The organism is Amycolatopsis sp., assembly GCF_036008905.1.
Taxonomy (GTDB): Bacteria; Actinomycetota; Actinomycetes; order Mycobacteriales; family Pseudonocardiaceae; genus Amycolatopsis.
Window position 1 is genome coordinate 1 of the sequence record NZ_DASYMU010000040.1, and the last position, 56,524, is coordinate 56,524.

General features: G+C 67.7%; 51 protein-coding genes and 1 tRNA gene (1 of these 52 cut by a window edge). 30 read left to right on the forward strand and 22 right to left on the reverse strand.

Going from position 1 to position 56,524, the window contains the following annotated elements:
• Positions 1 to 223: 223 nt before the first annotated feature.
• A complete protein-coding gene (locus tag VGP60_RS07410) occupies positions 224 to 676 on the forward strand; it encodes a TetR-like C-terminal domain-containing protein (protein ID WP_327547131.1) in 453 nt (150 codons plus the stop codon).
• Positions 677 to 793: 117 nt separating this feature from the next.
• On the opposite strand, the gene VGP60_RS07415 is transcribed toward VGP60_RS07410, so the two are convergent.
• Positions 794 to 867: transfer RNA gene (locus VGP60_RS07415), tRNA-Leu, on the reverse strand.
• Between the two features lie 117 nt (positions 868 to 984).
• Here VGP60_RS07415 and VGP60_RS07420 point away from each other — a divergent pair.
• Complete coding sequence (locus tag VGP60_RS07420; protein ID WP_327547132.1) at positions 985 to 1,206, forward strand: DUF3618 domain-containing protein; 222 nt, start codon at positions 985 to 987, stop codon at positions 1,204 to 1,206.
• 3 nt (positions 1,207 to 1,209) lie between these two features.
• Here VGP60_RS07420 and VGP60_RS07425 read toward each other — a convergent pair whose 3' ends face one another.
• Both VGP60_RS07425 and VGP60_RS07430 read right to left on the reverse strand, forming a co-directional pair.
• A complete protein-coding gene (locus VGP60_RS07425) occupies positions 1,210 to 1,725 on the reverse strand; it encodes a hypothetical protein (RefSeq protein WP_327547133.1) in 516 nt (171 codons plus the stop codon).
• 233 nt (positions 1,726 to 1,958) lie between these two features.
• Positions 1,959 to 2,558 carry a TetR/AcrR family transcriptional regulator gene (locus tag VGP60_RS07430; protein ID WP_327547134.1) on the reverse strand — a complete coding sequence of 200 codons (600 nt, stop codon included), beginning with the start codon at positions 2,556 to 2,558 and terminating at the stop codon, positions 1,959 to 1,961.
• An 83-nt stretch (positions 2,559 to 2,641) separates the two neighbouring features.
• Here VGP60_RS07430 and VGP60_RS07435 point away from each other — a divergent pair, with 83 nt between their 5' ends.
• Positions 2,642 to 4,111: an NAD(P)/FAD-dependent oxidoreductase gene (locus VGP60_RS07435; RefSeq protein ID WP_327547135.1), complete on the forward strand. Its 1,470-nt coding sequence runs from the start codon at positions 2,642 to 2,644 to the stop codon at positions 4,109 to 4,111.
• 24 nt (positions 4,112 to 4,135) lie between these two features.
• Here VGP60_RS07435 and VGP60_RS07440 read toward each other — a convergent pair whose 3' ends face one another.
• The 5 genes from VGP60_RS07440 to VGP60_RS07460 all read right to left on the reverse strand — a co-directional run bounded on the left by VGP60_RS07440 (position 4,136) and on the right by VGP60_RS07460 (position 11,892).
• Entirely contained in the window at positions 4,136 to 4,603 is a 468-nt protein-coding gene (locus VGP60_RS07440; RefSeq protein ID WP_327547136.1) for a helix-turn-helix transcriptional regulator, read from the reverse strand.
• Between the two features lie 201 nt (positions 4,604 to 4,804).
• Complete coding sequence (locus VGP60_RS07445; protein WP_414640305.1) at positions 4,805 to 6,190, reverse strand: LCP family protein; 1,386 nt, start codon at positions 6,188 to 6,190, stop codon at positions 4,805 to 4,807.
• 459 nt (positions 6,191 to 6,649) lie between these two features.
• Complete coding sequence (locus tag VGP60_RS07450) at positions 6,650 to 8,848, reverse strand: phospholipase A2 (protein WP_327547138.1); 2,199 nt, start codon at positions 8,846 to 8,848, stop codon at positions 6,650 to 6,652.
• Between the two features lie 74 nt (positions 8,849 to 8,922).
• Positions 8,923 to 10,104, reverse strand: coding sequence for a GGDEF domain-containing protein (locus VGP60_RS07455; RefSeq protein WP_414640306.1), 1,182 nt, complete (start codon positions 10,102 to 10,104; stop codon positions 8,923 to 8,925).
• Between the two features lie 606 nt (positions 10,105 to 10,710).
• Complete coding sequence (locus VGP60_RS07460) at positions 10,711 to 11,892, reverse strand: MFS transporter (protein ID WP_327547229.1); 1,182 nt, start codon at positions 11,890 to 11,892, stop codon at positions 10,711 to 10,713.
• Positions 11,893 to 12,277: 385 nt separating this feature from the next.
• Here VGP60_RS07460 and VGP60_RS07465 point away from each other — a divergent pair, with 385 nt between their 5' ends.
• Entirely contained in the window at positions 12,278 to 13,183 is a 906-nt protein-coding gene (locus VGP60_RS07465) for an SDR family oxidoreductase (protein ID WP_327547140.1), read from the forward strand.
• Between the two features lie 62 nt (positions 13,184 to 13,245).
• Here the strand turns inward: VGP60_RS07465 and VGP60_RS07470 are convergent, their stop codons facing one another.
• Both VGP60_RS07470 and VGP60_RS07475 read right to left on the reverse strand, forming a co-directional pair.
• The gene (locus tag VGP60_RS07470) at positions 13,246 to 15,099 is read right to left on the reverse strand and encodes an AMP-dependent synthetase/ligase (protein ID WP_327547141.1); all 1,854 of its coding nucleotides are present in this window, start codon (positions 15,097 to 15,099) and stop codon (positions 13,246 to 13,248) included.
• Positions 15,100 to 15,266: 167 nt separating this feature from the next.
• On the reverse strand, positions 15,267 to 16,436 hold the full coding sequence (locus VGP60_RS07475) for a GntR family transcriptional regulator (RefSeq protein ID WP_327547142.1): 1,170 nt from the start codon (positions 16,434 to 16,436) through the stop codon (positions 15,267 to 15,269).
• A gap of 399 nt (positions 16,437 to 16,835) precedes the next feature.
• Between VGP60_RS07475 and VGP60_RS07480 the strand changes: the two genes are divergently transcribed.
• From VGP60_RS07480 to VGP60_RS07490, 3 genes are read left to right on the forward strand one after another with little or no spacing between them, the layout of a single operon-like run.
• Positions 16,836 to 17,585: a 3-hydroxybutyrate dehydrogenase gene (locus VGP60_RS07480; protein WP_327547143.1), complete on the forward strand. Its 750-nt coding sequence runs from the start codon at positions 16,836 to 16,838 to the stop codon at positions 17,583 to 17,585.
• A gap of 49 nt (positions 17,586 to 17,634) precedes the next feature.
• Positions 17,635 to 18,990 (forward strand): MFS transporter, encoded by a 1,356-nt coding sequence (locus tag VGP60_RS07485; RefSeq protein ID WP_327547144.1) that lies wholly within the window; start codon positions 17,635 to 17,637, stop codon positions 18,988 to 18,990.
• Between the two features lie 7 nt (positions 18,991 to 18,997).
• The gene (locus VGP60_RS07490; RefSeq protein WP_327547145.1) at positions 18,998 to 20,881 is read left to right on the forward strand and encodes a helix-turn-helix domain-containing protein; all 1,884 of its coding nucleotides are present in this window, start codon (positions 18,998 to 19,000) and stop codon (positions 20,879 to 20,881) included.
• A gap of 71 nt (positions 20,882 to 20,952) precedes the next feature.
• On the opposite strand, the gene VGP60_RS07495 is transcribed toward VGP60_RS07490, so the two are convergent.
• Entirely contained in the window at positions 20,953 to 22,281 is a 1,329-nt protein-coding gene (locus tag VGP60_RS07495; RefSeq protein ID WP_327547146.1) for an alpha/beta hydrolase family protein, read from the reverse strand.
• 150 nt (positions 22,282 to 22,431) lie between these two features.
• Between VGP60_RS07495 and VGP60_RS07500 the strand changes: the two genes are divergently transcribed.
• The 8 genes from VGP60_RS07500 to VGP60_RS07535 all read left to right on the forward strand — a co-directional run bounded on the left by VGP60_RS07500 (position 22,432) and on the right by VGP60_RS07535 (position 29,529).
• A complete protein-coding gene (locus VGP60_RS07500; RefSeq protein WP_327547147.1) occupies positions 22,432 to 23,385 on the forward strand; it encodes a PHB depolymerase family esterase in 954 nt (317 codons plus the stop codon).
• Between the two features lie 135 nt (positions 23,386 to 23,520).
• Positions 23,521 to 24,147: an RNA polymerase sigma factor ShbA gene (shbA, locus tag VGP60_RS07505; protein WP_327547148.1), complete on the forward strand. Its 627-nt coding sequence runs from the start codon at positions 23,521 to 23,523 to the stop codon at positions 24,145 to 24,147.
• Positions 24,148 to 24,385: 238 nt separating this feature from the next.
• Positions 24,386 to 25,639: a sensor histidine kinase gene (locus tag VGP60_RS07510; protein ID WP_327547149.1), complete on the forward strand. Its 1,254-nt coding sequence runs from the start codon at positions 24,386 to 24,388 to the stop codon at positions 25,637 to 25,639.
• Positions 25,640 to 25,711: 72 nt separating this feature from the next.
• Positions 25,712 to 26,152 carry a roadblock/LC7 domain-containing protein gene (locus tag VGP60_RS07515; protein ID WP_327547150.1) on the forward strand — a complete coding sequence of 147 codons (441 nt, stop codon included), beginning with the start codon at positions 25,712 to 25,714 and terminating at the stop codon, positions 26,150 to 26,152.
• A 49-nt stretch (positions 26,153 to 26,201) separates the two neighbouring features.
• Complete coding sequence (locus tag VGP60_RS07520) at positions 26,202 to 26,543, forward strand: DUF742 domain-containing protein (protein WP_327547230.1); 342 nt, start codon at positions 26,202 to 26,204, stop codon at positions 26,541 to 26,543.
• A complete protein-coding gene (locus tag VGP60_RS07525) occupies positions 26,518 to 27,138 on the forward strand; it encodes a GTP-binding protein (RefSeq protein WP_327547151.1) in 621 nt (206 codons plus the stop codon). Before VGP60_RS07520 ends, VGP60_RS07525 begins: the two co-directional genes overlap by 26 nt.
• 24 nt (positions 27,139 to 27,162) lie before the next feature.
• Positions 27,163 to 28,392 (forward strand): styrene monooxygenase/indole monooxygenase family protein, encoded by a 1,230-nt coding sequence (locus VGP60_RS07530; protein WP_327547152.1) that lies wholly within the window; start codon positions 27,163 to 27,165, stop codon positions 28,390 to 28,392.
• Positions 28,393 to 28,533: 141 nt separating this feature from the next.
• Positions 28,534 to 29,529: a LacI family DNA-binding transcriptional regulator gene (locus VGP60_RS07535; protein ID WP_327547153.1), complete on the forward strand. Its 996-nt coding sequence runs from the start codon at positions 28,534 to 28,536 to the stop codon at positions 29,527 to 29,529.
• A 27-nt stretch (positions 29,530 to 29,556) separates the two neighbouring features.
• Here VGP60_RS07535 and VGP60_RS07540 read toward each other — a convergent pair whose 3' ends face one another.
• Positions 29,557 to 30,072, reverse strand: a complete 516-nt coding sequence (locus VGP60_RS07540) for an amidohydrolase family protein (protein WP_327547154.1) — start codon at positions 30,070 to 30,072, stop codon at positions 29,557 to 29,559.
• A gap of 926 nt (positions 30,073 to 30,998) precedes the next feature.
• Here VGP60_RS07540 and VGP60_RS07545 point away from each other — a divergent pair.
• From VGP60_RS07545 to VGP60_RS07560, 4 genes are read left to right on the forward strand one after another with little or no spacing between them, the layout of a single operon-like run.
• Positions 30,999 to 33,383 carry a nitrate- and nitrite sensing domain-containing protein gene (locus VGP60_RS07545; protein ID WP_327547155.1) on the forward strand — a complete coding sequence of 795 codons (2,385 nt, stop codon included), beginning with the start codon at positions 30,999 to 31,001 and terminating at the stop codon, positions 33,381 to 33,383.
• Positions 33,383 to 33,796: a roadblock/LC7 domain-containing protein gene (locus VGP60_RS07550; protein WP_327547156.1), complete on the forward strand. Its 414-nt coding sequence runs from the start codon at positions 33,383 to 33,385 to the stop codon at positions 33,794 to 33,796. The genes VGP60_RS07545 and VGP60_RS07550 overlap by 1 nt, the downstream gene beginning before the upstream one ends.
• Positions 33,793 to 34,164, forward strand: a complete 372-nt coding sequence (locus VGP60_RS07555) for a DUF742 domain-containing protein (RefSeq protein WP_327547157.1) — start codon at positions 33,793 to 33,795, stop codon at positions 34,162 to 34,164. Before VGP60_RS07550 ends, VGP60_RS07555 begins: the two co-directional genes overlap by 4 nt.
• Entirely contained in the window at positions 34,145 to 34,756 is a 612-nt protein-coding gene (locus tag VGP60_RS07560; RefSeq protein ID WP_327547158.1) for an ATP/GTP-binding protein, read from the forward strand. Before VGP60_RS07555 ends, VGP60_RS07560 begins: the two co-directional genes overlap by 20 nt.
• Before the next feature lie 181 nt (positions 34,757 to 34,937).
• On the opposite strand, the gene VGP60_RS07565 is transcribed toward VGP60_RS07560, so the two are convergent.
• Together VGP60_RS07565 and VGP60_RS07570 are read right to left on the reverse strand one after the other, a co-directional pair.
• The gene (locus VGP60_RS07565; RefSeq protein ID WP_327547159.1) at positions 34,938 to 35,573 is read right to left on the reverse strand and encodes an alpha/beta hydrolase; all 636 of its coding nucleotides are present in this window, start codon (positions 35,571 to 35,573) and stop codon (positions 34,938 to 34,940) included.
• Complete coding sequence (locus tag VGP60_RS07570) at positions 35,570 to 36,082, reverse strand: pyridoxamine 5'-phosphate oxidase family protein (protein WP_327547160.1); 513 nt, start codon at positions 36,080 to 36,082, stop codon at positions 35,570 to 35,572. Before VGP60_RS07570 ends, VGP60_RS07565 begins: the two co-directional genes overlap by 4 nt.
• Before the next feature lie 64 nt (positions 36,083 to 36,146).
• Here VGP60_RS07570 and VGP60_RS07575 point away from each other — a divergent pair, with 64 nt between their 5' ends.
• From VGP60_RS07575 to VGP60_RS07585, 3 genes are all read left to right on the forward strand, one after another.
• Positions 36,147 to 36,800 (forward strand): winged helix-turn-helix transcriptional regulator, encoded by a 654-nt coding sequence (locus tag VGP60_RS07575; RefSeq protein ID WP_327547161.1) that lies wholly within the window; start codon positions 36,147 to 36,149, stop codon positions 36,798 to 36,800.
• Between the two features lie 63 nt (positions 36,801 to 36,863).
• Complete coding sequence (locus VGP60_RS07580; protein ID WP_327547162.1) at positions 36,864 to 37,355, forward strand: metallophosphoesterase; 492 nt, start codon at positions 36,864 to 36,866, stop codon at positions 37,353 to 37,355.
• A 130-nt stretch (positions 37,356 to 37,485) separates the two neighbouring features.
• Positions 37,486 to 38,121: a hemerythrin domain-containing protein gene (locus VGP60_RS07585; protein WP_327547163.1), complete on the forward strand. Its 636-nt coding sequence runs from the start codon at positions 37,486 to 37,488 to the stop codon at positions 38,119 to 38,121.
• A 74-nt stretch (positions 38,122 to 38,195) separates the two neighbouring features.
• On the opposite strand, the gene VGP60_RS07590 is transcribed toward VGP60_RS07585, so the two are convergent.
• A complete protein-coding gene (locus VGP60_RS07590) occupies positions 38,196 to 38,585 on the reverse strand; it encodes a cupin domain-containing protein (protein ID WP_327547164.1) in 390 nt (129 codons plus the stop codon).
• Between the two features lie 52 nt (positions 38,586 to 38,637).
• Here VGP60_RS07590 and VGP60_RS07595 point away from each other — a divergent pair, with 52 nt between their 5' ends.
• On the forward strand, positions 38,638 to 39,603 hold the full coding sequence (locus VGP60_RS07595; RefSeq protein ID WP_327547165.1) for a helix-turn-helix domain-containing protein: 966 nt from the start codon (positions 38,638 to 38,640) through the stop codon (positions 39,601 to 39,603).
• On the opposite strand, the gene VGP60_RS07600 is transcribed toward VGP60_RS07595, so the two are convergent.
• The gene (locus tag VGP60_RS07600) at positions 39,600 to 40,061 is read right to left on the reverse strand and encodes a MarR family winged helix-turn-helix transcriptional regulator (RefSeq protein ID WP_327547166.1); all 462 of its coding nucleotides are present in this window, start codon (positions 40,059 to 40,061) and stop codon (positions 39,600 to 39,602) included. The genes VGP60_RS07595 and VGP60_RS07600 overlap by 4 nt on opposite strands.
• Before the next feature lie 78 nt (positions 40,062 to 40,139).
• On the opposite strand from VGP60_RS07600, the gene VGP60_RS07605 reads away from it, so the two are divergent.
• Both VGP60_RS07605 and VGP60_RS07610 read left to right on the forward strand, forming a co-directional pair.
• A complete protein-coding gene (locus tag VGP60_RS07605; RefSeq protein WP_327547167.1) occupies positions 40,140 to 41,213 on the forward strand; it encodes an alkene reductase in 1,074 nt (357 codons plus the stop codon).
• Positions 41,214 to 41,424: 211 nt separating this feature from the next.
• Positions 41,425 to 41,910 carry a copper resistance CopC family protein gene (locus VGP60_RS07610; protein ID WP_327547168.1) on the forward strand — a complete coding sequence of 162 codons (486 nt, stop codon included), beginning with the start codon at positions 41,425 to 41,427 and terminating at the stop codon, positions 41,908 to 41,910.
• On the opposite strand, the gene VGP60_RS07615 is transcribed toward VGP60_RS07610, so the two are convergent.
• Complete coding sequence (locus VGP60_RS07615) at positions 41,907 to 42,116, reverse strand: hypothetical protein (RefSeq protein ID WP_327547169.1); 210 nt, start codon at positions 42,114 to 42,116, stop codon at positions 41,907 to 41,909. The genes VGP60_RS07610 and VGP60_RS07615 overlap by 4 nt on opposite strands.
• A 48-nt stretch (positions 42,117 to 42,164) precedes the next feature.
• On the opposite strand from VGP60_RS07615, the gene VGP60_RS07620 reads away from it, so the two are divergent.
• The 5 genes from VGP60_RS07620 (at position 42,165) to VGP60_RS07640 (ending at position 47,142) form a co-directional block, all read left to right on the forward strand.
• Positions 42,165 to 42,875: a TetR/AcrR family transcriptional regulator gene (locus tag VGP60_RS07620; protein WP_327547170.1), complete on the forward strand. Its 711-nt coding sequence runs from the start codon at positions 42,165 to 42,167 to the stop codon at positions 42,873 to 42,875.
• Between the two features lie 187 nt (positions 42,876 to 43,062).
• Complete coding sequence (locus VGP60_RS07625) at positions 43,063 to 44,265, forward strand: cytochrome P450 (RefSeq protein WP_327547171.1); 1,203 nt, start codon at positions 43,063 to 43,065, stop codon at positions 44,263 to 44,265.
• A gap of 50 nt (positions 44,266 to 44,315) precedes the next feature.
• Positions 44,316 to 44,528, forward strand: coding sequence for a ferredoxin (locus VGP60_RS07630; protein WP_327547231.1), 213 nt, complete (start codon positions 44,316 to 44,318; stop codon positions 44,526 to 44,528).
• 127 nt (positions 44,529 to 44,655) lie between these two features.
• A complete protein-coding gene (locus tag VGP60_RS07635) occupies positions 44,656 to 45,579 on the forward strand; it encodes a hypothetical protein (protein ID WP_327547172.1) in 924 nt (307 codons plus the stop codon).
• Positions 45,580 to 45,690: 111 nt separating this feature from the next.
• Entirely contained in the window at positions 45,691 to 47,142 is a 1,452-nt protein-coding gene (locus tag VGP60_RS07640; RefSeq protein WP_327547173.1) for a neutral zinc metallopeptidase, read from the forward strand.
• 74 nt (positions 47,143 to 47,216) lie between these two features.
• Here VGP60_RS07640 and glgB read toward each other — a convergent pair whose 3' ends face one another.
• The 5 genes from glgB to glgX all read right to left on the reverse strand — a co-directional run.
• Positions 47,217 to 49,415, reverse strand: a complete 2,199-nt coding sequence (glgB, locus tag VGP60_RS07645) for a 1,4-alpha-glucan branching protein GlgB (RefSeq protein ID WP_327547174.1) — start codon at positions 49,413 to 49,415, stop codon at positions 47,217 to 47,219.
• A gap of 4 nt (positions 49,416 to 49,419) precedes the next feature.
• The gene (locus VGP60_RS07650; protein WP_327547175.1) at positions 49,420 to 50,808 is read right to left on the reverse strand and encodes a maltokinase N-terminal cap-like domain-containing protein; all 1,389 of its coding nucleotides are present in this window, start codon (positions 50,806 to 50,808) and stop codon (positions 49,420 to 49,422) included.
• Positions 50,809 to 50,814: 6 nt separating this feature from the next.
• Positions 50,815 to 52,623, reverse strand: a complete 1,809-nt coding sequence (gene treS, locus VGP60_RS07655) for a maltose alpha-D-glucosyltransferase (RefSeq protein ID WP_327547176.1) — start codon at positions 52,621 to 52,623, stop codon at positions 50,815 to 50,817.
• 130 nt (positions 52,624 to 52,753) lie between these two features.
• Positions 52,754 to 54,733, reverse strand: a complete 1,980-nt coding sequence (locus tag VGP60_RS07660; protein WP_327547177.1) for a maltotransferase domain-containing protein — start codon at positions 54,731 to 54,733, stop codon at positions 52,754 to 52,756.
• A 366-nt stretch (positions 54,734 to 55,099) separates the two neighbouring features.
• A protein-coding gene (gene glgX / locus VGP60_RS07665; protein WP_327547178.1) for a glycogen debranching protein GlgX crosses the window boundary here: on the reverse strand, positions 55,100 to 56,524 show its 3' portion. It continues 708 nt past the right edge of the window; the window shows 1,425 of its 2,133 coding nt (coding positions 709–2,133); the start codon falls outside the window, past its right edge — the gene reads right to left on this strand; it ends in the stop codon at positions 55,100 to 55,102.

Below are 56,524 nucleotides of genomic sequence, written 5' to 3' on the forward strand. Positions count from 1 at the left end.
CAACCTGGCCGCCTCGGCCTTCGAGACGGCGGCCGAGCCGAAGAAGATCGTGCTCCTGCCCGGTGGGCACTTCGCGGCCTACACGGGTGCGGGGTTCGTCGCGGCGTCGTCGGCCTCGCGCGACTGGTTCGTGGAGCACCTGACGGTCGGGTGACTCAAGCCTCATCGAGCGACTTGACCAGGCAGGTATTTGAGCCGACCTCGCCTTCGTCGGATTCAGCGCTTGAGCACGTCCGCGCCTTACCGCCACTTCGAGAACAGGGACGAACTGCTGACCGCGGTGGCCGCGCAGGGCTACGAGACGCTGCACCAGAGCCTGGGGCAGGCCGCCGCGAGCACCGCCGACGCGGCTGAGCGGCTGTTGCGGCTGGGTGGTGCGTACGTGCGCTTCGCACACGACCATCCCGACCTGTTCGTGACCATGTTCCGCAGCCGGCCGGACGCGCAGCCAGTCGGTCAAGAATCCTTCGACGTACTCCTGCGGGCCGTCTCCGACGCTCAGCGCGAGCGGATACTGTCCACGAAACCGTCGGCGGAGTTGCTGGCCAGGTCCATCTGGGCCACCTTGCACGGCCTCGCGTCGCTCAGCTTGCGGCAACCGCACGAGCGCTTCGGCATGGGCGCGCCCCCGGAAGACCTCGCCACCACCACCCTGTCCGCAATCCTCGGCCTGTAGACGGCACGCGCCGTGCGCTCAGCCGGGGTCGCTGGGTGCGCGGGCGATCACCGTGTTCCGCGGCGATCTGGAGTCGGTCAGAGCCACGACGGCAGGAGTTCGCGCACCGCCGAATTGTGGGCCCGGAGAGACTCGAACTCTCACTGGCACGGACCTAAACCGTGTGCCTCTGCCAATTGGGCTACGGGCCCCACGTGCAAAGCCTAGCGCGCGGGATCCTTCGGGGTTCTCGGCGTGGCCGATGGGGCAGGCGGGGCTCCGGTGATCTAACGTGGGGCGCCTGACAGGCATGCCGGCGAGGAGGACACGTGGCCCGCGACCCCGACACGATCGAGCGTGAGATCGAGAAGGCCAGGAACGCTCTGGCCTCGACGCTGGACCAGCTCGGCACGAAAGCCAATCCCCAGCGTCTCGCGGAGTCCGCGAGGTCTGGTGTGCAGGCGAAGCTCGACCAGCCCAAGGTGAAGTACACGCTCATCGGCATCGGCGCGCTGATCGGCGTGCTGTTGCTGCGCAAGCTTCTGCGCTAAGGACTACCTCGCGGTCGCCGGCGGAGTGGAAGCCTTCGCCGCCGGCACCTTGGCCGCCGGTTCGGTCTTCTTGCGGCCGGCCGGTTTGCGGGCCTCGATGGCCTTCGGCAGCTGCTTGCCCTGCGGCAACGGCGGCTTCGCGGCCGGCTTTTCGACAACCGGCTTCTCGGCTGGCTTGTCGGCGGCGGCCTTCTCCGCGGCGGGTTCGGCGGCGACCTTCTGCTCGCCCTTCGCCGGAACCCGCGAAGGCGGGATCTCCAGCGGAGTCGTCTCCGGAAGTGTCAGCCTGGCCGTCATGTACGCGGCGGTGAACTCCAGTGCACTGCCGTTGAGCAGGTGCACCACCGTCGCCTTCCCCTCCGGCGTCAGCTCCTCGACCAGCTGATCGGTCCGATCCCTGGCCGCGATGATGCCGGGCGCGCTGGCGGTGAGTTCTTCCCCCTCCTCGCCGAGACTGCTGACCGTGATCGTCCAGTCATCGTCTGTCTGCACGTAAAAGGCCGTAATCGGTTCCACCATCTGTCTTCACCCCTCCCACTTCCACAGCATGCTCCTCCAAGTTGGACGTAAACACGATCGTCTCATGACGCCAGAATCCGATTAACCCAATCGGTTAGACATGATTCAACGGTCCGTTCAACTTTCTACAGTGTCATCGATACAGCAAGACGACTCTGTGTCACAAGTAACGGGGCGCAATGTGCACTGAGTGACGACCGGATGGCCTAATGCACGAGCAGATTCACGGTCGTTCAGCTATCGTGTGGCGCCAGTCCTCGCCAGAGCACGTCCATGGCGTAGCGAGTCGCTTCGTCGGGGGTGACTTCGTCGTGGCGTTCGCACCAGATCGCCAGCCGGTCACAGGCGCCGACGACGAACTCCGCGGAGGCCTCGATCTGCAGTTCGGACCGGCCGTCGAAGTAGGTGCTCATCAGCGCGGCGATCAGATCGGTCTGCTGACGTCGGATCTCTTCGACCTCGTCGGCGGCCGGGGTGCCGATGAACGACATCTCCTGCCGCAGCACTGACCAGCCCTGACGGTGTTCGCTGATGAACACGAAGAACGCGAGCAGGCCGCGATGCAGGGCGGTCTCCGCGTCGGGCGCTCCGGCCACTGCCTGTTCGGTCGCCAGGCGCAGCGCCGCGCGCGACTGGCGGATGCACGCCAGCAGCAGGCCTTCTTTCGAGTTGAAATATTCGTACAACATCGGCTTCGACACCCCGACGAGCTCGGCGATGTCGTCCATCGACGCCGAGGAGTAGCCGCGTTCGGCGAAGACCGTCTCGGCGATGTCGATCATTTGCCGCTCGCGCTCGGCTCGGGGCATGCGCTTGCGCTTGGTGGCGGTCACTCGGTCTAGCCTACCGGTAGTAACCTACTTCAAGTAAGGTAACTCGTGAGTAGGTAGTGGACATGTCGACGGAGGGCTGGTAGATGAGCGAGCGGACCGAGACTGGTGTGGTGATCGTCGGAACCGGCTTTTCCGGGCTGGGCATGGCGATCCAGCTGCGCAAGGAAGGCCGCGAGGACTTCGTGATCCTCGAGAAGGCCGACGACGTCGGCGGCACCTGGCGCGACAACACCTATCCGGGCTGCGCCTGTGACATTCCGTCCCATATGTACTCGTTCTCCTTCGAGCAGAACGCCGGCTGGTCGCGGTCGTACTCTTCGCAGCCGGAGATCTGGGCCTATATGCGCCAGGTCGCCGACAAGTACGATCTGCGCCGCTTCATCCGGTTCGGCCAGGAGATGTCCGGCGCCCGCTGGGACGAGGACGAGGGCCGCTGGCACATCGCCTCGAAGTCGGGGGAGTTCGTTTCCCGGTTCCTGGTGGCCGGGATCGGCGCGCTGCACCTCCCACAGATCCCCGAGCTGCCCGGGATCGAGAAGTTCCGGGGCGAAAGCTTCCACTCGGCCCAGTGGAACCACGACTACGACCTCGAAGGCAAGAAGGTCGCCGTCGTCGGCACCGGCGCGAGCGCCGTCCAGTTCGTCCCGCGGATCGCGCCGAAGGTGGCCGGGCTGAGCCTCTTCCAGCGGACGCCGCCGTGGATCATGCCGAAGGGCGACAGTGAGATGCCGTCCTGGGCGCGTCGCGCGTTCCGGTCGGTTCCGGCGCTGCAGCGTGCGTACCGCGACTTCCTGTACTGGACGCTCGAAGTGCGCGCGATCGGCTTCAACGGCCATCCCGCGGTGATGAAGCTGGGGGAGCGGGTCGCCCGGCGCCACATCGGCAAGTACATCGAAGACCCGGAGCTGCGCCGCAAGGTCACCCCGGATTACACGATGGGCTGCAAGCGGGTGCTCATCTCTAACGACTACTACCCGGCATTGACCCGCGAGAACGTCGACGTCGTCACCGACGGCGTCGAGGAGGTCCGCGAACATTCCATCGTGGACAGTGCCGGGGTGGAGCACGAGGTCGACGCGATCATCTACGGCACCGGGTTCCACGTCACCGACGCCTTCGACGATCTCGACATCGTCGGGCGGAACGGCCGCAACCTCGGCAAGGAATGGGCGAGCGAGGGGATGCGGACCCATCTCGGCATCACCGTCTCGGGCTTCCCGAACCTGTTCTTCCTGCTCGGCCCGAACACCGGCCTCGGCCACAACTCGGTGGTGTTCATGATCGAAGCGCAGATTTCGTACGTCGCCGACGCCGTGCGCATGGTGGAGAGCGCCGGAGCGAAGTCGCTCGACGCGCGCGAAGACGTGCAGGAGCGCTTCAACGTCGACATCCAGCGCAAGCTCGCCAAGGGCATCTGGACCCGGGGCGGCTGCAAGAGCTGGTACCTCGACGCGAAGGGGGTCAACCGCACTATTTGGCCCGGCTTCACCTGGCGCTACTGGCTGGACACGCGCAAGGTCAAGACCGGGGACTTCGAGTTGTCGGGCCGCTGAGCGGCGGTTCGTTCGAGAGGGTGGTCAGGAGGCGAGCTTGCGGAGTCGGCCGACCAGGTCGACGGTCGGGATCCCGCACAGCTCCGCCATCCGTTCGAGGGCGGACAGGTCGAGCTGGATCTCCGTCGAGGCCACCGGGGCCGCGTGGTTCAGCCGATCTTCCGCCCATCGGCGTAGCGGCAGCAGTTCGGGCTGGGCATCGGCGATGACCTTGGTCAGGTCTACCCGGACCCGGCCTGGCTCGTCGACGACGACCCTGCGATGCACCTTGGCGAGCAGGTCCTGCGGCAGCTCGTCCATCGCTACACACAGTTCGACCAGGCGCACGACAGAGCACTGCCTGGTCCCCAGTTCGTAGGTCGCCAGCGTCTGCAGCGAGATCTCACTCTGCAGATGCTGGTTCAGCTCCTTGCGCGTCCAGCCGCGCTGGCGCCGGAGCTTGCGGAGCTCGTCCCCGAGTATCCGCTGGTACGTCTCAGCGTCGATCAACACTCCTCGTCCCCTGCCTGACCACGCGACATCTCGCAACTTCGAAGCCGGCTCCCCCGGTCCGATACGAGTCTTCATGTGTATGTAAGTCGGCATCTGCACGCGCATTACGCGGTTTCGGGGACTTGTTTAGTATCAATTCGGTAGAGGGACCGAACGGAGTAACGATGCTGAGCCATCCGGTCGCAAGTGAACCGTGTTAACTCAGTTGACGCAGGTCACGCCGTTGGCGGTGATCGGCGGCTTCTCCGGTTCGGCGGGCGCGGCGGGGGCCGAAGGCGTGTTCGCCGAGCTCGTGGCCGCCTGGCCCGAATAATCGGAACCGAGCATCACCAGGACGTGACCCGCGGTGACGGTCTTGTCCACTTCGACGGTCGCCTTGCTGCCGAGAGCGTCGGCCACGGTCTGGCCCGCCGCCTGCTGGCCGGTCGGCACGCGGATGACCGAGGTCTTGCGCGAGGTCGCGTTGGCGGTGTCGCCGGCGGTGAATCCCTTGCCGGTGAGGTCCTGCGCCACGGAAGCGGCGAGACCGGTCTTGCCCGACGCGTTGCGCACGTCGACGGTGATGGCCTTGTTGTCGGCCGACGGCTTGGCCGGGTCCGACGCCGGCGGTCCGGCGACGCCCTTGATGAAGTCGCTGACGGCCTTCGGGTCGACCTGGATCGCGGATTCGCCCTCGGGCGTGCGGTAGTCGACGTTGCCGACGGGGATGGTCCGGAATTCGAGCTGCCCGCCGGAGAGACCCTTCATCTGCTGGGCGAAGGCGAAGACGTCCCAGCCCTGGTCGATCACCACGGACTTCTTGATCGCCGCGGTCAGGTCGCTGAGCTTGGTCGGATCGACGAGGGTGCCTGCCGAGAGCATCTTCTTCGCCATGCCGGCCATGAACACCTGCTGGCGCACCACCCTGTCCAGGTCGCCGCGCGGGAGGCCGTGCCGCTGCCGGACGAACTCGAGTGCCTCGACCCCGGAGATCGTGTGGTTGCCCTTGGTGAACTTCGCGCCGGAGAACGAGTCGTTGACGTTGTTGTTCAGGCAGACGTCCACGCCGCCGATGGCGTTGGTGATGTCGTTGAAGCCGAGGAGGTTGATCGCGGCGTAGTGGTCGATGGTCGACCCGGTGAGCTTGGCGACGGTGGCGATCAGCACCTTGGCGCCGGCCTGCGCTGTCTTCTGCGCGACTTCCTTCGTGTCCGTGACGCCCTGCTTCTGCAGCGCGGCGCGTTCCTTGGCGAGGCCCATCGCGTACGCCGAGTTGATCTTGTGTTTGCCGAAGCCGGGCACGTCGACGTAGGAGTCACGGGGCAGGGAGACGGCCACGGCCTTGCTGCCGTCGTTCGGGATGTGCACGAAGATCAGCGTGTCGGTGTTCTGCTCGCCGTCCGAGACACCGGCGCGGAGCTGCGCGAGGACCTCGGGCGAGAGCGGGTTGCCGTCGGCGTCGGTGCGGCTGTCCATTCCGACGAGCAGGATGTCGACGGCGCCGTCGGCGGGTTTCTCGCCCCCGGCCCCCGAGTCGATCACGTCGGTGTGGTTCAGGCCGCTCACCAGGCCCTGCATCGCGGCCCACGCGTAGCCGGTCAGGCTCATCACCAGCAGCGAGACGATCGTCAGCGCGATCTTCGCGCCCGCGCGACGGCGTTTGGGCGGCGGGGGCAGCGGTTCCTGGCGGCTGCGTGACTGCGGCCGCGGCGGTGGCTTGTCACCGGTGCGGCCGGCGGGGGGACGGCGGGTGCCGGTGCTCCCGGGGTCCTTGCGCGGCGCGGCGGGCCTGCGCGGCGGCTCGCCCACGGGGCGGACTGTAGGCCGGGCGTTACGGCCGCGGGACGGAGTGCCTGAGGACTCTTCCTGCCACGGCCGGGAGGGGCGTCGCTCCCCGGGCTGGTACTCCACTCGGGCGACTCCTTCCTCGCTCGGCTGATTGCCGGATGACGGCGGGTAAACCTGCTTTAGGCGTTCGTTGTGGTGGACGCATGGTGCCGGTAGTGGGTTGTCGTCGGGTTACACATCCCCCGAAGATGTGGCATACCTCACCCACTTCGGTAGTGATCACCACGTTAGTGCGCGCGTTGCCTTGACCTGCCACAGGGCCGCGAGTGTCGCCGCGAGGGCGAAGGCGGCCGTGATCCCGTGGACGAAGATCCCCACCACGCTGGGGTGATCGTTGTCGGCCGCGGCCAGCAGCGGCGGCACGCACGCCAGTCCGCACGCCAGCCAGGTGCTCGCCGTCGCGCTGGTGCCGATCCGGACGGTGTGCAGCAGGAAGACGCCGAGCAGCAGGTGGATCAGGCTCTGGATGGGGTCGAGCGGCAGGCCGAGGATGGTCGCGTCGGCGTTGGCCGTGCCGAACCGCGTCAGCGCGAACCCGAACACACCGAGCGCGGCGTAGCCCACGCCCAGCGCCGCGGCCGTGCGGCCGAGCACGGCGTCGAGCCTGCTGGGGGAATCCACGCGGGGAGCGGGGCTGGGGCCGCCGCCGTGTTGTTCGAACCACCAGAACACCAGCGCCGCGGGGCCGATCAGCATGGCGAGCGCGATCAGCGTCTTCGGCTGGAGCAGCCAGCCGACGCCGTCCACGAGCCTGGCCGGGAGGTAGACCACGGCGACGAGCAACAGCATCGCCGCCAGGAAACCGAGGTAGAGGCTCATCGGCGCGCGCAAGGCGAACCGGGCCGCCCGCGTCACGTCCGGGTGCCGCGCGATCCGTCCGAGCGGCCCGGCGAACAGGCCGACGAGGCTGAGTTGCGCCAAGCCGAGCAACAAGACGGCCAGCGTCGGCGCCGCGAGCGCGGGAGGTGCGCCGGGGCTGCCGAGCAGCGTCAGCGGGCCGCCGTCGAGCACGCTCGCGAGAGTGAGGCCGCCGAGGCCGACGGCCGCGCCCGCCACCAGTGTCCGGCGTCCGGGCGCGCCGGAGTCGGCGTGGACGAAGGCGAGCTGCTGGGCGAGGAGCGCGAGGCCGAACGTCGCCGCGTAGCCAGGGAGCGGGGAGCCCAGCCAGCCGGTGGCGAGTTCGCCGAGCACGACCAGGCCGAGCAGGGCGAGCACGGTGGTGACCGGGGCTTTGCGGTGCAGCGTGAGCATCGCGGGGGTGGCGATCACCGTCAGCAGGTAGACGCCGAGCAGCCACAACGGGTGCAGCGCGATCCGCATGACCGCGGCGGTGGTGTTCGGCGGGATGGTCAGCAGTTCCAGCGCGATCGGGACGACCAGCGCGACCACGGCGAAGATCAACGCCGGTCGCAGCAGCCAGCTCGCCCGGTGCGCGACGTACTCGCGATAGGTGCCGCCCGCCTCGGCGACCGCGCGCCACCCGGCGGCGCTCGCGCGGCCCCCGGCGAAGAAGAACAGCGGGGTCAGCTGCGCGGCCCAGGTCACCGGCCACAGCCAGCCCTGCCCGACGCCCGCCCACTGCGCCAGCGCGACCGCGGACTCGCCGAGCATCAGCAGCACGACGGCCGCGACCCCGAGCACGGCCCACCGGTCGACGAGCCGCGGCGGCCGGGCGGTCCGTTCGACGCGGGCGGCCTTCCGCAGCACGCGGGGGACCGTCCGGCGGGTGTGCAGCCAGCCGCGCAGCCGGAACATCAGCAGGAAGCCGATCACCGCGACCCCGGCGAGCATCGGCCCGAGCGGGTCACCGGTCGGCACGCTCCAGCGCTGGTGCCACGAGTTGACGACCAGGCCCGCCGAGTACAGCGAAGCCATGACCTGGCAGGTGCGCGCGGAGTTCTGCGGGTTCAGCGTGCACATGGCGTGCATATCGGTCGAAAGCCGGTTGTCCAGCGCTTCGCGGTATTGCGGCGCCAGTGGATGACCCTTCTCCGCCGAGTAGCGGAGGAGGTCGTAACCGAGGTCGTGTGCCTTGCAGGGAACGGAATAGTCCCACTTGGTGTTGTCGTCACCCCACGGCGTCGAGCAGCCGCCGTCGGTGTGCACCGCGCGGACCGTGCCGTCCTGCGCGGGCAGTGAGGTCGGCCGGATCCCGGTCACCGCGGTGAAGTCCGCGGGGAGTTCGGTGAGCGCGGCCGGGGCCGGGCCGGGGTGGACGAGCGAGTCGACGGCTTGTTGCGCGGCCGCGACCCCGCCCTGCGGCGGACCGAGATCCGCGGGTTCGGGCGACCGGGAGGCGACGAAACCGAACCCGAAGACGACCAGGGTGAGCACCAGTAGCCAGCCCGAAGTCGATAGTGGCCGCCGTACGCGTTTCGGCGTTTCGGCGGCTGTGGCTCCGTCGGCTGGGGCGGTCATGGTCCAAGGGTCCCAGCCCGGCCCGCCGGTGAACATCGGGATATCCCCCGATCGTGATCGGGGGTGCTCCGGCTTCAGGTCTGGGGCGCGAACCGGACCCGGTTCCGGCCGCCTTCCTTGGCTTCGTAGACGGCGGCGTCCGCGGCTTGCAGCAAGGACTTGAGCGTGTCGCCGTGGCGGGGGTAGAGCGCGACGCCGATCGACGTGGTGCGCCCGGCGATGATCGCCTGGCCACCTCGTTTGTCGGTGGTCGTGATGCGCAGGTTCGCGATGGCACGGCGGACCCGCTCGGCGGCGAGTTCGGTGGCGCTCCGGTCGATGTCGGGGAGCAGCACCAGGAACTCCTCGCCGCCGAACCGGCCGACGACGTCGCTCGGCCTGGTCGTCTCGTCGAGGGTCTGCGCGATGTTGCGCAGCACGTCGTCGCCGGCGGGATGGCCGTAGGTGTCGTTGATCCACTTGAAGTGGTCGAGGTCGATCATGAGCAGTGCCAGGCCCTCGTCAGCCCGGCTCGTCCTCGACAGCGCGCGCTCCGCGGCCTCGGACCAGCCGCGCATGTTGAACACGCCGGTCTTCGAATCCGTCCGGACGTCCGCGTGCAGCTGGTCGAGTTCGGCGAGGCGGTTGAAGATGACCGTCACCAGCGCCATGATCGCGACCGCGGGCGGGACGTTCACCAGCAGGATCGCGGTGACCGCGCCGAGCCCGACGGTGACCATCTCGAGCAGGTTGTCCGCTTTGCTGCCCAGCACGTTGCGCAGCGTCGGCGCCGTCGTGCCGCCCAGCGCGAGGAACCCACCGGTGAACGCGGCCTGCGAACCGATGTACACCAGGCCCGCGAGCGCCAGCACGCCGAAGGTCCGTAGCCCGCCGAGCCCGGTGGTGAGCGACCATTGGTTCGGCCCGAGTGCGATCAGGGTCTGGTGTGCGAGTGTGGCGGCGAACGCGATGCTGACCGAAGAAAAGAAGAATTTGTGCGGTGGCCGGCGCGCGGTGAACCAGCGCTGCGTTCTGATGATCGCTACCAATAGTAACGTCAAAGGCACGGGCAGTACCACCGCGGCCGGAAAGATCCAGACCGCGGTCAGGTCGATATGAACCGAAATTATGCGATTTCTTCGGCGTTCTTCTTGCCTATGGGTCAACTGGACGTGAATTGTCGCGCCGACGACGAGTATCGCGAAGTGCAGCCATGCGAGTCCGGAAGGAACACCGGCCCGTGCGATTTCGTGGCCCATTCCTAGGAGTGCGCACATTTCCACAATTACCACGAACACGATGAGCCGCTTGGGCTGGCGCCATAGCGCCCAGCGGAGGGGATTCACCGTGAAATGACGGCGCGTCCGCCGGGCCTCGGGTTCGCCCGGCTCGCTCTCGGTACTGTCCTCTGTGGTGGGAACGATTTCCGTGTTCGCTCGTGCGAACGACTCCGCAGGGTCACGAGGAGGTGGTCCGTCGGGGTTTTCCTGCGGTGTGACCTGGGGGTGCTCCCGGGATGTGTATGTCACGGTTCACCTCCTCTCTTCGTGGTTATTGTGACTTGCGGTTCGTGACTTCGCAGGTCTGCAGCTATCATCTTAGGACGTGAGTTCCCCCGCTCACGCTCCGGAAACAACCACTCGCGTTACCGCACCGTCCCCAGCACCTCGATATTCCAGTAGCGGTTCGAACCGGGCAGGAGGTGTGCCGCCATGTTGGATCGTGACGTCTAAACCCGTTTCTTTCCCACGCTCTCACTCTTCGGAATTCACGGGAAGGATGCATCATGCAAGACCGCGATGTCTGAGCCGAACCCATGACCGCAGAATGCGCGCCGAAAACAATGAGGAGGCGAGTCCGCCATGCGTGACCGTGACGTTTGATCATTCAACTACTTCTGCCCGGCGAAGTCGTGTCCACGACACGGCGATCGGTATCGCGAGCAGGACGCCGACCACCCCGGCGATCGCCGTCGTGTCGGCGGCCGAGCCGAGCAGTTCGGCCACCAAACCGCCGGCGGCGACACCCAAGCCCTGTGCGACGCGTACTCCCGTGCGATAGAGCCCGCTCGCGCCGCCTCGCATGGCGTTGGGCACCCAGCTGGAAAAGGTGGCCGTGACGGTGATGATGTACGCACCGGCGGCACCGGCCAGCGCGAGTAAACCGAGTGCGACAGCCAAGTTGGGTTCCACGATGAACCCGATGAGCGTGGCCACCGAACCGGTGGCCAGCACACCGAGCACCCGTGCCCGGTTCGACGCGGAGACGAATCGGGAGAGCACGAACGCTCCCACCACGAATCCCAGCGGATCGGCGGCCAGCAGCCAGCCGACCGCCTGCGGCGGCTCACCCAGCTGCTGAGCCAGTGGCGCGGCGAGTCCTTCCGGCACCACCGCCAGTCCGACCAGCCAGGAGAGCCCGAGCAGCACCCGCAACCGCGGCTGGCCGAAGACCCAGCGTGTCGCCCCGAACCAGCTGGTATGCCTGCCACCCGCCGCGGGGCGGTGGTGTAGCCGGCGGCGCAGCACCACGGCCGAGATCGCGAACGTCACCGCGTCGACGGCCAGCGCCCACGACGTCCCGACCAGCGAGACGAGCAGCCCGCCGCCACCCAGTCCGAGCAGCATCACCGTGTTGTTGGTGATACCGCGCAGGTCCTGGCTCCGCAGGTAGAGCCCGTCGTCGGTGAAGATCTCGCGGGTCACCGCGTTCTGGGCCGCGTTGGCGGGCGCGCCGGCCAGCTGGACGCCGATGAGCAGCGCGCAGAGGACGGCCAGCGGCGTCCCGGGGATGGCCATCAACCCGACGAGCACCGCTTGCAGCGCCGCGCTGGTGACCAGCACCGTCCGGCGCGGGTAGCGGTCGGCCAGATGGGAGAGTCCGAGGCCGCCGGCCAGCGCGGGGAGGAAGGTCAGCGCGTAGACGCCGGCCGCCCACAGGGCGGAATTGGTCCGGCTGTAGACGAGGATGGCCAGTGCGACCTTCGCGAGCTGGTCGCCCGCGCTCGACTGGGCTTCGGCGAACCAGAGCGCACGGTACTCACGGTTCGACAGCGCTTCGCTCATCCGAGGCGCCGCGTTGGCCTTCACCGTCTCATCACCTCCCCCCGATCAGGTGAATGTGTCGGGTCCGCATTCAAGCCGATGCGGACCCTGCCCTGGTAAGGGCGTTGTCCCAAGGTCATCGGACGCAACATTCAGTATGCCGCCGATTACGCGCAGGTGAACAGCGGACGCGAAGGGCTACGGCTCAATGCCCGTATCCCGGTTACGCCGAGTGACCGACGACGAAGGTCGGGGACTGACCTGTCCGGCGGTACCACCGGGCCGATCAGCCGTCACCCCTTGGCGCAACGCGGCCACCGTTCGTCGCGATCTTAGGTTTGAAATTGTCGGATCGGCCAACACTGGAGACAGGTAGTGGCGGGGATCGCAGTGGGGAGTCGGGAACATGGACGGGCTGCTGGCAGGAAAAGCAGTGGTGGTCACCGGGGCCGGTCGTGGCCTCGGTGAGGCCTTCGCGGTGCACGTCGCCCAGGCCGGCGGGGCGGTCGTGGTCAACGACGTCGACGTCGAACTGGCCGAGCACACCGCGGCGAACATCCGGGCCCACGGCGGCCGCGCGGTGGCGAGCGGGCACACCGTCGCCGACCCCGCGCAGGCCCAGGCGATCGTCGACCTGTGTGTCGCGGAATTCGGCGCGATCGACGGACTGGTCAACAACGCGGGACTGAACTACGAAGCGTTGCCGTGGGAGGACGACGTCGACCAGATGCGGGAGCTGGTCGAGGTCAACGTCCTCGGGGTGATGTACACCGGCGTGGCCGCGACGAAGGCGATGATGAAGCAGCCCGGCGGCGGCTCGATCGTGAACATCTCGTCGGGCGCGTCGCTCGGGCAGCGCAAGCTCGGGGTCTACGCGGCGAGCAAGGGCGCGGTGGCTTCGCTGACCTACTCGTGGGCGCTGGACCTGGAAGAGGTCGGCATCCGCGTCAACGCCGTCTGCCCGCTCGCGCACACGCGGATGGTGTGGAAGTCGGAACGCTCGCTGCGTGCCTGCCCGCCCGACCGCACGCCGTCGAGGATCGCGCCGGTGGTGCTGTTCCTGCTCGGCGCCGGTTCGGCCGGGATCACCGGGCAGATGATCCGCTGCAACGGGCCGCAGCTGCATGTCATGGGGCAGCCGTTCCTCAAGGAGCCGATCCTGGAACGGGCCGTGTGGGACACCGACACCGTGCAGCGCGCCTTCGACGAGGTGTTCAGCGCGCACCTGGAGAACTACGGCCTCGAAAAGCGTGTCCCGCCCCGGCTTCGCAAGTGGACGGAGGCCACCTCGACCCCGCTCCGCTCGGCCTGAACTTCCGAATATGTCGACAACTTATCCGGATAAGTTGTCGACATATTCGGAAGCGGCGTGGGCTAGGTGGTGGGGGCGGCGTCTTTAGTGGCGGCGTAGAGCTCGGTGATGGTCGGGGCGTAGCGCTCGTTGATCACGCGGCGCTTGAGTTTCAACGTCGGCGTGAGCTCGCCGGTTTCCGGCGTCCAGGGCTTCGAGAACACCTCGTACCGCTTGATCTGCTCGATCCGCGCCAAACGGCTGTTCGCCGACGCCACCGCGGCGTCGAGCTCCTCGCGGACGCGCGGATGATCGGCGAGCGAGGAGCCTTCGGCCACCTCGATACCGTTCGCCGTGGCCCAGCCGGGCGCGATCTCGTCGTCGATGACGATCAACGCCGTCACGTACGGCCGGTCGTCGCCGATCGCGACCGCTTGTCCGATCAGTGCGTGTTCTTTGAGCATTCCCTCGATCTTCGTCGGCGCGATGTTCTTGCCGCTCGAGGTGATGATCAGCTCCTTCTTGCGGTCGGTGATCGTGACGAAGCCTTCTTCGTCGATCGTGCCGATGTCCCCGGTCGCGAGCCAGCCGTCGGCGTCGACGTCCGGCTTGATCGAACCGTCCGGCTGCAGGTAACCGAGGAACACGATCGGCCCGCGGACGAGCAACTCGCCGTCTTCGGCCACCTTCACCTCGACGCCGTCGAGCGCCTTGCCGACCGAGCCGGCTTTGAACGACGTGTGGCTGTTGGACGTCACCGCGCCGGTGGTCTCGGACAGGCCCCAGACCTCCTGGATCTCCACACCGAGCCCGGCGATGAAGTACAGGACCTCGACCGGCAGCGCGGCCGCGCCGCTGGACGCCAGCGTCAGCTTGTCCAGGCCGAGCATCGCGCGGATCGGGGCGAGCGCGGCCGCGTCGGTCTGCGCGATCTTTTCGGCGAGTTCGGCGGGCACCTCCTGCCCGGCGCTGCGGAGTTTGTAGCCCTCCTGCAGCAGGTTGTTCGCCGCGAGCAGCGCGTCGCGACGCTCGGGCGGGGCCGCGACGAGCATGTTCTTCAGCCCGGCGGTCAGCTTTTCCCACACGCGCGGGACGCCGAAGAAGCCCGTCGGATGCACCTTGCCCAGCGCGGCGACGACTCCGCTGGCGTCGGCGATCGTGTGCACGTGCCCAGCCCAGACAATGCTGAGATACAGCGAAAGCTGGCGCTCGGCGATATGCGCGAGCGGGAGATAGCTGACGCCGGTCGTGTGCATCGGGACGCCGTGCATCGAGTCGACGGCGACGGCCTGGTGGATCGCGTTCTGGTGGGAGAGGACCACACCCTTGGGGTCACCGGTGGTGCCCGAGGTGTAGATCATCGCCAGCGGATCGTTGGGCTGAATGGTCGACCACGTGCGGTCGAAGGCGTCCGGGTCGGCGGCGTGGAGCTCCGCGCCCTTGGCCTTGACGTCGGCGAGGCTGAGGAACCTGTCCCCGGACGGGATCACCTCGGCGTCGATCATCACCACGCGGCGCAGCGCGGGCAGGTCGTCGAGCACCGGCGCCCAGCGTTCGAGCTCGGCGGCGCCGGCGAGGACCACCACCTCCGCGGCGCTGTGCCGTGCCACGTAACGGATCTGATCCGGGCTCAGCGTCGAATACGCCGTGCAGGAGAGCACCGCGAGATGCGTCGCGGCGAGGTCGACGATCAGGTGCTCGGGGCTGTTGGGCGCCATGATCAGCATGCGCTGCCCGGCGGCCAGGCCCAGATCGGCGAGTCCGCGCGACACCACGGCGATCTCGTCACGGAACTGCGACCAGCTCAGCGTCGGATTGCCTTCGACATCGAGCGAGGTGACCGCCGGTAGGTCGCCGTATTCGGTGGCGTTGCGCTGCAGCAACTTGGGGATGGTCTGGTCCTTGGTCTTGTCCGCCACGGACAGAGGGCTGGTCAACGCTGGCCTCCTCGGATGCTGCTTTAAGCGGCAACTCTAGGGGCATTCCGAGGTGGGCGATAGAGAATCCCGGCCATGGCGATTCCGGCAAATCGCCCACGGAAAGTGTCCCCAACTGGTCAGGGTCCGGCGGCTGAGGGGGTGGCTCGTGAGTGGCTACGAGTGTTCTAACCCTCGTAGCCACTCACGAGGTGGCGGGCGATGGCGAGGGTGTAGCGGTCGCCGCGGATGAGGGCGCGGACGCGTTCGACCGGTTTGCCGGTGTCGTCGTAGGAAACGCGGTGGAGCAGCAGCATCGGCTGCGCGAGGATCGTGCCGAGCAGGCCCGCTTCCCGTGGCGTCGCCAATACCGTCTCGACGCGCTCCTCCGCCTGGGCGCAGGTGACGTCGAATTCGTCGTGCAGGTGCGCGTGCAGGGAATTCTCCTGGGCGTAGCTGCTGAGCAGCGCCGGGAACCTTTTGGCGGAAAGGTAAGTCGACTCCAGCGACATCGCTGTCTCGCCGCTGAACAGGATCTGCTCGACGTGCACCACGGGGTCGCCCGGCTCGATGTCGAGTTCGGCGGCGACGGCGTCGTCTGCCGGTAGTTCCTCCAGCGTCACGAGTTTCCGGTCGGTGGCGAGGCTGGGATCGGTCAGCGCGAGCAGTGCCTTTGGCGGGGCCACGTAGGTTCCGCTGCCGTGGCGGCGGCGCAGCTTCCCTTCGAGCACGAGCTCGCCGATCGCCTGGCGCAGCGTCATCCTGGCCATGCCGAACCGCTCCGACAGCTCGCGCTCGGACGGGATCGCCGCGCCTTCGCCGAGTTCGCGGGCGAGTTCGACCAGGAGGCCCTTCGCCTGGTAGTACCGCGGCACGCGGCCGTCCTCGGGGATGCCCGCGCGCACCGGGCCGTCGGCGCGCGACGTGGCCGCCAGGTCCGCGCCCTCGGTCTGGATCGGCACGAATGTCGTCTTCTCCGACTTCGAGACCCGCACGATCTGCTTGGGCTCGTTGTCGGCCAGCATCGCGAGCTTCCGCCCGGCCATCCGCTGGCGCAGCGCGATGTTCAACGTCGACAGCACCGCGTTCGCGCCGTCACCGGCTTGCTTCGCGCTCTTGTCCGTGGACAGGGCGAGCTCGATGCGGACCTCGTTGCCGCTTTCGAGCACGGACCGTTCCGCCAGTTTGACGCCGACGAGATGGGTCACCTGGACGATGAGGTCGCGGTCGTCGTTCTCCGTCCACCACGCCGAAGTGCCGACGATGTCGCCGGCCCGTTTCGGCCGGGGCGCACTGGGCACGCTTGGCCGCCGGGGACGTGGTTTTTGGGAGGTGTCCGGGGAAGTCTGCGTCGCCATGTTTCAAAATTAGCGCGCATTGCCGACGCGGTGGTTAATAATCGTCCCTTGGGATGCCTCAATCGGGTGAAGTAGTCATATCGGGTGAAGTTCTGGGGTGGGAACTTGCGCCTTCTTTGGTTTGCCCGATGTTGGGAATAAATAGGCAAACGTTGTTCAAGGCAGCGAACCCTGCCCAAAAGGCGGGATTTCCCGCCCAAAAGCGAAACATATTCGTCGTTCACCCTCAATTCTCTGTCATAAAGTGACCTGGCTCGCATTGTTCGAGACCCCTCGGTGGTAGTCATCGAGGGCTCCGGTTGGTAGGCGACCCGGTGGCGCGCGCCGACATGATCTGCGCCACAACTGTGTGGTTCGCGCACATGGGCCGCTGGCCGGGCGGCTTCTAGCGTGTGGGCCATGACAAGCGAGCTGGCCGGGAAGACGGCGCTGGTGACCGGCGCCGGCAGCGGGATCGGCCGGGCCTGCGCGCGGGTGCTGGCCGACGCCGGTGTCAAGGTGCACGTCGTCGATCGCGACGCCGAAGCGGCCGTCCGGGTGGCAGGCGAGATCGGCGGCACCGAGCACGTCGTCGACCTCGCCGATCCGCTCGCACCGGGTTCGCTGCCCGGTGCGGTCGACATCTTGGTCAACAACGCCGGGCTTCAGGAGATCGCGCCGATCCACGAATTCCCGCCAGAGCGGTTCGCGCTTCTTCAGCGGGTGATGGTCACCGCGCCGTTCCTGTTGATGCGGCACTGCCTGCCACATATGTACGCGCAGGGCTGGGGCCGCGTGGTCAACATTTCCAGTGTGCACGGCCTGCGGGCGAGCGCGTACAAGGTCGCCTACGTGACGGCGAAGCACGCGCTCGAGGGGATGAGCAAGGTCGCCGCGCTGGAAGGCGCCGAACACGGCGTGACGAGCAACTGCGTCAGCCCGGGGTACGTGCGGACCCCGCTGGTCGAACACCAGATCGCCGCCCAGGCGAAGGCACATGGCATCACCCCGGAAGAAGTCGTCGACCAGGTCTTCCTGCAACGCCCGGCGATCAAGCGCCTGGTGGAAGCCGAGGAGGTCGCCGCGCTCGTGCGGTGGCTCTGCGGTGACGCCGCCAGATCCGTCACCGGTGTTTCGCTGCCGGTCGACGGCGGCTGGACAGCTCAGTAAATCCCCGCCCCCTCCCCAACACTGTGTCTATTCAAGAACGGCGGCCCCCATGCCTGACTCTCCTCCACCCCGTTCGATAGCCAGGATCGTCAGCGCGAGCCTCATCGGCACGACGATCGAGTGGTACGACTTCTTCCTCTACACCTCGGCCGCCGCGCTGGTGTTCAACAAACTGTTCTTCCCCACCGCCGACGCGCTCACCGGGACGCTGCTTTCGTTCGCGACCTACGCCATCGGGTTCGTGGCGCGGCCGCTCGGCGGGCTCGTGTTCGGCCACTTCGGCGACAAGCTCGGCCGCAAGAAACTCCTGGTGCTCAGCCTGTTGCTGATGGGCGGCTCGACGTTCGCGATGGGCCTGCTGCCGACGTACGCCGCGATCGGGGTCGGCGCGCCGATTCTGCTGACGCTCTTGCGGCTGGTGCAGGGCTTCGCGCTCGGCGGTGAGTGGGGTGGTGCGGTGCTGATCGTCTCCGAACACGGCGATCCGAAACGCCGCGGGTTCTGGGCGTCTTGGCCGCAGTGCGGCGCACCGGGCGGGAACCTGCTGGCGACGGCGGTGCTCGCGATCCTTTCGGCCGTGCAGACCGACGAACAGTTCTTCTCGTGGGGCTGGCGTGTCCCGTTCCTGCTCTCCGGGCTGCTCGTGGTGATCGGGCTGTGGATCCGGCTCGCGGTGACCGAGTCGCCCGCCTTCCTCGCCGCGCAGGCCGCGCAGAAGACCGGGGTCGTGGAGAAGGAACGTGCGCCGATCGTGACCGTGCTGCGGGACCACTGGCGCGAGGTGCTCGTCGCGATGGGCGCCCGGATGGGGGAAAACGTCTCGTACTACGTGATCACGGCGTTCATCCTGGTGTACCTGACCGGGCCGCTGGGGGTGCCGAAGGGTGTGGGGCTCACCGCGGTGCTCGTGGGCTCGGCGTTCCACTTCGTCACCATCCCGCTGTGGGGCGCGTTGTCGGACAAGCTCGGCCGTCGCCCGGTCTACCTGTTCGGCGCGGTCGGGGTCGCGATCTGGGTGTTCGCGTTCTTCCCTTTGCTGGCAACGAAATCAACCGGTCTCATTATCCTCGCGACCACGATCGGGCTCGTGCTCCACGGCGCGATGTACGGCCCGCAGGCGGCGTTCTTCTCCGAGCTGTTCGGGACGAACGTGCGCTACTCCGGGGCGTCGATCGGCTACCAGCTGGCGTCGATCATCGCCGGTGGGCTCGCCCCGCTGATCGCGACGGCGTTGTTCAAGGCCTTCGGCAGTACTATCCCGGTTGCGCTGTATGTGGGCGGCACCTGCGTGATCACCGTGATCGCGGTGCTGGCGTCCAGGGAGACGAAGGGGGTCTCGCTGATCGACGCCGGTGCCACCGGATCGTCGAAGCGGCCGCGTGCAGAGGTCACCGCGGTTCGGTGATGACACCATGACCGGCATGGACGCCGCGTCTGTTTCGCTGAGCCTGCTGGAGCTGCTCACCCGTGATGCCCCGGGTGAGCAGCTCCTCCAGGTGGCTTCGGCCGCCCGCGCGGCCGGAGTCGCACCCGGAGAGCTCGAAAAAATCGAGCAGGCGACCGAGCTCGCGCTGCGCGTCCGGACCACGCTCACCGACCACCGGCGCCGCGAGAACGAGCTCGCGGCGCTGTTCGACACCGCCGGCGACCTGGCCGGACTCCGTGATCCCGACGCGGTGCTGCGCTCGATCGTCCACCGCGCGCGGATGCTGCTCGGCGTCGACATTTCCTATTTGAGCCTCAACGATCCCGCCCGCGGTGGCACTTACATGCGTGTCACGGACGGGTCGGTTTCGCAGCTGTTCCAGCAGTTGCGGCTCGGCATGGGCGAGGGCCTCGGCGGTGTGGTCGCGCAGGGTTCACGGCAGTACGCGACGGCTGACTACTTCGCCGACGACCGTTTCAACCACACCGGCCCGATCGACGCGGCCGTGCGGGAAGAAGGTCTGGTCGCGATCATCGGTGTGCCGCTGACGCTGGAGAACCGCGTGATCGGCGTGCTCTACGCCGCGGACAGGGCGCCGCGCGAGTTCTCGCCCGACGAGGTAGCGCTGCTCGCCTCGCTCGCCGACCACGCGGCCATCGCCATCGACACCGCGAACCTCCTCGACGAGACGCGGGTCGCGCTGCTCGAACTCAACAACGCCAACGAAACCATCCGCGCGCACAACGAAGCCATGCACCGGGCCGAAGAGGCACACGACCGGCTCACCGACCTCGTGCTGCGCGGCGCCGACGTGCCCGCGGTGGCCGCGGCGGTGGCCGAAGTGCTCGGGGGCGGCATCGTCGTGACCGACGCCGAGGGTGGTGAACTCGCCCGGATCGGCGCGGAACCGTTGACACCGCCCGCGAAAGCCGTCGCGGCCTCGCGCGCCAGCGGCCGCGCGGTGCCGCGCGACGGCAGCTGGGTGTGCGCGGTACTCGCCGGCCGGGAACCGCTGGGCGCCATCGTGTTGGTGGGCCGCCCGGACTTGGCGGGCGCGGACCGTCGGCTGTTCGAGCGCGCGAGCGTGGTGACGGCGTTGCTGCTCCTGCTCGGCAGATCGGTGGCGGAGGCGGAGAACAAGGTGCGCGGCGAGCTGATCGCCGACCTGCTGACCGCCGGTGATCGGGACTCTGCCGGACTGCTGGCGCGGGGGCGTCGGCTCGGTGTCGACCTCGCTGCCGAGCACATGGTTTTGGTCGTCGACGGAGACACCGCGCCGCGTGCGCGGCTGACCGCCGCTGTCGCGCGGCAGGCGAGTGCTCGCGGCGGGCTCGCCGGATTGCAGGGGGAGCAGGCGGTTTTGGTGCTGCCCGCGGCGGCCGCGTTGGTCGCGGAGACGAGCAAGGCGTTGAGTGCCGCGTTGGGAGGGGCGGTCACCGTTGGTGCCGCCGGGCCGGTTTCGGGTCCGGTGGCGCTGGCCGTGGCGCATGTCGAAGCCGAGCGGTGCCTGCGGGCGTTGCTCGCGCTGGGGCGCCGGGGGCAGGGCTGCACGTTGGCGGAGCTCGGGTTCGTCGGTGTGCTGCTGGGGGATCGCGCGGACGTGTCGGGATACGTCGTCAAGACGCTGGGTCCGGTGCTGGACTACGACTCGCGACGCGGCACGGAACTGGTCGGGACGCTGCGCGCGTACTTCGAGTGCGGCGGGAACCTGACGCGGACCAAGGAAATCCTGCACGTCCACGTCAACACCGTGGTGCAGCGGCTGGAGCGCGTCGCGACCCTGCTCGGGGAGGACTGGCAGACGCCGTCGCGCGCGTTGGAGATCCAGCTCGCGCTTCAGCTCCACAGCGTGAGCGGGTCCAAAAACTGAAATGAACGGACCTTTCATCTCGATTTTCGAGATGAAAGGTCCGTTCATGCCACTTCTTTTGGGGGTGGGAGCTAGCGGAGCGGGCAGGTCGTGACCAGGTCGCCGGGCGGGCGCGGGAGGGTGGCGGACGGGGGCGGGGTGGCGCCGTGGCCGAGCCAGGATTCGAGCGCCACGAAAGCCGAGCGGTGGCAAGGGGTCAGCGGCCGGAGCTGGTCCGGGAAGGTGTCGAACAGCGAGTCGACGTGGTTGCCGCCTTCGACGCGGTAGTAGCGGAACAGCTTGTCGCGCCCGGCCGCGTGGACCATGCGCGCGTAGACGTCGGAGTCTTCGGTGATCGGCAGCAGGACGTCGAGTGTGCCGTGGACGGTCAGCAGTGGTTTCCCGATCCGGCCGGTGAGCGCGATCCGGGACACGGCTTTGCGGACGTCGGCGGGCCGTGACGCGTAGTCGTAGTCCGCGTCGCAGGCGGGAGTGCCGGATTGGCAGAACGGGGACCCGGCTTGCGTCGCGCCGTCGTAGGCCGGGTCGACTTCTTCGCGGTAGACGCGCTGGGTCAGGTCCCAGTAGTAGCGGTAGTGGTAGTCCCAAAGGAATTCCGAGCCCGCCGGGAAACCGGCCGCGTGCATGGCCGCTTGGTCGCCCTGCGGGTAGGCGCGCAACGCCGACGGCAGCACGGTCAGCAGGTTCGGCCCGGCGGTGGTCCAGAGCGTGCCTTCCCAGTCGACGCCGCCGTCGTAGAGCTCGGGATGGTTCTCCAGTTGCCAGCGCACGAGGTAGCCGCCGTTGGACAGCCCGGTCGCGATCGTCCGGCTCGGCGGGCGGCAATACCGTTGCGCGACAACGACTTTGACCGCTCGGGTCAGCTGAGTGAGCCGTGAGTTCCACTCGGCGACGGCGTCTCCTGGACGCTTGCCGTCGGTGAAGAAGTTCAGTCCCGTGTTGCCCTTGTCCGTGGCGGCGAAGGCGTAGCCGCGTGACAGCACCCAGTCGGAGATGGCTCGGTCGTTCGCGTACTGCTCGCGGTTTCCTGGCGTGCCGCTGACGACCACGCCACCGTTCCAGCGGTCCGGCAGGCGGACGACGAACTGCGAGTCGTGGTTCCAGCCGTGGTTGGTGTTCGTGGCGGAGGTGTCGGGGAAGTAACCGTCCAGCTGGATTCCCGGCACCCCGCTCGGCGTCGGCAACGCGGCGGGTGTAAGCCCGGCCCAGTCGGCCGGATCGGTGTGCCCGGAGGCGACCGTGCCGGCGGTGGTCAGCTCGGGCAGCCTGGCCTGTTCCTGATAGGCCGCGCCGGGCACGGAAAGCTTGCCACCACAGGAAGAGGCCGCGGCGGCGGCCGGTGACGGGAGCACGACGAGCGTGAGCAGAAGCAGGCCCGTCAAGGCGAACGGAGTGCGCATGGCTGCCGACGTTAGGCCCGTGGGCACCACCCGGGTAATGGCGTCAGGCCCCATTTCTTCCGCCATGGGTGTGGGGACGGGCGCCATAGTGCCGAGCCGCCCGGATACCTAGCGTGGTAAGGCGATCACTTATGGACAAGGAGGTCCATCATGAAGCGACGGCTGTGGGCGGTACTGGCTCTCGTCATGGGGCTGGCGGTGCTTTCCCCACCGGTGGCGAGCGCCGCGGCCATCGGGGAGGTGACCGGGTTCGGTTCGAATCCCGGGAATCTCAAGATGTTCCGCTACACCCCGGACGGGCTGCCCGCGGGACGGCCGGTCGTGGTGGTCATGCACGGCTGCACGCAGGACGCCGCCGGATACGGCACCAACAGCGGCTGGGTCCAGCTGGCGCAGCGGTGGTCGTTCACCGTGGTGCTACCCCAGCAGCAAACCCTCAACAACAGCAGCAAATGCTTCAACTGGTTCGCCTCCGCCGACATCACGCGCGGGCAGGGCGAAGCCTTGTCGATCAAGCAGATGACCGACCGGGCCGTCGCCGACGCCGGGGCGAGCCGGGTCTTCGCCACCGGGCTTTCCGCGGGCGGCGCGATGACGTCGGTGATGCTCGCGACCTATCCGGAGACCTTCGCCGGTGGCGGTGTCGTGGCCGGTTTGCCTTACGCCTGCGCGACTTCGCTGGTCAATTCGTTCAGCTGCATGAACCCCGGGCAGAACCTGACCCCGGCACAGTGGGGCGCCAAGGTCCGCGCGGCGAGCGGCTACCAAGGACCGTGGCCGACGATGAGCGTCTGGCACGGCACCTCCGACTTCACCGTGGCGCAGGCCAACAAGACCGAGATCGTCGACCAGTGGACCAATGTGAACGGTGCCGACGCCATCGCGGACGTCAACGACACCGTCGGCGGATATCCGCACGCGGTGTACCGCGACGCCGCCGGGCGCACGGTCGTCCAGGCTTACACGATCACGGGAATGGGCCACGGCCAGCCGGTCGATCCGGGCACGGGAGCGCAACAATGCGGGACAGCCGCGGCCTACGTACTCGACGTCAACGTATGCGCTGCGTGGCAGCTCGGTCACAGCTGGGGACTTGATACATAAGGCCTAGCAGGTGTAACACCCGAGGGCAAGTGCCTGTTGGGCATAAATCGGGGGCTGGAGTACCGGGGAAATAGCGGTGGCATCGGCGCAAGCTGAGGACCTGCACCGCACTGCAATCTGCCCTGGGGAGTCCCGATGAGCGTCACAGTAGACGTCGCACGTACCAAGCCGGCTCGTGCGATCGCGGAGACCGGGCTCACCAAACACGATCTGGACGCGCTCGTCCAGGCCGCGGCCGCCGGGGACCGCGTCGCACGGGATCGGTGCTTCGTCGTCATCATGCCGATGGTCCAGCGCTACTGCCGCGCCCGGATGGGCAACCGCGACGTCGCGACGCAGTCGCCCGCCGACGTCGCGCAGGAAGTCTGCATCGCCGCGTTCAAGGCGCTGCCGCGCTACCAGGACAACGGCGGCTCGTTCGCGCACCTCGTCTACGCGATCGCCGCGAACAAGGTCGCCGACGCCTACCGCGCCGCGTCGCGGGACAAGTCCAGCCCGGTCGACGAACTGCCCGAAATCAGCATGCTGACCGACGGCCCCGAGAACCTCGCGATGGCCGCCGACCTCAAGGTCCGGATGGCCAGGCTGCTCGCGACCCTGCCCGACGTGCAGCGCGAGGTGCTCACCCTGCGCATCACGGTCGGCCTGTCCGCGAACGAGGCCGCGGAAGCGCTGAACCTCTCGCCTGTGCACGTCCGCGTGATCCAGCACCGGGCGCTTGCCCGGCTGCGCGCGGTCATGGCCGCGGACCCCGAACTGTAGGCGTCCGTTGCCCTGCAATTTGCATTCTGGGTAATCGCACCTGCCCAGTCAATTCCCCCTAATGGCCTAATCTGGGGGTGCTCACCTGCTTCGACGGCAATCACTCACTGTGACTCGCAACGACTCCCCGCGTCCGAGTTGTGGACAGTTTTAGCCGTGTCTGCTTGCATAGCCGTCGTTACCCGGCACATGTTGCCGTTGAACGTGGCCCGTACGCGATCAGAAAGAAGTGGACCACATGGCTACGCGGGCTCGAGAATTGCTGGATCGTTCGCGAGTGCTGCTGGACCGTTCGCGAGTGGCCGCCGCCCAGTTCCTCGTCGCACCGCCGCGGCACGGGCCGCAGCCGCCCCGGGTCATCGAAGCCCCGCGCGAGACCACCGCCCCCGTCGGCCCCGCCGTCAACGCGGACGGTGAAGTGCTCGCGGGTGTCTGTTCCAGCGTCGCGCTCCGGGACCTCAACCTCGTCGACTCCCTGCTCGCGCAGCTGGAGGAGATGGAGGCCAAGGAACAGGACCAGGAACGGCTTTCCGAGCTGTACCGCCTCGACCACCTGGCGACGCGGCTGCGGCGGAACGCCGAGAACCTGCGGGTCCTCGCCGGCCGTGACGCCGGTGAGCCCGATTCCGACTCGTCTTCGCTGGTCGACGTCATGCGCGCGGCGATGTCGTCGATCGACCACTATTCGCGCATCACGATCGGGCGAGTCGTCTCACTCGGTGTCGTCGGATTCGTCGCCGAAGACCTCAGCCGGCTCCTTTCGGAGCTGTTCGACAACGCCGCGAACCAGTCTCCGCCGAGTTCACCCGTTGGTGTGAGCGCGCATCTAACAGAGCAAGGCAGTGTTCTTCTCCGTATCGAGGACGAGGGCATCGGTCTTCCCATCGAGCGGATCGCCGAACTGAACGACCGGCTCGACACCGCGCCGGCCCTCGACAACGACTCGGTGCGGCACATGGGCTTGGCGGTGGTCGGCAGGCTCGCCGAGCGGCACGGGATCCACGTCCGGCTGGAGCGGCGGACCCCGAACGGCACGATCGCCACCGTCCTGCTGCCGACCGGGCTGGTCTCGGAACTGCCGGAGCGGACCTGGTCCGGCTCGCAGACGGTGGTCTTCTCCCAGCCCAAGGTGCCCGCGGCCGAACCGCCGTTCCCCCCGAACGGCGGGCCGGACTTCGGCCAGAGCTTCTCGACTTCGGGCACGCTGCCGCGGCGCGGCGGCTCGGTGTCGGTCGAGACCCGGGTTCCGCCGTCGCCGTCGCCGCGGCCGCGCCCGGCGCCACCGGCCGACGGCGGCATCACCCCGGGCGGGCTGCCGCGGCGTGTTTCCCAGAGCATCAAGGGCCAGGCGCAGGCGGAAAACCCCATGCCGGAAATGAGCGGCAACGGCGACGGTCACGACGAGTTGCTCGCCGACCTCGGCGCGTTCTCCGAGGGTGAGCAGGCTGCCCGAGACGAGGCTGCAGTGGACAAGGACAAAGGGACACAGTGACTGCCGCAGGCGACAAACGAAAAAAAGATGCCCAATGACAGCTGCGGCCAAGAAACCAAGAAAAGAACCGAGATGACAGCCGCCCACCACACCAGAAAGCCCGACTTCTCCTGGCTGCTCAACGACTTCGTGAACAAAGTCCACGGGGTCAGTCACGCGTTGATCATGTCGTCGGACGGGTTCCCGCTGACCGCGTCCGACTCGGTCAGCACCGACGAAGCCGAGCAGCTCGCGGCGATCTCCAGCGGGTTGCTCAGCCTGGCGGGCAACAGCGCGGCCCTGTTCGGCAAGGGCTCGTGCGAGCAGATCATCATCCGGCTCACCCACGGGTACTTCCTGTTCATGGGAATCGGCGTCGGCGCGGGACTGGCCGTGCTCACCACCCAGGGAAGCGACATGAAGGTCGTCGCCTACGAGATGACGCAGTTCGTGAAGAACGCCGGACACGCGTTGACCCCCGAGATACGCGCCGATCTCCGCCGCGTGCTCAGTGCCCGCCGGCCACAGGCTTAAGGATGTGATCACTGTGTCCAGCGATGACACCCTCGATCGCCCCGTGAAGATGCGGAGCAGGCGAATCCGCCCGTACGCGCTCACCGGCGGACGTACCAAGACCCGGCACCACCTCCTGGTCGAAACCCTGATTTCCGTTACGCAGTACGACTCTTCGCTCAGCGAGTCGCTCATGCCGGAGTCCAAGTCGCTCTACGAGCACGCGCGGAACCGGACGTCGATCGCCGAGCTGTCGGTGGCGCTCGACCTGCCACTCGGTGTGGTGCGAGTGCTGGTCAGCGATCTCGCCGCGCAGGGTGCGGTGTTCATCCACCCCACGGCGTACGCCTACCAAAACGACCCCAACGTGCTGGAGAGGATCCTCGATGGACTCAAGCGCCTCCCCGTCTGACGCGGGTCTGCTGACGATCTCCGCGAAGATCGTCATCGCCGGCGGATTCGGGGTCGGCAAGACCACGCTCGTCGGTTCCGTCTCGGAAGTCCCGCCGCTCAACAGCGAGGCGTGGATGACCGAAGCCGGAGACGGCGTCGACGATCTTCCGCCGAACGGTACGAAGTCCACCACCACCGTCGCGATGGATTTCGGCCGGATCACGCTGCATTCGGATCTGCTGCTCTACCTGTTCGGCACGCCCGGGCAGGCCCGGTTCTGGTTCCTCTGGGACGACCTCGCGCGTGGCGCGCTCGGGGCGATCGTGCTCGTCGACACCAGCAGGCTCGAGCAGTCGTTCGCCGCGATCAACTACTTCGAGAACGACTCCGATCTGCCGTTCATCGTCGCGGTCAACCAGTTCGACGACCAGCCGCGGTACGAGCTCGACGCCGTCCGCGACGCCCTCGCACTGCGGCCTGAGGTTCCGTTGATCACCTGTGACGCGCGCGATCCCGGTTCCGCGGCGGAAACCCTGCGGCATCTTGTCTCGCATGTGCTGGCACTGGCAGTGTTGTCAGGCCCGGGCAGGGAACCCGTGCACGCCGGTCTTTGAGTCATTTCGGGAGGAACACCAAGCATGCGCAAGGTTTTGATCGTCGGTGCCGGGCAGTCCGGTCTCCAGCTCGCGCTCACTCTCTTGGAGAACGGCTACGACGTCACGGTGATGTCGGCCCGTACGCCCGAAGAGATCCGCGGCGGGTTCGTCATGTCCACCCAGTGCATGTTCGACGCCGCGCTGCAGCATGAGCGTGACCACAAGCTGAACCTGTGGGAAGACGAAACGGTCAAGGTCGAAGGACTCGGCGTGTCCATCGCCGCGCCGGACGCCAGCCGGGCGCTGGACTGGTTCGGCCCGCTCGACGCCTACGCGCAGTCGGTCGACCAGCGCGTGAAGATGGCGGGCTGGCTGGACCTGTTCGAGAAGCGCGGCGGTAAGCTCGTCATCCACGGGGTGGCGACGTCCGATCTCAACGCGTTGGCGAAGCTGTTCGACCTGACCGTGGTCGCGGCGGGCAAGGGTGAGCTCGTCCAGCTCTTCGACCGTATCCCGGAGCTTTCGCCGTACACCACTCCGCAGCGCGCGCTTTCGCTCGCGTACGTGCACGGGGTGGAGCTGCGGCCGGAGCACCCGGACAAGGCCGCGGTGCGGTTCAACATCATCCCCGGCGTCGGCGAGCTGTTCATGATTCCCGCGTACACGCTGAGCGGGAACTGCGACATCATGTTCTACGAAGGGATCCCGGGCGGCCCGCTGGACGTCTTCTCCGACCGGCCGGGCCCGCAGGAGCATCTCGACCGGATCCTGGAGCTCACCAAGCAGTTCCTGCCGTGGGAGTACGAGCGCAGTCGTAACGCCGAGCTCACCGACGCCCGCGCCACGCTCGCCGGCGGGTACACACCGGTCGTGCGCAACCCGGTCGGCCAATTGCCGTCGGGTGCGCTGGTACTGGGCATGGCGGACGTCGTGGTCGCCAACGACCCGATCACCGGGCAGGGCTCCAACAACGCCAGCAAATGCGCGGCGTCCTATTTGGACTCCATCCTCGCCCGTGGCGACAAGCCGTTCGACGCGGAATGGATGCAAGGGGCGTTCGACTCCTACTGGGAGTACGCGCAGCACGTCACGACCTGGACCAACGCGATGCTCCAGCCGCCGCCCCCGCACGTCATGCAGATCATCGGCGCGGCAGGGCAGATTCCGGCGGTGGCACAGCGGTTCGCCAACGGGTTCAGCGACCCGACGGACTTCCAGCACTGGTTCCTGGACCCGGCCAAGACGGAGGAATACCTCGGGAGCTTCGCCTAGGTCGTGTCCGGTAAGTCTCGCTCGCGGTCTTCGCGCCCAGGGCCCATCGACCAGAATCACCGGACACGACCTAGTCGACAAGGTCAGGCGAACCCAGTACCGTAACCGGTTCCGAGGGCTCCTACCAGTGCGGATACCAGCATGCGGATCACGATCGCCGACGTCGCCCGCCGGGCGCGGGTGAGCAAGACGACGGTTTCGCGCGTGCTGAACGACAAGGTCGATGTCGACGCCACCACCTCCCGCCGCGTCCGGGAAGTCATCGCGGAGATGGGCTACGTGCCCAGCGCGCGGGCGGTGGGGCTCGCCTCCGGGCGCACCCAGACGATCGGCATGCTGGTACCCGTGCTGACCTGGCCGTGGATCAGCGAGATGCTGCAGGGCATCGTCGACACGCTGGAAACCCACGGCTACGGGCTTCTGCTGTACACCATGAACAAGGGCGCGGTCTCGCTCGCGCAGTTCGAGAAACACGTGTCCGCCAACGCTTTCGACGGCCTCGTCGTCGTCGAGCCGCCCGATTCGCTCGACTACATCACCGCGCTGTACGCCTCCGGGTTGCCGGTGGTGATGATCGACGACCGCGGGCGGCATCCGCAGTTCCCCTCGGTGGCGACGACGAACCGCCTTGGCGCCCAGAGCGCCGTCAAGCATTTGCGGGACAGCGGGCGCTCGCGGATCGCGGTGATCACCGGGCCCGAGGAATTCGGCTGCACCCAGGAACGGCTCGACGGGTTTCAGGACCAGCTGAGCCTCTCCGGCCTGGAGCTGGACCCGAAACTGGTGCTGGAAGGCGATTTCACCCGCGAGTCCGGGACACTGGCGGTGCAGACGCTGATCAGTGCGGGCATCGCTTTCGACGGCGTCTTCGCGCACAACGACCTGATGGCCGCCGGTGCGTTGCGGGGTCTGCGCGATGCCGGTCGGCTGGTGCCGGACGACGTCGCGGTGGTCGGCTTCGACGACCTGCCGCTGGCGGCCGACACCCAGCCTTCGCTGACGACGATTCGCCAGCCGGTCAAGGAAATGGGGGAGGCTGCGGCCTCGATGCTGCTGGCCCACCTCACCGGCACACCTCTGCCCGAGGAACCCCAGACCGTCCCCACCTCCCTCGTCATCCGAGAGTCCGCGCCATAGGTGAGCGGCCTCCCGAGCCACGCTGGGTCAGGGCTGGGGTAGCAGGGTTTTCAGGTGGTCGGCGGCGGTTTGCGCGTCGCGGAGGACGCGGGCGGTGTCCACGAGGCTCGGGTAGTTGCCCGTCGACGGATGCGTGCCGATTTGCAGGTGTGCCAACGGGTTCGGGTCGATGACCTCTCGCTTGACGCGCCGGATCTCGTCCTGCAGGGCGGTGTTCGTGGTGCCGTTGTAGGAGAAGACGAACCGCAGTTTCGATTCGTCGAGCGCGCGCAGGTTGCCGCGGGCGAAGTCGGCGTTGAAGGCGTGAGACCAGTCGGTCACCGTGGTGATGCCGGTGGAGACGACGTCGAGGCTCGCCAGGCGCGCGCCCGCGTAACCGTCGGCGTCGGTCACCGGAGCGTTGCGGTAGAACGGCAACACGCACCGGCCGAGCCAGCCGTTGAGTTCGTTGTCGCCCGCGCAGCCGCGGATCAGGGCCTGCCACAGGTGGTTGTGCAGATCGACGAAACCGGGCAGGACGATCTTGCCGCGGCCATCGACCACCCGCGCGTGGCTTCGGTGGTGGCCTTCCCGAGTCCGGTGAGCAGGGACACCCCCAATACGAGCGCGAGCGTGAGCCCGAAGATATTCAGCGCGGGCCTGCGTCTCCGTGTCATGAGCAACTCCCCAGTTGTGCTTTACGTGACTTGATCACGGTGTCGCCGTGGGGTTCGGCAGTCTTGTCCGTTTTTCGCGCGGCGGCGGAGGGCAAAAATTGGTCCGACCCAATTGTCGACCGGATTGTCAGTCAAAACGTTGGCACGCAACGGAAGCTGACTATCCCGTCAGGCGGGTTGCGATCCCGGTTCCAGAATGTTGTTCGGTTCGACGGTTTCCGCATCGTGGAACAGTGATCAAAGTCTGTCCGGTGGACAGCCGGGCCTCGTCGAGAGCGTGTTTTCGCTGGTAACAGCGGCCACTAACGTGAGAGTTCGTAATTATGGTGCCGGAGGAAGATGAACGAATCCCGGATTTTTTCCGGAACCGGGTCGCGAGGCCGTATTGACCGCCGAGGGTGTCTGAGGTCACCGCAGCAATTTCCGGCGCGATTTGCTGGACGTCGCGCGTGTGATCCGCTAGACATGTAACGGCAAATCACCGAAGTGATCATGGCTCGACCTGTAACGATCGTCCCCCAGGTTCGATAGGACACTGCGAACGGTGGCATGCCGGCCCGGTTACCTTCTATCCAAGCGTTTCGCGCCGTGGTTGGCTGGTCACAACCCGTTGGACTGTACGGACTAGCGGATTTGACTCCGTTCACCGTGCTGCTTAACGTCGTCGCGAGCGGAGTGGACCCTGTAGTTGATCCGGTTTATCGGAACTCGGGTGATGAGACCCCCGACACGAAGAACTTGCCAGAAGGATAAAGGACCACGGTGAAGCAGATCTCCATTCGACGAAGCCGGGGCTCTTCGATTCGGTCGCGCGTGCTGGCGATCGCCTTGATTCCCAGTATCGCGCTCATGGCCGTCGGTGTCGCACTGGCCGGCTACCTGATCTACGACGCCACGACGGCTCGGGACTTCGCGTCCAAGATCCGTGGCTCGGAGCAGCCGGCCATTCCGTTCTTCCTCGCCACACAGGAAGAACGACGGCTCAGCTTGAGGCAGCTCGCGGGACAGGGCGCCGAACACAACGCGCTCGTCGAGCAACGCGCCAAGACCGACGCGGCCGCGGCCGCGGTTTCGGCGAACCTGCAAGGCTTCGGTGACGCGCCCGACAGTGTGAAGCGGAACATCGCCACGCTCGGCGGGCTGCTCGCGAAACTCCCCGCGACGCGTCAGCAGATCGACGTCGGCCAGCCGACGCTCGGCGAGACTTTCGCTTTCTACAACCAGATCATCGATCAGTTCATCGAGGGACTGACCGGTCTCGCCCAGGCCGCGCCCAACGCGGAAAACGCTTATCTCCGGATCACCGCGGTGCCGTTGTTCACCGCCGGTGACCAGATGCAGCGCAGTGACGCGCTCGCCGCCGCCGCGGTGACCGGTGGCGGACTCGGTGACGCGGATCTCCGTACCTACAGCAGCCAGGTCGGTGCCTACCACACGCAGCTCGACCTTTCGGTGAGCCGCATGAACCCCGATGTCAAGGCGCGCTACGACAAGCTGCTCGCCGGTGACTCCTGGAAAACCCTCACCACAGTGGAAAACACGCTGCTGCGCGGTGGCCAGGCGCGGCTGCCGGTGCCGGAGGCCCAGTGGCGCGGCGCGTCCCGTGAGGTCGGCGGCACGCTGATGAGCATGTTCGTCCAGCAGAGTGGCGCGGCGACCACACAAGCGATCGACGAGGCCGACACCACGTTCATCCGCTCGCTGATCGCGGGTGCGGCGGCACTGCTCGTCGCGATCCTCGTGTTCATCGTCGCCCTGCGACTGTCCAACCGGCTCATCGGCAGGCTCGCCAGGCTGCGGGAAGACACCCTCGACATGGCGGACGTCCGCCTGCCCGAACTCGTCGAGCAGGTCCGGGCCGGCCAGGCCGTCGACCTCGACAACGACGTGTACCTCCTCGACCACGGCAACGACGAGATCGGCCAGGTCGCCGACGCCTTCAACAAGGCGCAGCAGACGGCCATCGCGGCCGCCGTCGACGAGGCCAAGACCCGTGAAGGCACCAAGGCCGTCTTCCTCAACATCGCGCACCGCAGCCAGGTGATCGTGCACCGCCAGCTGAAGGTGCTCGACCAGGCGGAGCGCAAGCAGGAGGACCCGGACCAGCTGGACACGCTGTTCCAGCTCGACCACCTCTCCACCCGCGCCCGCCGGAACTCGGAGAACCTGATCATCCTCGGTGGCGGTCAGCCGGGCAGGCAGTGGCGCAACCCGGTCAGCCTGGCCGAGGTCGCGCGTGGTGCGTCGGCCGAGACCGAGGACTTCGCCCGGGTGAAGATGGCCGGGCTGCCCGCCATCGCCGTCAACGGCCCGGTCGTCGGTGACCTCGTGCACCTGCTCGCCGAGCTCGTCGACAACGCGACGTCGTTCTCCCCGCCGCAGGCCCGCGTCGAGATCCGCGGCAACGTGGTCGGCCGGGGCGTGGTCATCGAGGTCGAGGACCAGGGCCTCGGCATCGACCCCGAGCAGGCCGACCGGCTCAACGCGATGCTGCAGGACCCGCCCGACTTCGGGATCATGGCGCTGTCCACCGAACCCCGCATCGGCCTGTTCGTGGTCGCGCGCCTCGCGGCACGGCACGGCATCGCGGTGACGCTGCGGGAATCGGCGTACGGCGGCACCCGGGCGATCGTGCTCGTGAAGTCCGAACTGCTCGGTGCCATCGCCGAGCCTGCCGAAGAACCGCCCGTGGAGAACGCGGGCGCCGAACGGCAGGGACGCCGCTCGCGGCACCGGACGGAGCCGGCCATGACGCCCGCCCCCGCGCCGGTCGCCGTGCCAGACCTGCCCCCGTTGCCGGAGGCGTCGACCCCGATGAGCATGTTCCAGCCGCAGCAGCCGGTCCGGACCCAGCCGCCGGTCTGGCCACGGGAAGACCCGACGGGGACACCCCCGCCGCCGTCGCGGGCCCCGCAGACCCCGCCGCGCGGGTCCCAGCAGTCCCGCCCGCCGGAGGCCCGCCCGGGTCAGCCGCGCGGACCGGAGGCGCCGGGCAGGCCGCCACTTCCTCAGCGACGCAAGCAACAGAATCTGGTGCCCCAGCTGATGGAGGACAGGCCTACTCTGGAGCGCGACGACGCGCGCCAGGAAACGCCGGAACAGGCCAGGAACCGCTTGTCGGCCTTCCAGCAGGGCACCCGGCGGGCCCGTGAGTACGAGTCAGACGGCAGCGACGACACATATGGAGATCGGACGTAATGACCAACGCAGGAGTCAGTGAGCTCGACTGGTTGCTGGATGATCTGGTCAAGAGGGTGGCTGGTGCCGACCGGGCGGTGGTGCTGTCCTCGGACGGTCTGCTGATCGGCATGTCCGGCAACATGACCGAGGAAGACGCCGAGCACCTTTCGGCCGTGGCGTCGGCGTTCCAGAGCCTCGCCAGGGGCACCGGGCGCCACTTCGGCGGTGGCAACGTCCGCCAGACCATGGTCGAGATGGACCACGCTTTCCTGTTCGTCACCGCGGCCGGGAGCGGCGCGTGCTTGGCGCTTCTCGCCGGCGAGCACGCGGACATGGGCATGGTGGCCTACGAGATGAACCTCATGGTCAAGCGCGTCGGCGCCGTGCTCACCGCGGCACCCCGCAGCGCCCCGGCGGTCGGCTCGCCATGACGGGCCGACACGAAGCCTGGTTCGACGAAGCGGCCGGACCTCTCGTCCGTCCGTACGCGGTCACGGGCGGACGTACTCGCTCGGACACACTCGGACTCGACCTGATCACGCTCGTGGTCGCCATGCGCTCGGCCGCGGAGGCCGCCGGCATGGAACCGGAGTACGGGCGGATCCTGCGGCTGTGTCAGCACCCGACGTCCGTCGCCGAAGTAGCCGCGCGGGTGGACCTCCCCCTGCCGGTGGTCAAGGTGCTGCTGAGTGACCTGATCGAGCAGGGTCACGTGCTTTTCCGCACGGCCGCGCCGGTGACCGAAACCCCCAACAAACACGTACTCCAGGCGGTTCTTGATGGCATCCGGAAGCTCTGACCCCCGTCGGAGGACCTTGACCGCCACCGCGGTCAAGATCATCATCGCCGGGGGGTTCGGGGTAGGAAAGACCACGATGGTCGGCTCCGTCAGCGAGGTCGCACCGCTGCGGACCGAAGAAGTGATCACCGAAGCGTCCGCGGGGATCGACGATCTCTCGGGGGTCAAGCACAAGACGACCACCACGGTCGCCCTGGACTTCGGCCGGATCACGATCAACCCCGAGCTCATCCTGTACCTGTTCGGCACCCCGGGTCAGGACCGGTTCTGGTTCATGTGGGACGAGCTGTCCCGTGGCGCGCTCGGCGCTGTCGTACTGGCGGACACTCGCCGTCTCGACAGCTGCTTCGCGGCGGTGGACTTCTTCGAGAGCCGCAACCTGCCGTTCGTCGTCGGCGTGAACTGCTTCGACGACGGCTACCGGTACACCACCGAAGAGGTCAGCGAAGCGCTCGACCTCGACCCGAGTGTGCCGATGCTCCTGTGCGACGCGCGGGATCGCGAGTCCACCAAGCAGGTGCTCGTCACCTTGATGGAACACCTCATGGCCGGTAGCGAGGACCTCGCCGCCAGCATCCCCTTCGCCCGCTAACCCCTGCTTCACTTCCGAATATGTCGACAACTTCTTCGGCTCCGCGCTTCAGAAGATGTCGACATATTCGGAAGTAAGTCGTCACACGTGCCTCACCAGTCTCGTGGTGCCCCAGAATCCCCGAATATGTCGACATGTTCTGGGATCTTGAGGCGGAGAACTTGTCGACATATTCGGGGGGTCAGAGGTAGGACTCCAGGTGGTCGGCGAGGAGTTTGGGGTGCGCCAGTGCCGGTAGGTGGCCGCTGGGCATCTCGTCGGGGACGATCCCGAGCCGGTCTTTGACGACCCGGCGCAGGTAGTCCGCCGGGAAGAACCGGTCTTCGCTGCACAGCAGGAACTTCGTCGGCACGTCCGGCCACGCGGCCAGCGGCCACGGCTTGATCATCGGCGTCCCGGACTGGTCCCGCTCGCCCCGTGCCATCGCCGCGGCCCGGACGTCGGCGGGGACGTCGTGGAAGAACTTCTCCAGCAGGTCACCGTCGATTTCCGGGTAGCCGGTGTTGGCCCACCAGTCGCTCGGCGCCTCGCCAGGGGACGGGATCATCGCGGCCAGCATGATCAGCAGTTTCACCGGTAGCCGGTCGCACACCAGCGGCGCGGTGAACCCGGCCAGCGACTGCGCGACGAGCACCAGGTCGGTCCGGTCGCCGACGGCTTCGACCACCGCGTCGGCGTATTCGTCGAGCCCGGCGGAGTCGTCGTCGCTCGGGAGGTCCGGCGCGATGACTTCGTGGCCGCGCGCTTCGAGTTCGGGGACCAGCAGGTGCCAGTACCACGAGTCGGACGCGGCACCGTGGATGAGGACGAAAGTCATTCCTGGCCCCGTTTCTCGAAGTCTTCGACGCCCCGGCCGCCGGGGAACCGGGTCCGGAAGTCGAGCAGGCCGACCCAGTCCGGCCGCAGCGCGATACGGGCCATCTTCGTGCCGGGGTGGTCGACTTCGGCGAGCGCGGCCGCGGCCTGCTCCTCGCCGCCGTAGCGGCGGTGGGCCTCGATGTACTCCGGGACGACCCCGTCGACATCGGTGACCGAAGCTCGGCCGCGGAGGAGTAGCACCTCGGGCGGGGTGCTCGAAGTGTCGATGGTGATCGCGACATCCGGCTTCGCCCGCAGCGCGGCGATTTTGCTCGCCCCGGCGAACGTCGACATCACCACTTCGGTCCCGTTCCAGTGGAACAGCATCGGGAACACGCGGGGCGTGCCGTCCGCGGCGACATAGGCGAGCCGGGCCAGTTCTGTCGACGCGAGCAGCCGTTTGGCCACTTCGGCGTCGAGTAGCCGGATGTCGCCCTGCTTCAAATCTGCGGTGTTCAAGCCCTCCATGGTGGCCTCCTCGTTGATTTGGTCCTAAAGTAGCACTAAGCACTACTAGATCGGGAGTCCCAAAATGGCGGCCAAGCGAACCTACGACGATCCGTGCGGGGTCGCGCGGGCCCTCGACCTGGTCGGTGAGCGCTGGGCCCTGCTCGTCGTGCGCGAGCTGCTGCTCGGCCCGAAAAGGTTCACCGACCTGCGTCTCGGCCTGCCCGCCGCGAGTCAGAACGTGCTGACCCACCGCCTGCGCGAGCTCGAGACGAGCGGGGTCGTGCACCGCCGCAAACTCGGCCCGCCCGCCGGCAGCTGGGCCTACGAGCTGACCGAAATCGGCTACGACCTCGAGCCCGTGGTGCTTTCGCTGGCCCGCTGGGGGAGCCGCCTGCCGATGACGGCGGGTACCGATCTCAGCGTCGACGCGCTGATCATCGCGTTGAAAACGGCGTACGACCCGGCGGCGGACCCGGAGTTGCGCGGAGCTTTCGGTCTCCAGCTGGGCGACGACGTCTTCCATGCCGAAGTCGCTGACGGCCGCGTCGTGCTGGCTCGTGGCCGCGCCACCAGCCCCGACGCCACCATCGAAACCAGTGCCGCGGTGTTCCGGTCCCTGGTCTTCGGCGGACATCGCCTCGCCGACGCCGACGCGAAAGTCGGGGGAGACAGCGAACTCATGGCGCGTTTCCTCGCGCTCTTCCCCCGGCCCAAGCCCGCACGATCGGCTTCGTGATCGTCAGCGGACGGATGCGGACCGCCGACGTGCGGGAGTTCTTCCGCGACTTACGCTGAAAGCATGCGGCTCCTGCTGATCTCCGACACCCATTTGCCGAAACGCGCCAAGCAGTTGCCGGCGCGGATCTGGGCGGAGGTCGAGCAGGTGGACGTCGTCGTGCACGCGGGCGACTGGGTGGAGGCCAGCCTGCTCGACGAGTTGGAGAGCCGTGCGCGCCGGTTGATCGGGGTCGCCGGGAACAACGACGGCCCCGAACTGTGGGAGCGGCTAGGGGAGATCGCCACGGCGGACCTGGACGGCGTCCGCCTGGCGGTGATCCACGAAACCGGCTCGGCGCAGGGACGCGAAAACCGTTGCGCGGCAAAGTTTCCCGACGCGGACGTGCTCGTCTTCGGCCACAGTCACATCCCGTGGGACACCGTCGCGCCCTCCGGTCTCCGCCTGCTCAACCCGGGCTCGCCCACCGACCGCCGGGCTCAGCCGCACCACACGTACCTGACCGCGACCATTGCCTCCGGCTCCCTCGGCGACGTCGTCCTCCACACGCTGTAACGCCGTGAAGGCCACGTTGAGGGACTCCAAGTCCCTCAACGTGGCCTTCACGGCCGTGGAGAAAGCCGGGATTGCAGATAGTCTGCGGCTGAGACTATGTTGAAGACAACATGAATCGAGGAGTAGCCGGATGAGTGAACGGCATTGGCTCACCCGGCGCACGAGCCTGGTCGCGACCAAGGCGCCCGACGTCCGGCACAGCGAGAAGCGGGTGCTCCACGAGGACACCCGGCCGACCGCGCCCGAACCCGGTCCGGAGGTGGCGTTCACCGGGCGCGGGCTGTCCGCCGGGCAGCACCTCGTCGACGTCCACGACCACTACCGCCACGAGCTCGGGCAACTCCGCGACCTGCTGTACCGCGTGCGGCGCGGCGCCACTCGGGCCGGTGACGCCCGCGGTGAACTGAACAAGCTCGCGCTGCGCACCAACGACTGGAACCTGGGCGGCGTCTGCCGGGCCCACTGTGTCGCGCTGAACCAGCACCACACCATGGAGTCGTACTCCATTTTCCCTTACCTGCAACGGAGACAGCGCACCTTGAAACCGGTGATCGACCGGCTCACCGAGGAGCACCACGCCATCGAAGAACTACTCGAAGGCGTCGACGCCGCGCTGGTCCACCTCGCCGGGCATCCCGGCGAATTCGGTTCCATCACCGAGGCCGTCGACCTCTTGACCGACACGCTGCTCTCCCATTTCGCCTACGAAGAGCGCGAACTGATCGCGCCGCTTTCGCGCTACGGATTCTTCCCCGGGCAGGTCTGAAGGAGAGTCGTGAGTGGCAACAAGTGTTCTAACACTCGTAAACACTCACGACCCACCTGCTCAAGCCGACCCAACTAAAGCGCGTGGCCCACGGTGGCGTCGACGTGATCGGGGACGTCGTCGTGCCGGTCGCCGACGCTCAGCGTGCCGGTCGGCTCGAACAGCAGGAGTGACGCGCCTTCGGGGGAGAACGGCCGGTGTTCGACCCCGCGCGGCACCACGAACACCGAACCCTGCGGGAGCACGACGTCGCGTTCGCCTTCGTTGTCGCGCAAGGAAATCGTGAGTTCGCCGTCGAGGACGAGGAAGAACTCGTCGGTGTTGTCGTGCGTGTGCCAGACGTGTTCGCCCGCCACCTTCGCGAGCCGGACGTCGTAGTCGTTGACCTGGGTCAGGATTCGCGGGCTCCACAACGCGTCGAAACTCGCCAGAGCGGACTTCAGATCGAGGGGCTGGTTGCTCATGTCTTCAGCTTGCCAGGTGGCGTGCGGCGGCGGTGAGTGCTAGGAATCGCCTATGTCGCGTGAATCCTCGCATCGGGTGGTGGTGATCGTCGACGAAGGTTCGAACCCGTTCGAGCTGGGGGTCGCGACCGAGCTGTTCGGCCTGCGCCGTCCCGAAATTCCTGTGCCGTGGTACGACTTCGCCCTCTGCGCGGCGGTGCCTTCGCTGCGGATGCACCACGGCTTCTTCACCCTGTCCGAGGTCGCCGGGCTCGAGGCAGCCGACAGCGCCGACACCCTGATCGTGCCGAACCGGCCGGATCCCGCGAGCGCGCCGAACCCACTGGTGCTCGACGCCATTCGCCGCGCCACCAAGCGGGGCGCGCGGCTGGTGAGCTTCTGCACCGGCGCGTTCACCCTCGCCGCCGCGGGCGTGCTCGCCGGTCGTTGCGTCACCACCCATTGGCGCTGGGCCGAGTTCTTCGCCGCCGCTTACCCCGAGATCCGGCTGGAGCCCGACGTGCTGTTCGTCGACGACGGCGACATCCTCACCGCGGCCGGCAGCGCCGCCGCGCTCGACCTCGGCCTGTACCTGATCGCCCGCGACCACGGTGCCGAAATCGCCAACGCCGTCAGCAGGCGGCTGGTGTTCGCCGCGCACCGCGACGGCGGCCAGCGGCAGTTCGTCGAGCGTCCCGTCCCAGCGGTGGTCGACGCTTCACTGGTGCCGGTGCTCGAATGGGCTCAGGTGCGACTGGACCGGCCGTTGACGGTCGCCGATCTCGCGGCGCGCGCGGCCGTCAGCCAGGCCACGCTGCACCGGCGGTTCCAGGTCGAGTTCGGCACCACGCCGCTGGCTTGGCTCACCGCCGAACGCGTGACGCTGGCCTGTCGCCTGATCGAACGTGGCGAACTCCGGCTCGACACGGTCGCCAGGGCCAGCGGGCTCGGCACCGCGTCGAATCTGCGTGCCCAGTTGCGAAAGCGGACCGGGCTCACGCCGACGGCCTATCGCCGCCGGTTCTCGCTGGCAACTTAGGCCTCGTTGCAGGCCGGGTCGTCGAGACTGGTGTGGATCCGGGCCAGAAGTCCTTCCAGTACCCGGATTTCCTCGGCGTCGAGCCCCGCGAACAACTGCTGCTCGACGGCGGTGAGTGCCCCGTCGACGGCGCAGAGCACCTCGGTGCCCTTGTCGGTGATCTCGACGATGTGGCGGCGCCGGTCGGACGGGTCACGGCGGCGCTGGGCGAGTCCCTGGGTTTCGAGCTCGTTGAGGATCGCCACCACGATGCTGGGATCCACTTCGAGCATCTCGATGAGCATCTGCTGGCTGAGCGCCCCGGTGGCGAGGTTCATCAGGGTCGCGGACTGCCTCGGGGTGAGCCCGGTGACGCCGAGCGCCTGGCGAATCCGGACGTTCGTGATGGCTCCGTGGCGCGCCAGCAAGAGCCCCAGGCGCTCGGCGCCGGGGGCCTTCAACGCATCTTCGGTGGCCACCGCCGCATCATACCAATGTGAGGATCGTCTACTGGATAGATGATTGATGCATATCAACGATCTGCTAACGTCAAGGGCATGACGAACCTTTTCGAACCGATCTCAGTGGGCGCGACCAAGCTCGCGAACCGCATCGCGATGGCCCCGATGACACGTAACCGTGCAGGTGAGGGCGAGATCGCCACCCCACTGATGGCGGAGTACTACCGCCAGCGCGCGTCGGCGGGCCTGATCGTCACCGAAGCCACCCAGCCCAGCCGGTTCGGCCAGGGCTACCCCGCGACCCCCGGGCTGCACACCGACGAGCACGTCGAGAGCTGGACGCAGGTCACCGAAGCCGTCCACGCCGAGGGCAGCGTGATCTACGTCCAGCTCATGCACGCCGGCCGCGTCGCGCACCCCGAGCTGTTCGGTGGCGAGCCGCAGTTCGGACCGTCGCCGGTGGTCGCCCCGGGCCAGTCCATGACCCCGAGCGGGATGAAGGACAACGTCGTCCCGCGTGAGCTGACCGACGCCGAGATCCACGAGGTGATCGCCGAATTCGCCGACTCCGCGCGCAAGGCGATCGACGCCGGGTTCGACGGCGTGGAACTCCACGGCGCCAACGGTTACCTGATCCAGCAGTTCCTTTCGGTCACCGCCAACACCCGCACCGACAAGTGGGGCGGTTCCGCGGCCAACCGCGCCCGGTTCGCCGCCGAAGTCACCCGCGCTGTCGCGAAGGCCATCGGCCCCGAGCGCACCGCGCTGCGGATCTCCCCGACGGCGTCCTACCAGGGCATCGACGAAGGCGACTCGGCCGAGCTCTACCGCGAGCTGCTGGCCCAGATTTCCGATGTACCGCTGGCTTTTCTGCACGTGATCGAGGCGCCGGGACAGCGTGAGCTGACCAAGCAGCTGCGCGCCGACTGGTCCGGGAACCTGATGCTCAACCCGCACCGCGACGTCGAGGCGCTGCCGCCGCACGAGGCCGGCCGTGACGCCATCGAGGCGGGCGCCGACATCGTCTCCTTCGGCTCGTCCTTCCTGGCCAACCCCGACCTCCCGGCCCGGCTGGCGACGGAAGGCCCCTACAACCCCGCGGACCACGCCACGTTCTACGGCGGCGACCACGCCGGTTACACCGACTATCCCGCCTTGAAGGACGCATAACCCAGGTACCTCGCTTAGGCCGTGGCGCCCCATTTCTGCCGCCCTTGGCTGCGCTCGAAATCGCCGGTGCGGTCGGCTTGGTGATCGGGATCTTCTACGCCCCGCTGGTTGACGCAGCGGATGCGAACGGGATCTTGGTGCGACTCCGGTACGGAAAGTAAGGCGGCCGTTACTGGCGCTTTCCACCCGAATGGGCGATAAGGTCTCGGCCATGCAATTGAGGCGTCTCTGGGCTTTGCTCCTCTTGGCCGGAATCACGACGCTCGCCGCGGCGCCACCCGCGATGGCACACGTCGTCCTCCGGAGCAGCAACCCCGCGGAGGGGAACACGATTTCCACCGCGCCGTCGCAGATCGAGCTGATCTTCGACAAGAACGTGACGCTGCCGTCGGAGCCGATCACGATCACCGGCTCCGACGGTGCGGCGTGGACCCTCGGCACGGCTTCCGCGGCGGGCACCGTCGTCACCGCGCCGGTCCAGGCGGCCGGGGCGAGCGGGACGTACCGGCTCAGCTACCTGGTGATCGGCGACGACAGCCACCCCGTGTCCGGCGCCGTGAACTTCCAGCTCGGTGAGGGCGGCTCGACACTGACGAGCTCCAGCGCGGCGTCGGGCTGGGTGTGGTTCCTGGGTGCGGCGGTACTGGGCGGGATCGTCCTGGTGTTCTTCATGGTCCGCTCGCGCCGTTCCGTCTAGCGCTGGTTCCGCCTGATTCGGTCTGGTTCCCCTTCGAGTTCGGCCAGGATCCGGTCGAGGCCGAACTGGAAGTCCTCGTCGGTGTAAGCGATCGAGTTGTCGACAGTTTCGTCGGTCAACACCTGGCAGAACATGGGGAACCGCTCGGGAGTCATGACCCGCTGGAGAAGTCCGAGGTAGTCGAACTCGTCGCCCTTGGCGACCACCGGGTCCGCGGACAGGCCGTCACCGGCGTCTTCAGTCTGGGGGCGGCGGTGGGGTTCGCGGTGGACTCGGTCGACGTCATCGGGCTGGTCGCGCCGATCGCGTGGGGCGCCCGGGGAGGTAAGAATGGTCGCGTGCCGGACGACGTAGACATCGCGACCCCTCGTACCCGCAACCGCTGGGGCGAAGGCGAACGGCTGCGCGGCGAGATCCTGGACGCCGCCAGCCGGCTGCTCTCCGAGCTCGGCGGGGAAGACGGGCTCACCATCCGTGGCGTGGCGCGCGCGGTCGGGATCGCGCCCGCGAGTATCTACCAGCACTTCACCGACCGGACGGCGCTCGTCCAAGGCCTGCTGGACCACGAATTCGCGCGGCTTCGCACGGTGATGCGGGCGGCCGACGAAAGCCTCGACCCCGCGGACGTCGTCGGCCGGGTCCGGGCGCAACTGCACGCGTACTGCGATTTCGCCGTCGCGAACCCCGGTCATTACCGGCTGATGCTCAGCGATGGCGCGGACCGCACGTCGCCGGACGCGCGGCCTTCGGGTCCGCTGATCGACGTCATCGACACCCTGGTCGCCGCGTTCGAGCGCTGCGCCGAAGCCGGGCACAAGCTGCGCGTGCCCAGTGACCGCGCGGCCGTCGTCGTGTTCGTCGGCGCGCACGGGCGGGTCGCGCTGCTGCACAGCAACCCGGGGGAGCGGAACGCTCGGCACGTCCGCCCCTTCGTCGACGAGCTCGTCTCCCTGGTCCTCGACTAGCAACCTTCGCCATCTGTCGACAGATGGCGAAGGCCTAGCGTCGGGTTTTTCCCTTTCCTGCCAACGTGGCTAGTCCTTTGAAGTGATCTTCGACGCGCTCGCCGGACAACTTCCCACGAGGTTGCCTAACATGTGTTTAGTAAGTATCCGAACATTCGTTCGGTAACTCTGTGTACTTGGAGGCACGATGACGGAGACCCTGCCGGCGTTCCCGATGGCCCGCCAATGTCCGTTCGACCCGCCGCCCGAGCTGGACCGGATGCAGCACGAGGCCCGGATCTCGCGGGTGAAGCTTTGGGACGGCAGCACGCCCTGGATCCTCACGCGCTACGACGACGTTCGCGACATGCTCAAGGATCCCCGCGTCAGCTCGAACAGCGACCTCCCCGGGTATCCGCATATCAGCGAAGGCGCCGCCGCCCGGCGGAACCGCGCCAAGTCGTTCATCAACCTCGACGACCCGGACCACGCCGCCCAGCGCCGCCTGCTGACGTCGGACTTCATGGTCAAGAAGATGGAGGCCCTGCGCCCGCGCATCCAGCAGATCGTCGACGGCCTGATCGACGACCTGCTCGCCGGGCCGAAGCCGGCGGACCTCGTCGAGGCGTTCGCGCTGCCGGTGCCGTCGATGGTCATCTGTGAGCTGCTCGGAGTGCCGTACGCGGACCGCGACTTCTTCCACCGCATCAGCCGGACGATCGTCGCGCGCGGTACCGGAGCGGCCGAGTCCGTCGCCGCGACCGAGGAACTTCTCGGTTACCTCGGTGACCTGGTGGACAAGAAACAGAGCGCCCCGGCCGACGACGTGCTCAGCCGGCTCGCCGTCGAGCAGCTGGGCACCGGCGCGATGACCCGCGAGCAGGTCGCGAACATGGGCCTGCTCCTGCTGGTGGCCGGGCACGAGACCACGGCGAACATGATCGCGCTGGGCACCGCCGCGCTGCTGGAGAATCCCGCGCAGCTGGCCATGGTCCGCGGGACCGACGACCCGAAGCTGATCGCCAACGCCGTCGAGGAGCTCCTCCGCTACCTCAACATCACGCACACCGGCCGGCGTCGGGTCGCGCTCGAGGACATCGAGATCGGCGGGCAGCTCATCCGCGAGGGCGAGGGCATCATCGCCGCCAACGACATAGCCAACCGTGACGAGAGCGCCTTCCCCGACGCCGACAGCCTGGACGTCCACCGCAAGGCCCGGCACCACGTGGCGTTCGGCTACGGCGTCCACCAGTGCCTCGGCCAGCCGCTGGCGCGGGTCGAACTGCAGGTCGTCTACAGCACGCTCTACCGCCGCATCCCGACCCTCGCGCTCGCGAAACCGGTGGAGGAGCTGGACTTCAAGCACGACATGGCCGTCTACGGGGTGCATTCGCTCCCCGTCACCTGGTGAACAAGAAGGACAGTGACATGAAGGACTACAGCGAAAAGGCGGGAGTGGCAATGAAAATAATGATCGACCAGCACAAGTGCGTCGGCTCCGGGCAGTGCGTGCTCGCGGCACCGGATGTCTTCGACCAGCGTGACGAGGACGGAATCGCCGTACTACTGCAGGACAATCCCGGGGAAGAACTGCACCGCGAGGTCCGGGAAGCGGCCCAGATCTGCCCCGCGGTGGCCATCGCACTGGTCGAGTCGGCGGAGATAACCCGCTGACCAGGCCTTTCAAGAAAAGTCGAAAAGTTCCAAGATTTCTTTGAACCGGTTTGGGAGCCGGTCCGTGTAGTTGGCATAAGGCGCCAGAAGAACTGGAGCCGGTCATCAAATCACTGGAGAAAATCCCATGTCTCGCAAGCATGTTGTGTTCCTTGCTGCCTTCTTGACCGCCGGAGCGGCCCTGCTGTCGGCCTGCGGCACGACGGACGCCGGCACTCCGTCGGCGTCCCCGGCCGCCGCTTCGTCGGCAGCCGGCGCTGGCGACGAAGCCGCTCCGGCGAACCTGATTTCCGGTACCGCCAAGGCCAACAACGCCCCGGCCAAGACCGGCGACTGGGCCACCGGCCTCAGCGGCACCTCGGACGACGCTTCTCCCGCGGTTTCCCGCACCTGGACCCAGCTCACCGCGAGCAAGGCCGGCGAGCTGAACCCCGTGCTGGTCAACGGTGCCGGCCGCACGCTCTACCGCTTCGACAACGACACCGCCAAGCCGTCGAAGTCCAACTGCAACGGCGACTGCGCGAAGACCTGGCCGCCGGTCATCGTGACCCCGGGCAGCAAGGTTTTCATCGCCGGTATCAAGAAGTCCGCGGTCGGCACGGTCAAGCGGGCCGACGGCCAGCTCCAGATCACGGTCGGCGGCTGGCCCGCCTACACCTTCTCCAAGGACAAGAAGGCCGGTGACACCTTCGGCCAGGGCGTCGGCGGTACCTGGTTCGGCCTGACCCCGACCGGCGCCAAGGCCGCCGGTGGCGCGGCCGCACCGGTCACCCCGCCCGCTTCGGACGCCCCGGCCGGCAAACCCGCGACGAGCGCGATCCTGTTCGACGACGCCAACTTCTCCGACAACGGTGCCTCGCAGGGCGTGTCCGGCAAGGGCTGCCAGAACGTCCCCCGCCCCGGAGTGACCTCGTCGATCTCCGCCGGCGGCACGATGAAGCTGTGGACCGGTAAGGACTGCACCGGCAAGTCCACCGTCATCAACGACGACGTCCTCGATCTCTCGACCATCGGGTTCGACAACAACCTGGTCTCCGTATTCTTCAGCTGATCGGTGAAAGCCGGTCTGACCTTTCCGGTCAGGCCGGCTTTCCTCGTTCGCTTTCTTCACGGAACTCGGCCATATTCGTTTCATGTGCGATTCGGAAAAGGAACAGAGAACATGGTGTCGTTGACTTCACGGATCGCCGGGGCCGCCACCCTGCTGGCAGCTGTCGCACTCGTCGCCGGCTGCACGTCGCCCGTCGCGGGCACCGCGGCCGTGAACCGGCCCGATCCGTCGAAGGTCGCGGGACTCGACATCACCACCGGCCCGAGCGGCCCGAAGGCCGGGGTGCAGGACGCGGGCCTCCCGGTGCGCAACGGTGACGGTGGCGCGGTCGACAAGCTCGCGGTCAACGCTGTCGCCGACGTCCAGCAGTACTGGACCGAACAGCTGCCCGCGAACTTCGACCAGAAGTACCAGCCGGTCCGGCAGCTGACCTCGTACGAGTCCAGCGGACCCCCCTTGGAGCTGTGCCGGACATCCACCGCGGGCCTGGTCAACGCGTTCTACTGCTCGGCTGACGACTCCGTCGCCTGGGATCGCGCCGAGCTGCTCCCGATGCTCAACGATTCGTTCGGCCCGATGGCCGTGGTCACCGTGCTCGCCCACGAACTCGGCCACGCCGTGCAGTTCCGGCTCGCCGCCGCGGGTCTCGCCGACGCGGCCGCACCGTCGATCGTCAAGGAACAGCAGGCCGACTGCTACGCGGGCAACTTCTTCCGCTGGGTCGCCGAGGGCAAGTCGCCGCATTTCCAGGTCTCCACCGGGCCCGGCCTGAACCAGATCATGGCCACCCTGTTCTTCATCCGCGACTCCGCGGGCAGCAGTTTCGACTCCGAGGGCGCGCACGGCAGCGCGTTCGACCGGGTTTCGGCGTTCCAGTTCGGCTTCGACGAAGACCCGAAGCGCTGCGCGAAGATCGATGCCGCCGAAGTCGCGGCCAGGTCGACGCAGACGGAGTTCAGCCCGCGCGAGCAGGACTCGGGTCTGGGCAAGGGAAATCTCCGTGTCGACGACACCGACGCCCTGCTGAACCTGGAGAAGACGCTGCGTGACGCGTTCCAGCCGACCGGCGCCCAGCCGCCGACGATGTCCATCCGCGCCGCGAACTGTGCCGACGCCAAGCGCACGTTGCCCGCGGCCTACTGCCCCAGCACGAACGTGGTCACGCTCGACACCGCCGCGCTGGTCCGGATCGGCACCCCGCCGCGGCGCGGCCGCACGGGCGGGATCGGCGACTTCGCCGCGTTCGCCGAGATCGCTTCGCGCTACACGTTGTCGGTCCAGCGTGCCGCCGGGTCCTCTTTGGACGGTCTGGCCACCGGTCAGCTGACGGCGTGCCTCACCGGCTCCTGGGCGGGCACCATCACCCCCGGCAAGAACCCCGCGCTGGAACTCTCACCCGGCGACCTCGACGAGGCCATCGCCGAACTGCTCTCCCCGACGACCCTGATCGCCTCCGACGTCAACGGCGCCAGCGTCCCGTCCGGTTTCGCCCGCGTCGAGGCCTTCCGCGACGGCTTCTACGCCGCCAACCTCGCCACCTGCACCAGCAAATACAGCGCGTAACCGTACACAGACTGCACTTGCCCGCGCGCAACTTGCCCACACACGCGCGCGTGAGTGCAGGTTATGCACGCGTGTCAGCGTTCTGTGGACGCCTCCGGGGCGAGCCAGAGGACGCCGGCGGGCGGGAGTTGCAGGACCGCGGAGGCGGGGAGGCCGTGCCAGGGGGTGGGGCCGGCTTCGACCTCGCCGAGGTTCCCGACACCGGAGCCGCCGTAGATCTCGGCGTCGGTGTTGACGACTTCGCGCCACTTGCCGGGGAACGGCAGGCCGACGCGGTAGTCGAGATGCGGGGTGCCGGCGAAGTTCGCGACACACGCGAGCTGTGAGCCGTCCTCGCTGATACGAAGGAAACTCAGCACGTTGCCGCCCGAGTCGTTCGCGTCGATCCACGAGAAGCCCTCGGGACGCGTGTCGCCGTTGAACAGCGCGGGTGAGTCCTTGTAGACCCGGTTGAGGTCGCTGAGCAGGCTCTTCACCCCGCCGTGCAGCGGCTGCGCCAGCAAATCCCAATCCAGTGACCGCGACTCGGACCACTCCCGTGGCTGCCCGAACTCGCCGCCCATGAACAGCAGCTGCTTGCCCGGATGCGCCCACATGAACGCCAGCAGCGAGCGCAGCCCGGCCGCCTTGTTCCAGTCGTCGCCCGGCATGCGTTGCCACAGCGAGCCCTTGCCGTGCACGACCTCGTCATGCGACAGCGGCAGCACGAAGTTCTCACTCCACGCGTACACCAGCGAGAAGGTCATCTCGTTGTGGTGGAACGACCGGTGCACCGGCTCATGGCTGAGATACTGCAGCGAGTCGTGCATCCAGCCCATGTTCCACTTGAAGCCGAACCCGAGCCCGCCGAGATGCGTCGGCCGCGTGACACCGGGCCACGCCGTCGACTCCTCGGCCACCATCACGACCCCGGGGTGTCGCTTGTAGACGGTCGCGTTCAACTCCTGCAGGAACCGCACCGCGTCGAGGTTTTCCCGGCCGCCGTACTGGTTCGGCAGCCACTCGCCTTCCTTGCGCGAGTAGTCGAGGTACAGCATCGACGCGACGGCGTCCACACGCAGGCCGTCGAGATGGAACTCCTCGATCCAGTACAGCGCGTTGGCCACGAGGAAGTTGCGGACCTCGTTGCGGCCGAAGTCGAACACGAGCGTGCCCCAGTCGGGCTGCTCGCCGCGGCGCGGGTCCGCGTGCTCGTACAGCGGTGTCCCGTCGAACCGGGCGAGCGCCCAGCTGTCCTTCGGGAAATGCGCGGGCACCCAGTCCACGAGGACGCCGATGCCGCGCTGGTGCAGGTGGTCGACGAAGTAGCGGAAGTCGTCCGGGGTACCGAACCGTGACGTCGGCGCGTAGTACGACGTCACCTGGTAGCCCCACGAACCGCCGAACGGGTGCTCCGCCACCGGCAGCAGCTCCACATGCGTGAAGCCGGTCTCGGTGACGTAGTCCGCCAGCTGCTCGGCCATCTCGCGGTAGTCGAGCCCTTGGCGCCACGAAGCCAGGTGGACCTCGTAGACGCTCATCGGCGCGTTGGCCCAGTTCGTGGCCTCGCGCTGGGCTTCCCACTCGGCGTCGCCCCAGGTGTAGTTCGACTGCGTCACGATCGACGCCGTCGCCGGGGGGACCTCGGTGGCGAACGCCATCGGGTCGGCCTTGTCGTGCCACGTGCCGTCCGCGCCGAGGATGCGGAACTTGTAGTGCGTGCCGACCGAGGTGCCGGGGATGAACAGCTCCCAGACGCCCGACGAGCCGAGCGACCGCATCGGGTTCGCGCGGCCGTCCCAGCCGTCGAAGTCACCGATGACCCGCACGCCGCGCGCTGTCGGCGCCCACACGGCGAACGACACGCCCTCGACGGTGCCCGAAGGCGTGTCGTAGGAGCGCACCCGCGCGCCCAGGACGTCCCAGAGCCGCTCGTGCCGGCCTTCACCGATCAGGTGCAGGTCCAGTTCGCCGACCGTGGGCAGCCAGCGGTACGGGTCGTCGGCCGTCACGACGTTGCCGTCGTAGTCGATCTCGAGGCGGTAGTCGCCGGGGTGTTCCGGCAGCGCGCCGGCGAACAGCCCGTCGACGATCCGCTTCAGTTCCGTCCGGAACTTGCCCGCCACCACGGTGACGGATTTCGCGCCGGGACGCAGCGCCCGGACGACGACACCTTCCTTCGCCGGGTGTGCGCCCAGCACGGAATGCGGGTCGTGATGGGATCCGGCCAGCAGCCGGTCGATGTCCTGAGGAGACGGCGCCTCGTCAGGGAGTTCGACTGGTGAAGCTCTCACGGGCTTACTCGCCTCCTGTGGTGATCCGGGCGATCGACGACAACGGGACCGTCAACCATTCCGGCCTGTTCGCGTGCTCGTAGGCGATCTCGTAGACCGCCTTGTCCAGCTCGAACGCCCGTAGCAGTTCGCCGTGCGCGCGGGGGTCGCCGATCGTCTCGGCCGCGGCCTCCGCGTAGCCCTCGCAGAACGCGGCACGGTTGCGCCGCGCCCATTCGAGCGCGCGCTCGGTGAGCTTCGGGTCCTCCGGCTGCCCGACGAGCATCTGATGTGCCGCGTAGTCGAAGGACCGAAGCATCCCAGCAACGTCGCGCAACGGCGATCGCAGTGCCGCCCGTTCCGCGGCCGGTGCCGCCGGTTCGCCTTCGAAGTCGATGAGCAGCCAGCCGTGAACCGTGCGCAGGACCTGGCCGAGATGCAGGTCGCCGTGCACGAACTGCATGAAGACCGGGCTGTCCGCGGTGCGCAGTTTTTCGAACGCCGTCCGCAGTGCTGGGGCGTGTTCTCCCAGTTCCGGGACCATGGCGATGACGGTGTCCAGCCGGACCAGCATCGCCTCAACGGTCTTGTCGAACTCTTCGCCTTCGGCCACCTGCTGGCCCAATGCCCGCTGGAGGTCGGCGTGCACCGTCGCGACGGCCTGACCGAGCCGGTGCGCCTCGCCGGCGAAGTCGCCGCCGAGCTCGTCGGCGTGCAGTTCGGGGTCGGCCATCAGGTCGCGCACGCTGGTCGTCGCCATCGCCCAGCCGTCGACGGCGTCGGGCAGGAACTGCTGGACCATCGCGATGGTCGCCGGTTCGCCGTGCAGCTCACCGGTGATGGAGCCGAGCAGCGGCGCGATGTGCTCGCAGCCGACCTGCTGCAACGCGCGGTGCAGCAGCAGATCCGGGTTCTCGCCCGCGGTGAGCTTGCGGAAGAGCTTGAGGATGTACTGGTTTCCGTAGACCAGCGAGGTGTTGCTCTGTTCGGACGTGATCGGCCGGGAACGCAGATCCGTCGGCAGCTCGACGCCGGGTTCGTGCGCGAACCGCAGCGAACCGACGTCGACTTCCCGCGCGATGAACTCCAGCAGGCAAGCCGTCAGATCGGCGTCCCCGCTGGCTTCGTAACAGGGGACGCCGCGCTCGGCGCCGATCCAGCTGGCGCCGAGACCGTCGGGAAGCTGCTCACGGCTGCCGATCAGCAGCTGGTACGGCTCGCGCCGATCGCCCTGCTCCACCTCGACGATCACGTGCAGCAGCAGCGGGTCACCGCCCTGCAGCACCGTCGTGTTCAGCTCGCGCACTGACGTGATGGGCCTGTCTTTGCCGGCGAACCAGCGCTGGGCGGGCAGCCAATCGGGCAGGTGGGATACGAGCCTGCCGACGAGTTCGCGGGGATCAGGAGCTGTCAAGAGTGGTCACCTCGATTCGTTGTCGTCGCCCGGCTCGACCAGCTGGAACCAGTAGAAACCGTGTCCAGGCAGGGTCAGCAGGTACGACAGCTCACCGATCTCGGGGAAGCGCACGCCGCCGGTGAGCTCGACCGGCGTACACCCGCGGTGCACGGAGAGGTCCAGCTCCACCGGTTGGGGGAAGCGGGACAGGTTGTTCACGCAGAGGACGACGTCCTGCCGTCCGTCCGGCCGCAGCCACCGGCGCTTGTAGGCGAGCACGCTGGGGTTGGACCCACCGAGATCGATGAACTCGCCCTCGGCGAAGGCGTGGTGCTGCTTGCGGACCTCGATCATCCGCCGCGTCCAGTTCAGCAGCGACGAGGTGTTGTTCAGCTGCGCCTCGACGTTGATCGCCTGGAACCCGTAGCTCGGGTCCATGATCACCGGCAGGTAGATGCGACCGGGGTCGCAGCTCGAGAAGCCCGCGTTGCGATCCGGGGTCCATTGCATCGGCGTTCGCACCGCGTCACGGTCGCCGAGCCAGATGTTGTCGCCCATACCGATCTCGTCACCGTAGTACAGAACGGGTGAACCCGGCAGGCTGAGCAGCATCGCGGTGAACAGTTCTTGCTGGTTGCGGTCGTTGTCCAGCAGCGGGGCCAGCCGTCGGCGGATACCGATGTTGGCCTTCATCCGCGGGTCCTTGGCGTACTCCGCGTACATGTAGTCGCGTTCTTCGTCGCTGACCATCTCGAGGGTGAGCTCGTCGTGGTTGCGCAGGAAGATGCCCCACTGCGTGCCGTCGGGGATCTTCGGCGTCTGCGCGAGGATCTCCGAGATCGGGAACCTCGACTCGCGGCGCACGGCCATGAAGATGCGCGGCATCAGCGGGAAATGGAACGCCATGTGGCACTCGTCGCCGCCGACGGCCGCGTCACCGAAGTACTCGACGACGTCGGACGGCCACTGGTTCGCCTCGGCCAGCAGGATGCGGCCGGGATACTCGTCGTCGACGACCTTGCGGCAGCGCTTGAGGAACTCGTGCGTGCGCGGCAGGTTCTCGCAGTTGGTGCCCTCCTGCTCGAACAGGTAAGGCACCGCGTCGAGGCGGAAACCGTCGATCCCGAGGTCGAGCCAGAACCGCAGGGTGTCCAGCATCGCCTCCTGGACGTCCGGGTTCTCGAAGTTCAGGTCCGGCTGGTGCGAGAAGAACCGGTGCCAGTAGAACTGCCCGCGCACCGGGTCGTAGGTCCAGTTCGACGTCTCGGTGTCGACGAAGATGATCCGCGCGTCGGCGTAGCGCGAGTCGTCGTCGCTCCAGACGTAGTAGTTGCCGTACGGGCCGTCGGGTTCCATTCGGGACTGCTGGAACCACGGGTGCGCGTCGGAGGTGTGGTTGAGCACCAGGTCGGTGATCACCCGGATCCCGCGTTTGTGGGCTTCGTCCAGCAGGTAGACGAAATCCTCGACGCTGCCGAACTCGGGCAGCACCGCGCGGAAGTCGCTGATGTCGTAACCGCCGTCGCGCAACGGCGACGCGTAGAACGGCGGCAGCCACAGGCAGTCCACGCCGAGCCACTCGAGATAGTCGAGTTTGCTGGCCAGGCCACGCAGGTCGCCGGTGCCGTCGCCGTTCGAGTCACGGAACGCGCGGACGAGCACCTCGTAGAACACCGCGCCCTTGAACCACTCGGGGTTGCTGGGAGCCTGTTTGGCGGAACGGAAATCCTCGGCCTTGGGTTCGACCAGCATTCCGTCCGCGGTGATCGCTTCGCCCGTATGTGGCACGCCGTCCAGGCCGAGGGCCGCGTCGGGTCGGGGATCTTCGTTCATGAGCTCCACCTCGTCCCACCTCATCGGGGGTACGTTCGATCTTCCCCCGCGCACCTTGTGGGCGCGAGGGTGGTCAGTAGCCATAGGAATTGTGCGCGCCGCACGGCGCTTCGAGCAGTGACCGCCGTGGTCAATGACCGAAGCGCCGCTGGACACCCACGATGTGCGCGACCGCACGCCAGGGTTCGAGCCGCACGTAGTTCGCCTGTCCCCAGTCCCAGGTTTCCCCGGTGACCTCGTCATGGGCAATAAGCCGTTCGCCCCAGTCGAATCCGAGAGACGGCATGTCGAGCCAGACCGTGCCCTCCTGCGGGGAGTCCGGGTCGAGCGTGACCACGGTGACGACGGTGTCACCGGTTTCGGGATCCTGCTTGGAATACGCGAGCAAAGCACTGTTGTCGACGTGGTGGAAGCGCAGTGTCCGCATCTGCTGCAGCGCCGGATGGGCCCGGCGCGCCAGGTTGAGCTTGAGCAGCCAGGGTTCGAGCGACCGGCCCTCGGCGAGCGCGCCCGCGAAATCCCGCGGCCGCAGTTCGTACTTCTCCGAGTTGAGGTATTCCTCGCTGCCTTCGCGCACCGCTTCGTGTTCGAAGAGTTCGTAGCCCGAATAAACCCCCCACGTGGGGGACATGGTGGCCGCGAGCGCCGCCCGCAGCGCGAACATGCCGGGGCCGCCGTGCTGCAGCGACTCGTGGAGGAGGTCCGGGGTGTTGACGAACAGGTTCGGCCTGCCTTCGTCCCAGTGCGCGACGAGGTCGACCCCGAATTCGATCAGTTCTTCCTTGGTGGTGCGCCAGGTGAAGTAGGTATAGCTCTGGGTGAAGCCGAGCCGGGCGAGGCCCCAGAGCCGGGCGGGGCGGGTGAACGCCTCGGCGAGGAACAGGACGTCCGGATGGGCGTCCTTCACCGATTTGATCAGCCAGGCCCAGAAGTCCGGTGGTTTGGTGTGCGGGTTGTCGACCCGGAAGATCTTGACCCCGTGCTCGACCCAGTGCAGGACGACCCGCAGCACCTCGGCGTAGATCCCGGTCGGATCGTTGTCGAAGTTGGTGGGATAGATGTCCTGGTATTTCTTCGGCGGGTTTTCCGCGTACGCGATCGAACCGTCCGGGCGCGTGGTGAAGAACTCGGGATTCTTGAGCACCCAAGGGTGATCCGGCGCGGCCTGCAGCGCGAGGTCGAGCGCGACCTCCATGCCGAGTTCCTCGGCGCGCGCCACGAACCTGTCGAAGTCCTCGATCGTGCCGAGCTCCGGGTGGATCGCGTCGTGCCCGCCCTCGTCGGCCCCGATGGCCCACGGCGAGCCGACGTCGTGCTCCTCGGTGACCAAGGTGTTGTTGGGGCCCTTGCGGTTCACGCGGCCGATGGGGTGGATGGGAGGCAGGTAGACGACGTCGAAGCCCATGTGGGCCACGCGGTCCAGCGCGGCGGTGGCGGTGGTGAAGGTGCCGTGTACCGGGCGGCCCGACTCGTCGACGCCGCCGGTGGAGCGCGGGAAGAACTCGTACCAGGAGCCGAAGGCGGCGCGTTTGCGGTCCACCCAGATCTTCAGCGGCTTGCCCTTGGTGATCAGCTGCCGCACCGGGTGCTCGTGCATGATCCGGCGCACCTCCGCCGAAAGCGCGGGAGCCACGCGATCGGGAAGCGGGCGGTCGACGTCGCGCAGAGCCTCGGCCGAAGCCGCGAGCTCGACGCGTTCCCGCCGCCTGTCCGGCCTTCGCGAGACTCTGTCGAGCAACAGGGCACCCGACTCGAGATCGTTCGCGAGCTCGTCGGAATCCTGTCCAGCGGCCATTTTCACTTCGACGGCGTGCAACCAGGTGGCCCACGGATCGCTCCAGGCGTCGACCCGGTAGGTCCACAGCCCTTCGGCGTCCGGGACGATTTCCGCGGTGAAGTGATCGAGACCGGTGCCCTGCTCGACCATCCTGGTCTGCCGGGCCACCCTGTCGTGCGGTCCGCGCCAAGCGACTGTCGCGGCGACCGCATCATGTCCTTCTCGCCAAACCGTGGCGGAAACCGGAATGTGTTCGCCTGTCACGGCTTTCGCCGGATACCGGCCACACCCCACCGTCGGTGTCACGTCGTCGATGCCGAGCCGACCCGTCATGCGCAGCACCTCTCTCGCCCGTCTGTAACGCGGCACCTCTCAGTCTGCCCGGTTCGACAAAGCCGCCCGTCACCGGGGACTCTTCTCAGGCAGGGGTACCCGGAAACGTTCCAGGGCAAACTTATTGAACCACTGTCAGGCTCAGGCGTCAGGGTGTCCACAGTGGTCACTCAACGGTAACCCAGATGTCGCCAGTGTTTCCACGGATGGACTACCGCGGCCGCGCGCGTCACCGGTGGTGAGTGTTTTGCGAGGTTTCGTCGCGGTGTGACTCCGTCGAGGGTCATGCCGCCCACGTCACGAAATGGCTCTACTAAGCGGTAACTTCCCAGCTCCCGGGAATTCGTCGACACTTTCCCCGAGGGGTCACGGGGTGGGGAACTCGCGAGGGGCGCGGAGCAGGAGCAGGGAGCGCGCGGGCAGGGTGACGCGGGCGCCCGCGTCGAACGCGCCCGGTGTCGCGGGGGTGCCGTCGGCGGTGCTCGTGTCGAGTGTCGGCTCGAAGGTCACGCCGAATTCCGGGCCCGGCAGGACGACTTCGATCGGCGCATCGCCGGAGTGGAGCCAAAGCAGCCACGAGTGGTCCGCGACGAGTTCGCCGTCGCGAGTGCGGGACTGGCTGTTCGAGCCGTCGATCCACATGCCGAGCGTGCGGCTCTCCTCGTCGAACCAGTCCGTCTCGGTGATCTCCTCGCCGTCGACACGGAACCAGATCAGGTCGGGGCGGCCCGTCGGCGTGGTCCGGCCTTCGAAGAACTCCGGCTGCCGCAGCGCCGGGCTCCGCGACCGGAGGTGCAGCGCGCGGCGGGCGAAGGCGAGCATCGACTCGGTGTCGGGAGAGGTCTCCCAGTCGACCCAAGACGTCTCGTTGTCGAGGCAGTAGGCGTTGTTGTTGCCGCCCTGCGTGCGCCACATTTCGTCGCCCGCGGTCAGCATCGGCGTACCCGTCGACAGCAACAGGGTGGCGAACTGGTTTCGTGCCTGCCGCGCGCGCAGCGCCAGGATCTCCGGCTTGTCGGTGTCACCCTCGACGCCGTGGTTCCACGCGCGGTTGTCGTTGGTGCCGTCGCGGTTGTCCTCGCCGTTCGCCTCGTTGTGCTTTTCGTTGTAGGACACCAGATCCCGCAGGGTGAAGCCGTCGTGCGCGGTGATGAAGTTGATCGACTGCCACGGGCGGCGGAGGTCGTCGGCGTACAGGTCCGACGAGCCGGACAGTCGGTACGCGAGGTCCCGCACGCTCTTCTCGCCGCGCCAGAAGTCGCGCACGGTGTCGCGGTAGCGGCCGTTCCACTCCGCCCACTGCCTGCCGAACTCGCCGACGCGGTAACCGTCGCCGGTCGCGTCCCACGGCTCCGCGATCAGCTTGCAGCGCGAAAGGACCGGGTCGGTGGTGATCGCCGTCAGCATCGCCGAGTCACGGTCGAACGGGCCGCCGCGGGGACGGCCGAGCGTGCTCGCGAGGTCGAAGCGGAACCCGTCGACGCCCATTTCGGTGGTCCAGTAGCGCAGCGAGTCCGCCACCAGGCGTACGACGTCCGGCGAGCCGGCGTCGAGGGTGTTGCCGCAGCCGGTGATGTCGGCCATGTCGCCGTTCTTGTCGTGCAGGTAGTACGCCGGCGCGTCCAGGCCGCGGAAGCTCAGCGTCGGGCCGTCGGGTCCGCCCTCGCAGGTGTGGTTGTAGACGACGTCGAGGATCACCTCGATGTTCACCGCGTGCAGCGCGGCGACCATCGTCCGGAATTCCTCGATCTCGCGACCCGGCTCGCTCGCGTACGCGGCGTGCGGCGCGAA

Coding starts and splice junctions, on each gene's coding strand:
- VGP60_RS07425 (WP_327547133.1), bottom strand. CDS start 1,725: ATGGTGGAACCGATTACGGCCTTTTACGTGCAGACAGACGATGACTGG.
- VGP60_RS07435 (WP_327547135.1), top strand. CDS start 2,642: ATGAGCGAGCGGACCGAGACTGGTGTGGTGATCGTCGGAACCGGCTTT.
- VGP60_RS07445 (WP_414640305.1), bottom strand. CDS start 6,190: ATGAGCCTGACCGGCTACGCGTGGGCCGCGATGCAGGGCCTGGTGAGC.
- VGP60_RS07450 (WP_327547138.1), bottom strand. CDS start 8,848: ATGACCGCCCCAGCCGACGGAGCCACAGCCGCCGAAACGCCGAAACGC.
- VGP60_RS07455 (WP_414640306.1), bottom strand. CDS start 10,104: ATGTGCGCACTCCTAGGAATGGGCCACGAAATCGCACGGGCCGGTGTT.
- VGP60_RS07460 (WP_327547229.1), bottom strand. CDS start 11,892: ATGAGCGAAGCGCTGTCGAACCGTGAGTACCGTGCGCTCTGGTTCGCC.
- VGP60_RS07465 (WP_327547140.1), top strand. CDS start 12,278: ATGGACGGGCTGCTGGCAGGAAAAGCAGTGGTGGTCACCGGGGCCGGT.
- VGP60_RS07475 (WP_327547142.1), bottom strand. CDS start 16,436: ATGGCGACGCAGACTTCCCCGGACACCTCCCAAAAACCACGTCCCCGG.
- VGP60_RS07480 (WP_327547143.1), top strand. CDS start 16,836: ATGACAAGCGAGCTGGCCGGGAAGACGGCGCTGGTGACCGGCGCCGGC.
- VGP60_RS07485 (WP_327547144.1), top strand. CDS start 17,635: ATGCCTGACTCTCCTCCACCCCGTTCGATAGCCAGGATCGTCAGCGCG.
- VGP60_RS07490 (WP_327547145.1), top strand. CDS start 18,998: ATGACCGGCATGGACGCCGCGTCTGTTTCGCTGAGCCTGCTGGAGCTG.
- VGP60_RS07495 (WP_327547146.1), bottom strand. CDS start 22,281: ATGCGCACTCCGTTCGCCTTGACGGGCCTGCTTCTGCTCACGCTCGTC.
- VGP60_RS07500 (WP_327547147.1), top strand. CDS start 22,432: ATGAAGCGACGGCTGTGGGCGGTACTGGCTCTCGTCATGGGGCTGGCG.
- shbA (WP_327547148.1), top strand. CDS start 23,521: ATGAGCGTCACAGTAGACGTCGCACGTACCAAGCCGGCTCGTGCGATC.
- VGP60_RS07510 (WP_327547149.1), top strand. CDS start 24,386: ATGGCTACGCGGGCTCGAGAATTGCTGGATCGTTCGCGAGTGCTGCTG.
- VGP60_RS07515 (WP_327547150.1), top strand. CDS start 25,712: ATGACAGCCGCCCACCACACCAGAAAGCCCGACTTCTCCTGGCTGCTC.
- VGP60_RS07520 (WP_327547230.1), top strand. CDS start 26,202: ATGCGGAGCAGGCGAATCCGCCCGTACGCGCTCACCGGCGGACGTACC.
- VGP60_RS07525 (WP_327547151.1), top strand. CDS start 26,518: ATGGACTCAAGCGCCTCCCCGTCTGACGCGGGTCTGCTGACGATCTCC.
- VGP60_RS07530 (WP_327547152.1), top strand. CDS start 27,163: ATGCGCAAGGTTTTGATCGTCGGTGCCGGGCAGTCCGGTCTCCAGCTC.
- VGP60_RS07535 (WP_327547153.1), top strand. CDS start 28,534: ATGCGGATCACGATCGCCGACGTCGCCCGCCGGGCGCGGGTGAGCAAG.
- VGP60_RS07550 (WP_327547156.1), top strand. CDS start 33,383: ATGACCAACGCAGGAGTCAGTGAGCTCGACTGGTTGCTGGATGATCTG.
- VGP60_RS07555 (WP_327547157.1), top strand. CDS start 33,793: ATGACGGGCCGACACGAAGCCTGGTTCGACGAAGCGGCCGGACCTCTC.
- VGP60_RS07560 (WP_327547158.1), top strand. CDS start 34,145: ATGGCATCCGGAAGCTCTGACCCCCGTCGGAGGACCTTGACCGCCACC.
- VGP60_RS07565 (WP_327547159.1), bottom strand. CDS start 35,573: ATGACTTTCGTCCTCATCCACGGTGCCGCGTCCGACTCGTGGTACTGG.
- VGP60_RS07570 (WP_327547160.1), bottom strand. CDS start 36,082: ATGGAGGGCTTGAACACCGCAGATTTGAAGCAGGGCGACATCCGGCTA.
- VGP60_RS07575 (WP_327547161.1), top strand. CDS start 36,147: ATGGCGGCCAAGCGAACCTACGACGATCCGTGCGGGGTCGCGCGGGCC.
- VGP60_RS07580 (WP_327547162.1), top strand. CDS start 36,864: ATGCGGCTCCTGCTGATCTCCGACACCCATTTGCCGAAACGCGCCAAG.
- VGP60_RS07585 (WP_327547163.1), top strand. CDS start 37,486: ATGAGTGAACGGCATTGGCTCACCCGGCGCACGAGCCTGGTCGCGACC.
- VGP60_RS07590 (WP_327547164.1), bottom strand. CDS start 38,585: ATGAGCAACCAGCCCCTCGATCTGAAGTCCGCTCTGGCGAGTTTCGAC.
- VGP60_RS07595 (WP_327547165.1), top strand. CDS start 38,638: ATGTCGCGTGAATCCTCGCATCGGGTGGTGGTGATCGTCGACGAAGGT.
- VGP60_RS07605 (WP_327547167.1), top strand. CDS start 40,140: ATGACGAACCTTTTCGAACCGATCTCAGTGGGCGCGACCAAGCTCGCG.
- VGP60_RS07610 (WP_327547168.1), top strand. CDS start 41,425: ATGCAATTGAGGCGTCTCTGGGCTTTGCTCCTCTTGGCCGGAATCACG.
- VGP60_RS07625 (WP_327547171.1), top strand. CDS start 43,063: ATGACGGAGACCCTGCCGGCGTTCCCGATGGCCCGCCAATGTCCGTTC.
- VGP60_RS07630 (WP_327547231.1), top strand. CDS start 44,316: ATGAAAATAATGATCGACCAGCACAAGTGCGTCGGCTCCGGGCAGTGC.
- VGP60_RS07635 (WP_327547172.1), top strand. CDS start 44,656: ATGTCTCGCAAGCATGTTGTGTTCCTTGCTGCCTTCTTGACCGCCGGA.
- VGP60_RS07640 (WP_327547173.1), top strand. CDS start 45,691: ATGGTGTCGTTGACTTCACGGATCGCCGGGGCCGCCACCCTGCTGGCA.
- treS (WP_327547176.1), bottom strand. CDS start 52,623: ATGAACGAAGATCCCCGACCCGACGCGGCCCTCGGCCTGGACGGCGTG.
- VGP60_RS07660 (WP_327547177.1), bottom strand. CDS start 54,733: ATGACGGGTCGGCTCGGCATCGACGACGTGACACCGACGGTGGGGTGT.